Here is a 56873-nt window from a genome sequence, read left to right as displayed (position 1 = left end):
CAGAGACGAGCCACTGAAGTTGCTGCTGATGTCGGCGACGCTCGAAGGTGCGCGGCTATCGAGCCTGCTCGACGAGGCGCCGGTGGTGCGTAGCGAAGGGCGCATGTATCCGGTCGTGCAGCGCTGGAGCCGAGCGTTTCAGGCCGGTGAGCGCCTCGAGCCGCGGGTGGTACAAACCATCATGCAGGCGCTGGATGAAGAGTCCGGTAGCGTGCTGGTCTTTCTGCCCGGGCAGGCCGAAATCCGCCGCGTAAACGACGCATTGAATGAACAGTTGTCGGGGCGTCACGACGTCATGCTCTGCCCGCTGCACGGCGAGCTGGAGTTGACCGCCCAGCGCGCAGCCATCGAGCCGGCGCCGGCCGGCAAGCGTAAGGTGGTGCTGGCGACCAATATCGCCGAGACCAGCCTGACCATCGAAGGTGTGCGGGTGGTGGTCGATGCGGGGCTGGCGCGGGTGCCACGGTTCGATCCTGGCAGTGGCATGACGCGGCTGGAGACCCGGCGCATATCCCGTGCCTCGGCGACGCAGCGGGCTGGTCGTGCCGGCCGCCTTGAACCTGGCGCCTGCTATCGGCTGTGGTCGGAGGACCAACACGCACAGCTGGCGGCCTACGGCGAAGCGGAAATTCTTCAGGCAGACCTGGCCGGAGTGGCGTTGCAGCTGGCGCGCTGGGGTGTCGAGCCGGACGAGCTGGTCTGGCTGGATCCACCACCGGCGGCAGCCTACGCCCAGGCGCAGGATCTCCTCGAACGCCTCGGGGCGCTCAGCCGTAACGCTCGCGGCAGCTGGCAACTGACCGCTCATGGCCTTGCCATGGCTGAGCTCCCCGCGCATCCGCGGATTGCTCATATGCTGCTGCGCGGTCACGCGCTGGGGCTCGGCGCACAGGCGGCCGATCTCGGGGCCTTGCTGGTCGAGCGTGACATTCAACGTGGCGCTGGCGCTGATATTTCCACGCGCCTCGCGCTGCTCGAAGGCCGTGGCCGGCATCATTCAGGCGTGGCGCGCGTGCGGCAACTGGCTCGGCAGTTTCGCAGCCTGCTGCGCGGTCCGGCCGGAACCGCCGCCGCCGATAGTGACGATCACCGCTGGCTTGGCGCGCTGCTGGCCTTCGCTTACCCCGACCGGGTCGCCCGGCAGCGCCGCGAAGGGGGTGGCGAGTACCGTTTGGCCAATGGTCGCGCGGCACTGTTCGCAGAGCCTGATGCGCTGATGAAAGAACCCTGGCTGGTGATCGCCGAGCTGGGCAGCCGTCAGGGCCAGCGCGAGGAGCGTATCTATCGCGCGGCGGCGTTGGACCCAAGCCTGTTCGACGAGGCGCTGGCCGAGCAGATCAGCCAACGCGACGAGCTCGAATGGGACGAGCGTGAAGGTGTGCTGAGGGCTGAGCGGCAGCGGCGGGTCGGCGAGCTGGTGCTCAGCCGTGAGCCTCTACCGGGGCTGGATGACGACGCGCGCGGCCGCGCCTTGCTCGGGTTGGTCCGGCGCAAGGGGCTTGAGCTGTTGCCCTGGACGTCAGATCTGCGCCAATGGCAGGCGCGTATCGCCCTGCTCCGGCAGATTGATTTAGGCATCAGTGGTGCCAGCGACTGGCCGGACGTCAGCGATGCCGCGTTGCTGGCTCGCCTGGAAGACTGGTTGCTGCCGTATCTGGGCAAGGTGTCGCGGCTGGCGCACTTCGCCCAGCTGGATCTCAAGGGCATGCTCTCGACCTTGCTGCCCTGGCCGTTGCCGCAGCGGCTCGACGAACTGGCGCCGATCGCCATTGCCGTGCCTTCCGGTTCGCGGATACGCCTCGATTACAGCGACTCACCGCCCGTACTGGCGGTGCGCTTGCAGGAGTTGTTCGGCCTGGCCGATACACCACGGATCGCCGGTGGTCGGCAGGTGGTCAAGTTGCACCTATTGTCACCGGCACGCCGGCCGGTGCAGGTCACTCAGGATCTGGCGAGCTTCTGGGCCAACACCTATGGTGAGGTGAAGAAGGATCTCAAGGGTCGTTACCCCAAGCACTACTGGCCGGATGATCCGTTAGTCGCCGAACCTACCGCGCGGGCCAAGCCGCGCGGGACCTGAAAGCAGCCCCAGGCCTCAAGCAGAACCGAAGCGTAAGCTGGCGCAGCTCAGCCTCGCCCATACGGCTTCGCTTGCCAGCTGTCTTTATTCGTCCGGCAGGCTCAGGTTTTCCCCGGAAGCCACCATCTCGGCATAGGCCTGATCCAGCGCATCGACCACGGTTCGGCTGTCGTCGGCATGACGCGAGACGATGAAACGAATGGCTACCCTGTGCAGCTCCACGTGGGGCAATGCCGGCATGCCGAGACGCTGAAGCGCCTGGTTAACCGGGATTTGGTAGTCGAGCAAATAGTCGGCGCGGCGATGTTTGAGCATCTCCAATGCCGAGGTGTGAGTGCTGGTACGGTGCAGGCGAATCCCTAGTTGCGGGTCATGCAGCATCCGGTTCACCTGCGGCCAGTAGTTATAGCCGCCGATGATGATGATGCCACGCTTGCGCAGGCTGTCCGGCACCTCTGGCCGTGGGGTGTCGGGGCGGTGATAGAGGTTGAGGCTGATCTGCGCGAGGGTTTGACGACCCTCGATCGTATCGGCCTGCAGCTCCGGTTTGCCTGGCGCGCCCGGCCAGAGGTCGACGGTGCCGCTCTTCAAAGCGCCATACAGGCGTGCGCTCGGTAATCCACGAAACTGCGCCTGATAACCGGCATGCTCGAGTACGCGACGGGTGAGTTCCACCACTGGCCCCTGCGGTCGGCCTTGCGCATCGCTGTAGATGGCTGGGGGAAAGTCGTAATAGCCAACGGTCAGGGTTCGTGGCGGCTCGGCCTCGGGCGCGGCAAAGCAAGGCCCTGCCAGAGCCGCTGCAAAAAGGATCCAGAGTAAAGGCTTCAAGGTAATTCACTGCCCCTTGTGGTTTGCGCGTCGGCAAGCATGGTCGCCCGGCGTTTCGCTGTCCATAACCGCAGCGCCCGGTCGAGTAGCAGCAGCACGATGTTCCGGCGCTCGCGAAGTGGGCATGCGATCGCGCGGGTCAGTGACGGGCTGACTATGCTGAAGATATGTGCGGCACGACGGCTGGCAGGTCGTGAGTGCTTTGATCAAGTTCGGATGGGGTGCTCCATGTATCGCAAGGTTTTCGCCAGCAAGGTGTTCGATCGCAAGGTGGTGCTGATTACGGGTGGCTGCGCCGGGATCGGTCGTGCGCTGGCCGAGCGAATGGCTCAGGCCGGAGCGCGGGTCGTGATTTTCGATCTCGAGCAGAACGCCATCGATGGGTTGGTACAACACCTGACAGACCACCACAATGCCGATGCACTGGGTTTGCGCTGCGATGTCTCGGATGCGGCTGCGGTGCAGCAGGCCGTTGCGCTGGTGGTGGAACGCTTCGGCGGCATCGACGTGCTGATCAACAATGCCGGCATTACCCATCGCAGCCGCGTCGCCGAGACCAGCCTGGCGGTGTTCGAGCGGATCATGGCGGTCAACTTCTATGGTGCGTTGCATTGCACTCAGGCTGCACTGCCGAGTTTGATCACGCGGGAAGGGCAGGTCATCGTGCTCAGCTCGCTGTCACAATACGCGCCGGTGCCTGACCGTGGCGCCTACAACGCCAGCAAGCATGCGCTGCACGGGCTGTTCGAAACCCTGCGCAGCGAGCTGGCCGATACCGGGGTCAATGTGATGCTGGTCTGTCCCGGTTATACCGCGACCGATCTGCGCAAGAATGTGCTGATCGGCGACGGCTCCACCGCGGCACAGCCGGTGCTGACGGTGGGGCGGGTGTCATCACCGCAGGATGTCGCCGAGTCCATCTATCAGGGCGCGCTGAAGCGGCGCCAATTGCTGGTGCTGTCCAATCTCGACTGGCGTGCACGGCTGGTGGCGCGCTGTTTTCCACGGCTATTCGAGCACCTGCTATTGCCGCGGCTGGCGGGTGCTCGGAGTTCGACGAGTGCCGGCTAGGCTATTGAGCGTCGCCGTAGAGCTGCTGGGCCCGCTCCATGTCCCAATAGGCGGCCTCGATCTTGTGGCCGTCGAGGTCGCGCACGAAACAGCCGTAATAGGGCTCGCCATATTCCTCGCGTGGCCCCGGTGCACCTTCGTCCGTTGCGCCAGCGGCCAGCGCGGCGCGATGGAAGGCATCGACCGAAGCCTTGTCTGCGGCGAAGAAGCCGATATGCGTGCCGTTGCCGACGGTGGCTGTCTGGGCGTTGATCGGTATTTGCAGCCAGAACTCGGGATATTCGCGGCCCCAGGCGATCGCCCCCGGGTGGGCCATGATGCGCTTGCAGCCCAGAGTGGCGAGGGTCTGGTCGTAGAAGGTGGCGGCGTCCTCGAAGCGGTTGCTGCCGAGGGATACGTGGGACAGGATGCTGGGGTTCTGGTCAGCCATGGTGGAGCCCTCCGGAAAGGAATGGATCACCAAGCCTAGCCCGCCGGATCGTTGCTCGCCGCCTGGCCCTCAGCTTTCTTCGTTGCGGCCGATGACCGGCTCGCTGCAAATCATGAAGCAGCGAAATAGCACCACGGTCGCCAGCAGTTGCACCAGTCCGACGGCGCTGTCGACGAGCACCGCCAGCAGCCCAGGGGGCGTCTCGCCGGCCCAGAATTGCGCGGCGAGCCAGGCTTCCAGCACCCATAGCGGCAACAGAACCACGAGGATGCAGCCGAACACCAAGAGAAAATGGCCACGGGTCTGCAGGAAGCTTTCCTTCAGAGCAGCCAGTGGGGTCAGGCCACGGAGCACCAACAGGTATTCGGCGAATGCGATCTTGACCATCACCCAGAGCCCCGGCAGCACGAACAGCGAGGCGCCGAGCATGATCAGCAGGGTGCCTAGCCCGGCCAGCACAGCCATTGATGGCCATAGCGGCAGGGCGCGCATCAGGACCTCGCGCAGCGGCGGCGCATGGCCGCGGCTACGGGCGTCGAGAAACAGGATCAGCGCGCCGATATAGAGCGGATAGAAAATCAAGCCGACCAGCAGCTCCTGCGCGGGCACTGCGTCCCGGCCGAACAGATGGTCGACGGCCAGACGGGCGCAGCTCTCGAGCGCGATCAGTGGCAGGCAGAGACGCGCGATGGACGCCAGGTTGCGGGAGTAGAAGAACCAGGCGTCACGGAGGATGGACAGAACATTCATCGCGGCAGAACAACTCTCGGAAGAACAGGCGCGCACTTTAGCCCAAGCAACCGACCGGCGACATGTGCGGTATTGCCGTCCATACTGGTCAGCCCTTTCACCGCTTGGGTCGCTGCGTGAAGAAGATCGCCCTGTTTGCCGATGTGCAGAACCTCTACTACACGGTGCGCCAGGCTCACGGCTGCCATTTCAACTATGCCGCGTTGTGGGCCGAGGTCAGCGCGCGCGGCGAGATCGTCGAGGCCTATGCCTATGCCATCGATCGGGGTGACGCCAAGCAGCAGCAGTTCCAGCAGATCCTGCGCAACCTCGGCTTCACCGTGAAGCTCAAGCCCTATATCCAGCGCAGCGACGGCTCGGCCAAGGGCGACTGGGATGTGGGAATCACCATCGACGTACTGGACGCCGCGGGGCGTGTCGATGAAGTGGTGCTGGCCTCAGGCGACGGTGATTTCGATTTGTTGCTTGAGCGCGTGCGCGCTGGTGGCGCCGAGGCGACGGCTTATGGCGCGCCGGGCCTGACGGCAAACTCGTTGATTCGCGCCGCGACCCGCTATGTGCCGATCGAAGGCAAGCTGCTGTTGCGCTAAGCGCAGCCGTAAGCTTGAAGCTTGAAGCTTGAAGCTTGAAGCTTGAAGCTTAAAGCGAACGCCGAACTTGCTCGCACGCTGATGGGCTTCAAGGTGTAGGCCGGGCCGCGTCTTGCCGACCCGCCCCGACCCGCCCCGACCCGACGAGCAAGGTCGCGGTGGATGTAGAAAGCGACATCCACCCTGCGCTTGGCTTCCAGCTTCCAGCTGCCTTTCCGAGTAAACTGCCCACCTCGTTTTCGTACTCCCGGTTCTCGCCATGACCTTCGCCTCCCTGGGCCTGATCGATCCGCTGCTGCGCACCCTCGAATCCCTCGACTACACCAAGCCAACGCCCGTCCAGGCCAAGGCGATTCCTGCCGTGCTCAAGGGTCGCGATCTGATGGCCGCGGCGCAGACTGGCACCGGCAAGACCGCCGGTTTCGCCCTGCCATTGTTGCAACGGTTGCTCCACGAAGGGCCGCAAGTGGCGAGCAACTCGATTCGCGCGCTGGTGCTGGTGCCGACCCGCGAGTTGGCCGAACAGGTCCACGAGAGCTTCAGCACCTACGGGCAGAATCTGCCGTTGCGCACCTATGCGGTCTATGGCGGGGTCAGCCTCAACCCGCAGATGATGGCGCTGCGCAAGGGCATCGACGTGCTGGTGGCGACACCGGGGCGCTTGCTCGACCTGTATCGGCAGAACGCGGTGAAGTTCGGCCAGGTGCAGGCGCTGGTGCTGGACGAGGCCGACCGCATGTTGGATCTTGGTTTCTCGCAGGAACTCGACGAGCTGTTCAGCGCGCTGCCGAAGAAGCGCCAGACACTGCTGTTCTCGGCGACCTTCTCCGATGCCATCCGGCAGATGGCTGGCGAGCTGTTGCGCGATCCGCTGTCGATCGAAGTCAGCCCGCGCAATGCTGCCGCCAAGACCGTCAAGCAGTGGCTGGTGCCTGTGGACAAGAAGCGCAAGGCCGAGCTGTTCCTGCATCTGCTGGCGGACCGGCGCTGGGGCCAGGTGCTGGTATTCGTCAAGACCCGCAAGGGCGTCGATCAGTTGGTGGATGAGCTGCAGGCCGAGGGCATCGCCAGCGATGCGATTCACGGCGACAAGCCGCAGGCCTCGCGACTGCGCGCGCTCGAGCGCTTCAAGGCCGGCGAAGTGCAGGTACTCGTGGCCACCGACGTGGCTGCACGCGGATTGGACATCCATGACCTGCCGCAAGTGGTCAATTTCGACCTGCCCATCGTCGCCGAGGATTATGTGCATCGTATCGGCCGCACCGGCCGTGCCGGCGCGACGGGTGAAGCAGTGTCGCTGGTGGCCGCCGACGAAGTCGATCAGCTCGCGGCCATCGAGACGTTGATTCAGCAGGTACTGCCGCGCCACGACGAGCCAGGTTTCGTCCCTGATCATCGAGTGCCGACTACTCAGCCCGGTGGACAAATCATCAAGAAGCCGAAGAAACCGAAAAAGCCCAAGACCGCCGCTGGCAAAGGCCGCGTTCATCTGGGCAATTGGTTCGATGAGAGCGAAAAACCCAACGCCAAGCCGATTCGCAAGGTTCCGAGCCTGGGCGGGGCGAAGCCGGCGAAGAAGCGCTGACGGAAGGTAATTTTCCTGCGGCGTGCCGCTGGACCAACAGCGATGTTTGCCGTTGCATGCATCAGATAAATCACCGCGACCTTCCCGCCTGGGCTGTTGTGATGGCGAGCTTTCGTGAGTAATCGTCGTTGCGGTGGCTTCCTTTACCGGCGGGTTTCGGTAGGCTCCGCTGAACAATCGGAAATGGCGGTAAGAGAGGTGTCTTTTGGCAAATGCCGATGCAGAGCTTAACGAACTCAGCCGTCATGACGTATGGGCTGGGTTCAAGCAGCTGACGCCCATTTCACTGTTCGTTGTCGTGTTTGGTCTGGCCTTTGGGTTGGCTGCGACGCAGGCGGGGCTGGATAACTATTCCGCCATCATCATGAGCACCCTGGTTTTTGCCGGTGCCTCACAGTTTGCCTCACTGGAGCTGTGGGGCGCGCATGTTCCCGTCGTTCCGCTGGTGGTGACCGTGTTTGCCGTCAACGCGCGGCATCTGTTGATGGGCGCGACTTTATACCCCTGGCTACGCCATCTGCCGCCGGCGAAACGCTATGCCGTCATGTTCGTCGTCTCGGATGCCAACTGGGCAATGTCCATGCAGGCGTTCAGCCTCGGCAAGCCTGGTCTGGGCATTCTGTTCGGCGGCGGCCTTGCGCTCTGGACGTTCTGGGTGCTGGGCACCTGGCTTGGTCTCTATTTCGGCAGTGCCATCCATGACCCGGTCAGTTGGGGGCTTGACATGGTCATGGGGTGTTTCCTTCTGGCGATGGTCGTCGGCGGGAAGAAAAACCTGCGCATGATCCTTATCTGGATAGTCGCCGGGTGTGCATCGATGTTGGCGTACTGGTACCTGCCCGCCAATAGCCACGTGGTTGCTGGCGCGCTGGCAGGTGGGATACTAGGCGCGCTGTGGATGGAGAAGAAAAAGTGACTATCGAGACGGCGGGATCCGGCGTGCTGATCATCATTCTGATCATGGCCGTAGTGACCCTGGTGACTCGCTGGGGCGGCGTGTTTGCAATGTCATTCGTGCCCATCAGCCCCAGGACGGAGCAGTTCATCAGCGCCATGTCCGGTTCGGTGCTGGTGGCGTTGCTGACACCCATGGCGGTCAACGGAGACAACGGTGCCCGGCTGGCTTTCCTGGTCACGGCGGTGACGATGCTGCTGGTCAAGAAGCCGTTGCCGGCGATCGCCGCCGGGGTGATCGCCGTGGCGTTGTTTCGGCAGCTCTGAGCCCGGCTCGATCGCTACGGCCTTGCAGCGGAAGTCTGTGTCCTGCGCTGGCGGGCGGTCAGTTCCGTAGCCAGCGAAGCATGCTGACAGCCGCCACCCGTCCGCTGGCGAAGCAGCCAGTGAGCAGGTATCCCCCGGTCGGTGCTTCCCAATCGAGCATTTCACCGGCACAGAACACGCCGGGCGACTGGCGCAGCATCAGGCCGTCGTCCAGCGCCTCGAATGTCACGCCGCCAGCGCTGCTGATCGCCTCCTCCAGCGGCCGCGGGCGCAGCAGGGTGATGGGCAGCGCCTTGATTGCCGCGGCGAGCGCTTCAGGGGTCTGAAACGTCTCGGCGCTGGTCAGCTCGCGGAGCAGAGCGGCCTTTACGCCGTCGAGCCCCAGCTGGCGCTTGAGGTGCTTGGCCATGGATTGCGAACCACGGGGTTTGCTCAGCGCTCGGATGGCCTTTTCCAGAGGATGATCGGGTAGCAGGTCCAGTTTCACGGTGGCCTTGCCGCTTTGCTCGATAGCCTGGCGGATCTCAGCGGACAGCGCGTAGACCAGGCTGCCTTCGATACCGCTGGCGGTGATCACGAACTCGCCTTTGCGCGGCGTATTGCCGGGCAACGTGAGACTCACGGTCTTCAATGGCGCGCCGGCGAACTTGTCCTGCAGGAACTGGCTCCAGCCCGCCACCTCGAATCCGCAATTGGCCGGGCGCAGCGTCGCGACGTCGATCCCGCGATCCTGCAACAGGCATACCCAGGCGCCATCGGAACCCAGTCGCGCCCAGCTGCCGCCACCCAGTGCCAGCAGGACGGCATCGGCATGGACGTTGAACTCAGCGTCCGGCCCTTGCAGCCGGAGACTGCCGTCGGCGCTCCAGCCCAGCCAGCGATGGCGCGTGTGAATCCGTACCCCGGCGTCGCGCAGGCGGCGCAGCCAGGCGCGCAGCAGGGGAGCGGCCTTCATGTCGGACGGAAACACACGACCGGAGCTGCCGACAAAGGTGTCGATTCCCAGCCCATGAATCCATTCGCGCAGCGCCTCGGGGCCGAACCCCTCGAGCAGGCGCTCTAACTCAGGAGCACGTTCGCGATAGCGAGCCACGAAGGGCTCGAAGGCTTCGGAATGGGTGATGTTCATTCCGCCGACGCCGGCCAGCAGGAATTTGCGACCGACCGACGGCATGGCGTCATACAGGTCGACAGCGACGCCGGCCTGGCTCAGCACTTCTGCGGCCATCAGCCCGGCGGGGCCGCCGCCGATGATGGCGATACGGGAGGGCTTGTGGATTGGAAGCATGGTTCAGGCCTGGCGTTACGAGGCCGGCATTGTAGCGAATGCCGTTCCGATGCTCGCAGATATCATCGTGCAGGTGCAGGTGCACCTGCACTCGTAGGAGCGAGCTTGCTCGCGAATCGCAGCCACGCAAAAGCTTCGCCGGCAAGGACTCGGCGTCCCCCTGGCTCCTACAAATGCCCGAGCAGGAAGAAGTTGTTCAGCCCAGTCCGTAGCGCTGCCATGCCTCGGCTGCGCTGAAATGCAGCTGCGCATGCCGGCGAGCGAGCAGTGCGCGGTCTTTGTCATAGCCACCGCCGATCACACCGACCACCGGAATGTCCCGGCCCAGGCAGTGCTCGATCACCGCGCTGTCGCGCATCGCCAGTCCGTCGTCGCTGAGGTTGAGCAGGCCCAGTGCGTCGTCGCGATGGACGTCTACGCCGGCGTCGTAGATCACCAGATCCGGCTGATACAGGGGCAACAGATAGCTGAGGGTGTCATCGACCACCTTGAGATATTCGGCATCTTCGAGTCCCGGGGACAGGCCGATGTCCCAATCGCTGCGGGCCTTGCGAGCGGGAAAGTTCTTTTCGCAATGCAGGGAGACCGTAACGGCGTCGGCCGTATGTTCGAGGATCCGCGCGGTGCCGTCGCCCTGATGTACATCGCAATCGAAAATCAGCACGCGACCGACGCGACCGCTCTCCAGCAGCGAGAGCGCGATCACCGCCAGGTCGTTGAAAATGCAGAAGCCTGAGGCGTGGTCGTGATGGGCATGGTGGGTGCCGCCGGCCAGATGGCAGGCTAACCCATGCTGCAGCGCCAGTTCGGCCGCCAGCAGCGAGCCACCGACCGCGCGCACGGTGCGCTGCGCCAACGGCGGGCTCCAGGGCAGGCCCAGGCGGCGCAGTTCCTCGCGGCTCATGTCGCCGCTGCAATAACGCTCGACATAAGCGCGATCATGCGCGAGGGCGAGCAGCTCTGTCGGGCACAGCGCCGGGCGCAATAGCGCCTCGTCTGTGGTCAAACCGCTGGCGACCAGGTGATCGCGCAGCAGCCGGAATTTCTCCATGGGGAAGCGATGCCCCGGCGGCAGCGGCGGGCTGTAGTCGTCATGGTAGATCAGCGGTAGCAACATCGATCGGCGCCCGAATGGTCAGCCGAAAGTATGCCGACTCGGTAGCGAACCCCTCAAGGAAATGACATGGAAGACGCGATAGCGCGTATCGAACTGGACACTACCCGTCTGCGGCTGCGTACCTGGCGGGACGAAGACCTCGATCCCCTGGCCGAAATGTGCGCCGATCCGCTGGTGATGCGCTATTTCCCTGCGTTGCTGTCACGCGATGATTGCGCCGCCGCGATGGCTCGCTGTCGAATTCACTTTACCCGCCACGGCTTCGGCTTCTGGGCACTGGAGCGCAAGGATGACGGGCGCTTCATCGGCATGGCCGGGCTGGCCTGGAGTCGCCTGCAACAGCCGTTCTGCCCCGTCGTCGAAATCGGCTGGCGACTCGCTCGGGACCAGTGGCGACAGGGCCTGGCCCGGGAGGCGGCAGAAGCCAGCCTGACCTGCGCTTTCGAGCGCCTGCAGCTGCCGGAAGTGGTGGCCTACACCGCGGCGGTCAATGAACCGTCCAGGGCGCTGATGGATGCGCTGGGCATGCGGCACGAAGCGCGAGATGACTTCGACCATCCGGACGTGCCCGAAGACCATCCGCTGCGTGCCCACGTGCTGTACCGGATGACGCGGGATAACTGGGTCGATACCCGACGATAAGCGCAATTGCTGGAGTGAGTCCGGTGGAATACGTAACATTGCGCGCCTGCCCCGTGCCGTATACCTAAAGGAACAACACCATGACCGACACCCTAGACACGCTGGTCAACCTGCTATCGCTGGAACGAATCGAGGAAAACCTGTTTCGCGGTGCCAGCCAGGACTTAGGGTTTCCGCAGCTGTTCGGCGGCCAGGTGGTCGGTCAGGCGTTGTCCGCGGCCAGCCAGACCGTGGTCCCTGAGCGTCATGTGCACTCCATGCATGGCTATTTCCTGCGCCCTGGCGACTCCCATCAGCCGGTGGTCTATGACGTCGATCGGGTGCGTGATGGCGGTAGTTTCAGCACTCGTCGCGTCAGTGCGATTCAGAAAGGCCAGACCATTTTCACCTGCAGTGCCTCGTTTCAGGCGGATGAGACCGGCTTCGAGCATCAGTTGCCGATGCCCGAAGTGGTTGGGCCGGAAAACCTTCTCAGCGAGTGGGAGCTGATGCACAAGCTGACGGCACTGGTCCCCGAACGAGTGGCGGAGAAGCTGCGTCGGCCCAAGCCCATCGAGATTCGCCCGGTGACGCTGCAGGATCCGGTCAATCCCCAGCCGATCGAACCGATCCGGCATATCTGGTTCCGCGCGGACGGCTCGCTGCCGGACAACCCTGCGCTGCATAAGTACCTGGTCGCCTACGCGTCGGATTTCAGCTTCATCGGCACTGCGCTGCAGCCCCACGGCGTCAGCTCCTGGAGCAAGTTCATTCAGCTGGCAAGCCTCGACCATGCCATCTGGTTCCATCGCGAGGTTCGCGCGGACGAATGGCTGCTGTACTCCATGGATAGCCCCTGGGCTGGCAATGCTCGCGGTTTCGCCCGCGGGAGCATTTTCAATCGCGCCGGCGAGCTGGTCGCATCGGTGGCACAAGAGGGACTGATTCGCGTGCGCGAGGATTGGAAATGAGCCTGTCCGATTCGCGGCATTGGGTGTTCGATATGGACGGCACCTTGACGCTCGCTGTGCACGATTTCCCGGCCATCAAGCGGGCGCTGGATATCCCCGAGGATGACGACATCCTGCACCATCTGGCCGCGCTACCGCCCGACGAGGCGGCGGGCAAGCGTGCCTGGTTGCTGGAACACGAACGTGAACTCGCTTGCGCCGCCAGCCCGGCGCCAGGCGCCCGTGAGTTGCTGCACGCATTGCGTGATCGCGGTTGTCGGCTGGGCGTACTGACGCGCAACGCGCACGAACTGGCGCTGGTGACCCTACAGGCAGTCGGCATGGGCGACTGTTTCGCCAGCGAAGACATCCTCGGCCGCGACGAGGCGCCGCCCAAGCCTGATCCCGGCGGTTTGCTGCACCTGGCAGACAGATGGTCCATCGCGCCGAGCGAGCTGGTGATGGTGGGTGACTACCGCTTCGACCTGGAGTGCGCGAAAGCGGCCGGCGCGCGCGGTGTGCTGGTCAACCTGCCGGAAAATCCCTGGCCGGAGCTGACCGCCCTGCATGCCCGCGATTGCCTGCATCTGCGCGAGATGCTGACGGGCTAGCGAACCGCAAATGCCCGGGCGCGAGGGTTGCTCTCGCATTGGCTTGCACTGCTTTGTCGGAGGCTCGCCCGGGGCGAAGCTTTTGGCATTTGAGCGGGCCGGGCGGCCCCTTTCGCCGCGGGGCGCGCCTCCCACGAATAGGCAGGTCGGCGAGGGCTTGGTTTGCTTTGCCTTTGCTTACCGCCCTGCTTGCTCTGGCTCAGTGGGAGGCCCGACCCGGGGCGAAGCTTTTGGCATTTGAGCGGGCCGGGCGGCCCCTTTCGCCGCGGGGCGCGCCTCCCACGAAAAGGCAGGTCGGCGAGGGCTTGGTTTGCCTTTGCTTACCCGCCCTGCTTGCTCTGGCCTTAGTGGGAGGCCCGACCGGGGGCGAAGTTTTTGCCTTTTGAGCGGGGCCGGGAGACCCCTTGCGCCGAGGGCGCGCCTATTACAAAAAGCAGCTCAATACAGGGCCTGGTACAGCTTGCGGCGATAGGTAGTGACCAGCGGATGGTCGTTGCCCAGCAGGTCGAACACCTGTAGCAAGGTCTTGTGCGGCAGGCCGTCGGCGTAGGCGCGGTTGCGCATGAACAGCTTGAGCAGAGCGTCCAGGGCCGCTTCGTGCTGTTGGCGTGCCAGTTGCTGAATCGCCAGTTGGTAGGCGGCTTCATCGTCCTCGGCATTCTGTGCCAGACGGCTCTTCAGATCGGCGACTTCGGGCAGATCATCGGCCTGACGCAGAAAAGTCAGCTGCGCGCGGGCCCCAGCGAGGGCCTGTTTGTGCTCGTCACCCTTGACCGCGCCGAGCACAGTTTCGGCCTCGCCCAGTTCACCGCGTTCGGCCAGGCAGCGTGCATAGAGGATCAGCGCGGCTGCGTTTTCATTGTCTTCGGCCAGCAGCAGCTTGAGCTGATGCTCCGCTTCGCTGATGCGACCCTCTGCGAACAATTGCTGTGCACCTTCCAGCAGATCGGCCTCGGGGGCCGCAGGCGCCTGTACGTGCGGTTCCAGCATGGCGCGAACAGCCGACTCCGGCTGCGCACCGGCGAAGCCATCGACCGGCTGGCCATCCTTGAACAGCACTACGGTGGGCAGGCTGCGCACGCCGAAGCGGGCCACGACATCCTGCTCGATATCGCAGTTGATCTTGGCCAGCAGCAGCTCGCCCTGGTACTCCTCGGTGATCTTCGCCAGCAGTGGCATCAGCGCCTTGCACGGCGCACACCACTCGGCCCAGAAATCCACCAGCACTGGCTTGTGAAAGGAGTTTTCCAGCACCAGCTGCTCGAAGTTGGCGCTGCTGACATCGAAGATGTAGGGAGTCTGGCTCATTGGAAGTCTCGGAATGGGCACATGCGAAATGAGGCGTGCATGTTAAGTGGGGGCGCGCTGGAGCGGAAGCAAGTAGCGCGAATCGATATCAACGGTTCGGGGCCGTCAACTGCCAACGCTCCTGCTCACGGTAGCGCACGCCGTTGGGAGTGTTTTCAGACACGAAGAGGCCGAAGTGTTCGACCCGCCAATCGAAACTGGGCGGCTTAACGTTCGACTGAACCTGCGCCTCGCGCGACAGCGTCACGTGTGGCAGGAAGGGTCGCGAGTCGAGGGCGAAGCCATGGGCGGACAGGCCGGCATGCAGCTGCTCGACCAGTTGGCTCAACGGCGGCGGGACCTGGTTCGGAATCAGGCAGGCGAAGCCATGGCCGATCGTCTGCAACTGATCCAGGTGCAGCATGAAGGCGTCGGCGCGCAGGTGATCGCCGAGGCGCTTCAGGCCGTCCAGCTGCGCCGCCGGCTGGCTGCCGAGAAAGGCCAGGGTGAGATGCAGGTTGGCCTGCGCCACAGGGCGACTGCCAAGGTTCTGTTGGTCACGCCAGCTACCGATGGCTTCTGCCAATTCCGGCGGGCAGGGCAGGGCGAAGAACAGACGCAGGGGATCGTCGGTGGTCATGGCTTGCTCCTTCGGCATTGGCGTCGCGACCTGCAGTGGACCCTAGCCGGCTGCTCGTGATTCAGCCGCTGTCTGTCGAGTGGCGTGGTAGAGGCTGACCCGGCGAAATTCAGTAGGCTCGGCGAGGTCCGGCCAGGTGCAGGCGTCGAGGAGTGCCAGGCGGCTGTAGAGCGGATGCTGGAAATCTCGCACCCGCGAGTCCGCAATCAGCGCCTGGCGACCCCGGCTCAGGAACTGATCCAGCAGCGGCAAGTTCGCCCGGTCATAAAGCACATCGGCGACGATGATCAGATCGTAGCGATCGGCCTCGCCGAAGAAATCCGTCGAATAGCGTAGCTGCACGCCGTTGAGCGCCGCGTTGGCACGGCAGGCTGCCAGCGCCAGCGGGTCGAGGTCACAGGCCACGGCTTCCAGCGCGCCGGCTTTGGCCGCGGCGATGGCAGCAACGCCTGAGCCCGCACCGAAATCCAGCACCCGTTTGCCGCGTACCCACTCCGGGTGTGCGGCCAGCCAGCGCGCCAGCACCAGGCCGCTGGCCCAGCAGAAACACCAGTAGGGTGGCTCTTCCAGGATCCGCCGGGTTTCCTCGGGGCTGAACGCACGGCCCATGTTCGCCGCGTCGATCAGCCACAGCCGGATGTCGGTATCGGGCAGGGTTTCAGCGATCAGGTGCGCATCGCCGAGCAGGTCGTTTAGCGCGACCTGCAATGCTTCGGGCGGCATCAAGGTGCTGGCACCAGGTGTAGCGGGCCCAGTGACTGGCTGGCAGGACTGCTGACCTGCACGGCTGGCAGGCGCATGATCAGCTGTCCCGAGCGGGTCACGCGTCCGCGCAGCTCCACGTCCCGGCCTTGGGGGAATTTCTCGGCGTTGAATTTGAGAATGAACGGTAATTCGCTGCCTCGGCCTTGCAGGCGGACGTTGCTCAGCAAGCGGTCGGGCTGGTCGCGCCGGTTGACTTCCAGCAATGCCAGTTCGACTTCACTGCCGGCTGGAGCGCCGATCAGGCTGCCGTGCAACTCATGCAGCACGCTGGTCGCCTGCGGAGGTTCCTCGAACGTGACAGGTGCGGATGGGCGCTGGGACTGTTGGCTCGAACAGCCAACCAGCACCAGCAACAAGAGGGGCAGAACGAGGGGGCGTAACGGCACGGACGACTCCGGAATCTGGCGGTAATGCGCGCCTGTATAGCAACAATCCGCTCGATTTGTCTTGCCGACCGGATGCGCTAACATGGCTCTCCCGACGTCTGACAGCTCTAACCCATGCATTGTCCCTTTTGTGGTGCACATGACACCAAAGTCATCGATTCGCGCCTTGTAGCCGAGGGCGATCAGGTGCGCCGTCGCCGCGAGTGCCTCGCCTGCGGCGAACGTTTCACCACCTTCGAAACCGCCGAGCTGGTCATGCCGCGCTTGATCAAGCAGGACGGCAGCCGGCAGCCGTTCGACGAAGAAAAGCTGCGTGCCGGCATGCAACGCGCGCTGGAGAAACGCCCGGTCAGTGTCGAGCGTCTGGAAGAGGCGATCGCGCATATCAAACATCGTCTGCGCGCCACCGGCGAGCGGGAAATCAAGTCGCGGGTGCTGGGCGAACTGGTGATGGTCGAGCTGCAGAAGCTCGATGAAGTTGCCTACATTCGTTTTGCTTCGGTCTATCGCCGCTTTCAGGACCTCAACGAGTTCCGTGAGGAAATCGATCGCCTTTCCCGCGAGCCCGTGAAAAACGAATGACCGCCTCCGACCACGCCTGGATGGCTCGTGCGCTGCAGTTGGCGCGCAAGGGCCTGTATTCGACGCATCCCAACCCTCGAGTCGGCTGTGTGATCGTCGCCGATGGCGAGCTGATCGGTGAGGGCTGGCACGTACGTGCCGGTGAGCCGCACGCCGAGGTGCATGCGCTGCGTCAGGCTGGTGAGCGCGCCCGCGGCGCCACGGCCTACGTCACGCTCGAGCCGTGCAGCCATCATGGACGCACGCCGCCCTGCGCCGAAGCATTGGTCAGCGCCGGCGTCGGACGCGTGGTGGCCGCCATGCAAGACCCCAATCCACAAGTGGCCGGCCGTGGGCTGGCTCGCCTGCAGAGCGTAGGCATCGAGGTCGCCAGCGGTGTGCTGGAAAACGAAGCGCGGGCATTGAATGCCGGTTTCATCAAACGCATGGAAACCGGCCTACCGCTGTTACGCACGAAACTGGCGATGAGCCTCGACGGCCGCACCGCCATGGCCAGTGGAGAAAGCCAGTGGATCACCGGCCCGGCCGCTCGCGCCGAGGTGCAGCGTCTGCGTGCGCAATCCAGTGTGGTGTTGACGGGCGCCGATACGGTGCTGATGGATCAGGCGCGCCTGACGGTGCGCGCTGCCGAGCTGGGGCTGGATGGCGAACTCACCGCGTTGGCGATGCAGCGCCCGCCGCTGCGGGTGTTGATCGATGGCCGGTTGCGGGTGCCATTGAGTGCCGCCTTCTTCCAGGCCGGCGCCGCGCTGGTAGCGACATCCACAGCCGGTCGCACCGAGCCGTACTGCGCTGCCGGTCATGAGGTGTTGGAGCTGGACAGCGGCGACGGCCGTGTCGACCTGCGCGGCCTGCTGCGCGAGCTTGCCAGTCGCGGCGCTAACGAAGTGTTGCTCGAAGCCGGCCCGCGTCTCGCCGGTGCCTTCGCCGCCCTGGGGCTGATCGACGAGTACCAGATCTTCGTCGCCGCCAAATTCCTCGGTTCCTCGGCACGCCCGCTGCTGGATCTGTCGTTGACGCACATGAGCGATGCCCCTGGTTTGAAGATCGAGAGTATCCGTGCGGTCGGCGACGACTGGCGCATCATTGCCCACCCGACCACTGATGCCTGAAGGCATGGCCCGCTAGGGGCGTGCTTACTCAATTCGCCGGTTTGAGGCCATTGTGATCCAACTTGGCGCGACGCTTGTTGGTACCCAGCACCAGCCGCGCGAGCAGGCTGTCATGGTGAGGGTTGCCGAAGTGGAACAGCGTGGTCGCGCGAAGCATGTCGGGGTCGCACTGGTCGTTGGCGTGCAGGCTGCGGTAGCCCGAGAACAGGTAGAGATTGCCTGGAACCAACTTCAGACGGATCGGTGAGAGCCAGCCACGCCGGACCGCAAAGGCGACCAGTTTTTGGCTGAGGGTGTTGTGCAGCAGTGCTTTCTCGATCACGTTGAGAAGGGCATTGAAACGGACGGGGCGGATATTCGGAAAGATGATCAGGTCTCCACAGTGCTCGCCCTCCGTAGGGATGAACAAGGGGAGCAGCGCAGTGATCGCGGTGGCATCGAAATGGTAAAAATGCGATTGCCTGAGCCCGCTCCGGCCCTGTAGGCAGCGGATCACCGGGAAGACCTGCTCCGTCGCGGAAGGGTCTCGGCCAGCCTGGAGCTGATAGAGGTCCGCCAGCATTTCCTTGAATGGCGCAGAAAGCGCCAGGCTCGCCATGACGCTGCCGCTTAATGCTTCGATGCCGTGGACCGCGAAATACTCGCCGTCACGGCTAGCCGCCTGCTGCTCGATGAAAACGCGGGCTTGTTCGAGCATTTCAGGCGAAAGGTAGTTTTCCAGCACCGTGAAGCCATTGGAGTCGATCTCCGCCGCCCATTGCGCAGCCGTCCGCTCCGTAGTCGCAACCCCTGACATATCCATCTCTCTCGGCACATGAATAAATGGTCCGGAGCGTGTTCCTGATCGCGGCCTGATCTGCACGGGGGATCGTCAAAATACGAGCTGATCCTGGCTCGGCGTATCGGTGCGATGAATGCCGGAGCGACGTTCCATCCTGATCGTCTTGTTCTGCCATCGCCTCTGAACGCATGTTCCTTAGGCGCTGCGATGGGTATGGACAAACAAGCGCAACGGTAGTTCGCGTTGCGCTTGTAAATCTGCGGGGCAGTCCGGGCGACGATAAAGCGCCGAGTAACCAATTCCGAGGGGCGCGTTCCGCAGCGAACGGGTCAGCTCGGTACTCAAGCGCTTCGCCCGGCGCGGGCTTCCCGCGAAAGCGGCTCGTGCGCTACGTCGTTTTTTGTTGCGTCGCGGCCAAAGGTCGTTTGCCGGCTGCAGAAATGGCCCATCTGTGGTAAAAACTGCGCCGGGCCATTATCGGTCCACGTTCTCAGGGCGGGGCGAAATTCCCCACCGGCGGTGATGGCGCAGTTCTTAGGGCTGAAGCGCAGTAGCGTTCAGTTTGCGTCTAGCCCGCGAGCGCTTGCTCAGGCAAGGTCAGCAGACCCGGTGTGATTCCGGGGCCGACGGTATAGTCCGGATGAGAGAGAGCGGGATGCCTCGACGGGCGCCGTTCGTGCGCACGTCTACTCCCTATCGATCTGCAGCGCCCTGTTTTATCCAAAACAGGAGTTCGTCATATGCATCGTTTCAACAGCCTTCCATGGGAGGCGGCATGTTCACCGGAATAATCGAATCCATCGGAACCATTGGTGCGATGACGCCCAAGGGCGGCGACGTGCGGGTGCTGGTCGAGACTGGCAAGCTGGACCTGGCCGATGTGAAGCTCGGCGACAGCATCGCGGTCAACGGTGTCTGCCTGACTGCAGTCGAACTGCCGGGCAACGGCTTCTGGGCCGACGTCAGCCGCGAAACACTGGCGCGCACGGCTTTCGTTGATCTCAAGACCGGTAGCCGGGTGAATCTGGAGAAGGCGCTGATGCCAACCAGCCGTCTCGGTGGCCACCTGGTAAGCGGTCACGTCGACGGTGTCGGCGAGGTGGTGGCACGCGAGGAAAATGCCCGCGCTGTGCAGTTCCGCATTCGCGCGCCGCGCGAGTTGGCCAAGTACATCGCGCTCAAAGGTTCGATCACCGTTGACGGCACCAGTCTCACCGTCAATGCGGTGAACGGCGCCGAATTCGAACTCACCATCGTCCCGCATACCCTGGCCGAAACCATCATGGTCGACTACCGGCCCGGGCGGCAGGTGAATCTGGAAGTGGATCTGCTGGCCCGTTACCTGGAGCGCCTGCTATTGGGCGACAAGGCGGCCGAGCCGAATGCCTCCGGTCTGACGGAAAGCTTCCTGGCCGAACACGGCTATCTGAACAAGTAAGGACTGGCCAAATGGCTCTGAACACCGCTGAAGAACTGATCGAAGACATCCGCGCCGGCAAGATGGTCATCCTCATGGATGACGAGGACCGCGAGAACGAGGGCGACATCATCATCGCCTCCGAATGCGTGACCGCCGAACACATCAACTTCATGGCCCGTTTCGCACGCGGCCTGATTTGCATGCCAATGACGCGTGAGCGCTGCGAAACCCTGCAGCTGCCGCTGATGGCGCCGCGCAACGGCTCCGGTTTCGGCACCAAGTTCACCGTCTCCATTGAAGCCGCCGAAGGCGTCACCACCGGCATCTCCGCTGCTGATCGCGCCCGCACCGTGCAGGCGGCCGTGGCGAAAGACGCGGTGGCCGAGGATATCGTCAGCCCCGGTCATATTTTCCCGCTGATGGCCCAGCCTGGTGGAGTACTGGCGCGTGCCGGTCACACCGAGGCGGCTTGCGATCTGGCCCGTATGGCCGGGCTCGAACCATCCGGCGTGATCTGCGAAATCATGAACGACGACGGCACCATGGCGCGTCGTCCGGAGCTGGAGCTGTTCGCCGAGCAGCATGGCCTCAAGATCGGCACCATCGCCGACCTGATCCATTACCGAATGATCCACGAGCGTACCGTCGAGAGAGTATCCGAGCAGCCGCTGGAAACCGAGTTGGGACAATTCAAGCTGGTCACCTACCGCGACGGTGTGGAAGACACCGTGCACATGGCGCTGACCCGCGGTGAGATATCGCCGGAAAACCCGACGCTGGTGCGTGTGCACAATATGGAGCCGTTGCGCGATCTGCTGCTGGTGACCGTGCCGGGACGCTGGAGCCTGCGCGCCGCGATGAGTGAAGTGGCCAAGGCTGGCAGTGGCGTGGTGCTGCTGCTGGGCAATCCGCTGACCGGTCCGCAACTGCTGGCTCAGCTCAACCGCCAGCAACTCCCGACGCCGGCGACCTACAGCACGGTTGGGGCAGGTTCGCAGATTCTTCGGGACCTTGGCGTACGCAAGATGCGACTGATGAGTTCGCCGATGAAGTTCAACGCGATATCCGGCTTTGATCTGGAAGTTGTAGAATACCTGCCCGCCGAATAAGTGATGCCAGGGCGCCGCGACGAAACGCGGCGCCTTCGTTCTTTAAAGAGATGAGAAACCACCTATGACACTGAAGACCATCGAAGGTACCTTCATCGCCCCGCAGGGCAAGTTCGCCCTGGTCGTTGGCCGCTTCAACAGCTTCGTTGTCGAGAGCCTGGTGAGCGGCGCTGTCGATGCGCTGGTACGCCACGGCATACGTGAAGACGCCATCACCATCATCCGCGCACCGGGTGCCTTCGAAATTCCGCTGGTGGCGCAGAAAGTCGCCCAGCAGGGTGAATACGACGCCATTATCGCCCTCGGCGCGGTCATTCGCGGCGGCACCCCGCACTTCGAATACGTTGCAGGCGAATGCACCAAGGGCCTTTCGCAGGTCTCCATGGAGTTCGGCGTGCCGGTCGCTTTCGGCGTGCTGACCGTCGATTCCATCGAGCAGGCCATCGAGCGCTCCGGCACCAAAGCCGGCAACAAGGGCGCCGAAGCCGCACTCTCCGCTCTGGAAATGGTGAGCCTGCTGGCGCAGCTGGAGGCCAAGTGAGCCTGAATCACGACGACAGCCAGGACGCTCCCCAGCCCAAGGCCAAGGGCAAGATCGCCACACGCCGTGTGGCGCGCAGCCTGGCGATGCAGGCGCTTTATCAGTGGCACATGGCGGGTCAGAGCCTCAACGAAATCGAGGCGCAGTTTCGCGTCGACAACGATTTCTCCGGCGTCGACGGCAACTACTTCCATGAACTGCTGACCGGTGTGGCGCGTGCCAAGACCGAAGTCGACGGCGCCATCGTGCCTCACCTCGATCGGCCGCTCGAAGAACTCGACCCGGTGGAACTGGCTGTTCTGCGCCTGTCCACCTACGAGTTGATGCATCGCATCGACGTACCCTACCGGGTGGTGATCAACGAGGGCATCGAGCTGGCCAAGGTGTTCGGCGCGACCGACGGACACAAGTTCGTCAACGGTGTGCTGGACAAGCTGGCGCCCAGTCTTCGCAGTGCCGAGGTCAGCGCTCACAAGCGCTGAGCCTGCACGGCCTGATGGGTGAGTTCGAGCTGATCCGCCACTACTTCGCCGCCGCCGCTTGCGCCAGGGCGGGCGGTGATGTGGCGTTGGGCATCGGAGATGACTGCGCCTTGCTGGCTTTGCCAGCGGGCGAGCATTTGGCGGTTTCCAGCGACACGCTAGTCGCCGGCGTGCACTTCCCCGATCCCTGCGATCCCTACCTGCTTGGCCAGCGTGCGCTGGCGGTTTCTGCCAGCGATCTGGCCGGCATGGGCGCGACGCCCATCGGTTTTACCCTCGCCCTGACCCTTCCTGCGGCCGATCCCGGTTGGCTATCCAAGTTCGCTCGTGGCCTCGACGCGATGGCGGCGGGCTGTGCCATGCGCCTGATTGGCGGCGATACCACGCGTGGCCCGCTGAGCATGACCCTGACGGTGTTCGGGCGGGTACCAGCCGGCCAGGCGCTACTGCGCAGCGGCGCGCAGCCGGGCGATCTGCTTTGTGTCGGTGGGGCTCTTGGCGATGCAGCTGGCGCGCTGCCGATCGTGCTGGGTGAGCGCGAGCAGGGCACCGCCGAAGCGGCGGCGCTGCTCAGGCGCTACTGGTTGCCGCAACCACAGCTGGCGCTGGGGCAGGCATTGCGCGGCAAGGCGAGCGCGGCACTGGATATTTCCGACGGTCTGCTGGCTGACTGCGGACATATCGCCGCCGCGTCCGGCGTTTTGTTGTGCATCGAACAGCAGAAGCTACCCTTGTCGGACGCCCTGGTACGGTTCGCTGGACATGATCAAGCACTGCAGCATGGCCTGACGGGCGGTGATGATTACGTGCTGGCATTTACCTTGCCCGCCGAACAGCTGCCGGCCCTGCAGGCCGATGGCTGGTCGCTTCATGTGATCGGGCATGTTGCAGCCGGAACGGGCGTGCAGCTGCTGAATGCCGATGGCCAGGCGATCACTCTCGCCAGTCAGGGTTACAACCATTTCAGTGGCTGAGCGGCTCGGATAGCTCCGCCAGAATAGAGAGGACAGCCGTTTGACTGATTCGCTGCAGCCCACCGCCGAACCGATTCCACTCTCGGTATGGAGCAACCCCTGGCACAACCTGGCGTTCGGCTTGGGCTCTGGAACGCTGCCGAAGGCGCCCGGCACCTGGGGTTCGCTGGCGGCCCTGGCGTTCGTGCCGCTGTGGCAGGCCTTGCCAGGCTGGGGCTACGGGCTGGTGATCATCGCCAGCATGCTGTTCGGCATCTGGCTGTGCGGTAAGGTCGCCCAGGATCTGGGGGTGCATGACCATGAAGGTATCGTCTGGGATGAGTTCGCCGGCATCTGGATCACCTTCTGGCTGGTTCCCGCAGGCTGGTACTGGTTGCTGCTCGGCTTCGTCGTATTTCGCCTGTTGGATATCCTCAAGCCTTGGCCGATCAGTTGGGTCGATCGGCAGATTCACGGCGGGCTGGGCATCATGCTCGACGACATTCTCGCCGGCTTGGCCGCTTGCGGCCTGATGCACCTTGCGGTGTTGTGGTTGGGCTAGAGCTGTTAGCTGGTAACCTCAAGTTCGCCGATTTGGGCCTATCTGTGAAGCTGCGGCGAGGTTTCGGGCAGGCTTGAGCTATGGATAAACGGATTACCGCAAAGGCCGCCTGGCTCAAGCTGTGCGTCTGGTCGCTGTAAGGGTGGTCAGGCTCATGGAAGAATGCCGACCTACCCGTCTCAAGGAAGCTCCGCTGATGCGCGCCATTGTCTTGATGCTCGCCGCCAACCTCTTGCTTTTTTCGTATGGCAGCGCGGCGGCGCCGCGGGTGCAGGTGGTTGGCTTGTTTCCTGGCGCTGCCGTGTTGAATGTCGATGGCCAACGCAAACTGGTTCGGGTGGGTCAGGTGGGGCCGGGCGGCGTGGAAGTGCTGAGCGCCGACTCGAAAGGTGCGGTGCTGCGCGTCGAGGGTATCGAGCGCCAATATGGATTAAGCCGCGAACTCAGCGCCGGTTTCGCCGAGCCCGAACGGCGACAATTGAGCATCGCTCAGGGGCAGGGCGGTCATTACTGGGTGGCCGGCTCGATCAACGCGCAGCCAGTGCAGTTTCTCGTCGATACCGGCGCTACCTCCGTGGCGATCAATGAGATCCAGGCGCGACGTTTGGGCATCGACTATCGGGTCGATGGCCGGCAGATGGTGGTCAATACGGCCAGCGGCACCGCAAAGGCCTGGCGAGTGCAGCTCAATAGCGTCAAGGTCGGCACAATTGATGTGCTGGGTGTCGAGGCAGTAGTCGTGGAGGGTGCGGCTCCGTCTGACGCGCTGCTGGGCATGAGCTTTCTCGGTCGAGTCAGCTGGCGCGAGGATCAAGGTGTGCTGAAGCTCGAGTCGAAGATCTGAGAAGGCACAGCTTGCAGCGAAAAGGCTGAAGCTCTAGCTACCATAGATCGTACAGCAGCGGTTAGGCTTGCCAGGCGCTGGGCGCCGCCATACTGATTCGCTTCCAGCTTCCAGCTTCCAGCTTCCAGCTTCCAGCTTCCAGCTTGCGGTTGCTGTTACAATGTCCGCTTTCTGCCTTCTGGAGTTTCTCCGGTGTCTGTCGTGTTCGTCGCCGCTTCCAAATTGCCGACGCCGTTCGGTGTGTTCACCATGCATGGGTTTCTCGATCAGGACACCGGCAAAGAGCATGTCGTACTGACGCTGGGCGATGTTGCCGATGGCAAGCCCGTGTTGGGGCGCCTGCACTCTGAATGTCTGACGGGCGATGCCCTATTCAGTTTGCGCTGCGATTGTGGCTTTCAATTGGAAGCCGCACTGCGTGCGATTTCGGAAGAAGGGCGCGGCGCGCTGCTCTATCTTCGCCAGGAGGGTCGTGGCATCGGCCTGCTGAACAAGATCCGAGCCTACGAGCTGCAGGACGGTGGTGCCGATACCGTCGAGGCCAACGAGCGCCTTGGCTTCGCGCCTGATATGCGCGATTACGCGATCTGCCTGCCGATGCTCGAGCATCTGGGCATTTCCGAAATCAAGCTGATGACCAACAACCCGCGCAAGGTCAAGGCGCTGCAGGGCTTCGGTATCCGCGTCGCCGAGCGCATGCCGCTCGAGATTGCTCACAATCCGCACAACCACAAGTATCTCGCCACCAAGGCCGGCAAGCTCGGCCATATGCTCGGCGAGATCCATCAGGGCGAAGCCGAGCAGTCGTGAACCGTACGGCCGCCCGCCGCCAGCTTTCTCGCGATGGCTGGCTGTCTCTGCTGCTGGTCATAGCCCCGGTGCTCATCAGTCGCCAGCTTCCCGAGCTGGCTGGCCGCTTCGGCGAGTCGCTCGCCTTGCCGCTGTTCATCATCGGTCTGGCCTCGCTGTTTCTCAATTTGCCCCGCTTCACCGCCTACAAGCACGCCTTGATCGCCACCGAAAAGGGTTTGGATACCGGGGACGAATCGTCGGCATGGATGGCGCTGCGTGCCGTTCGGTTGCGGGCACTGTGGATCGCAGCGCTACCGGCTTGGCTGGCGGCGATCGGGGCGCCGCTCGGGCTTGAGCCCGTCGCACAGGTGCTGTTGGTCTGTGGCAGCCTGGTGCTGCTAGTGCTCTATCGCATTCCGCGTCAGCTGCAATGATGCGAGTAGCGTTGCTGGTCGTGGTGTCGTTACTTTCGCCGCTGCTTAGCGCCTCCGAGCGGGTCGTCAGCCTGGCGCCCTCGCTGAGTGAAATCATGCTGGAGCTGGACGCCGTCGATCTGCTGGTGGGCGTGCTCGACGGTGGCGAGCGGCCGGGCGCGCTGGTCGGTTTGCCATCCGTGGGACGCCTGGGCCAGCTGGAAATGGAAACCTTGCTAGCGTTGCAGCCAACGCTGGTATTGCTCCGGCCGGACAGCATCAGCCACGCACAACGCGACCAGTTGGCGCAGTTCGGCATACCGGTGCTGGTTGCGCAGCCGGTGTCGCTCGCCCAGCTGGCCGAGCAGTTCGCAATGATTGGCGAGCGGGTTGGGCGGGGTGAGCAGGGACGGGCGCTGGCGCGACGTTTCGAGCAGGGGCTGGGTCAGTTGCGCCGGCGTTACCACCGTGAGCAACCGCTGGCGGTCTTCTATCAGATCTGGAACCGCCCGCTGTACACACTCGGCGGTCGACAAATCATCAGCGATGCCATCGAAGTCTGCGGCGGCCGCAATGTGTTTGCCGATCTCCTGCTGCCAGCGCCTCAGGTCAGCATCGAGTCCGTGCTGTCGCGCAACCCTGAAGTGATTCTGGCGGGTAGCGGCGCACAGTTATCCGAATGGAAGACCTGGCCGCAGCTGGCTGCGGTGCGCAAGGGGCAACTTTGGGAAGTGCCCGACAAGGGGCTGGAAAGGCCTAGCTTCCAGATGCTCGGGGCGATCGGGAAGCTCTGCGCGGTGATGGCGCGGGCGGCGCCCTGAACGAGCGCCACCGTTGAGGTGCGTTACAGCACTGGCGTCCAGATGACTGCGAGTAGGCCGGTGCGGCCCTGTTCGCGGTAACCATAAACGCTGTCCATGTCGGCGAAGGTGCGCTGGTACAGCGCTTGGTGGTAGTCCTTGTCCAGTACGTTCGCCAGCTTGGCCTCCCAACGCAGTTCAGGCGTGGCCTGCCAGCTGGTGCGCAGGTCCAGTACCGCATAACCCGGAATGGTGCTGCGCTCGGACTGGAAATTGGTGTTGACAGGGCCATCATCAAAGCGTTGGCTGAACGCCTGCCAGGTCGCACCGACGCCGATCGTGCCGAACTGGCGGTCCAGATCAAGGCTCAAGGTGCGCTTGGCACGACGTGGCAGCACCCGGTCGCTGTCCCGGTCGCGTGGATCGATGATGCTCAGTCCGAGATTGGCTTGCCAACCCAGCAGCTCACCGGCCGCGCTGGCCTCGAACCCGTTGATTCGAGCGTGGTTTATGTTTTCGATCTGACGACCGCCCCAAGCGATCATGTCTTCAACGTCGGTGCGGTAGAGCGATGCTTCGAGCAGCGTACCGTTGAAATCGGCGCGCCACTGCAGCTCGTAGGTCTTCGAGGTCTCCGGTTCCAGGTCCGGGTTGGGTCCCCAGGCCGGTGGTGCGTAGAGGTCGGTGAAGGTTGGCGCGCGAAAGCCTTCGCCATAGCTCAGTATCCATCGCTGCGATTGGCCGACTGGCAAGCTGAAGGCTGCGTTCCAGCTGTTGTGGCTGCCGAACTGCTGGTTGTCATCGTGGCGCAGGCCCAGCTCGGTACCGAAGTCGTCGCCCTGATAGCTGTGCTGGGCGAAGAAGGCGAGATTGTCGCGGCTGTCTTCCTGATAGGCCGTGGTGGTATCCAGGCGATCCTCGTACCAGTCGGTCCCGAGCGCTAGCTGCTGTTGTTCGGTGAGCGAGAAGCGGTTGACCCAGGCGGCCGAGTGGCGGGTGGTTTCCAGCAGGCTGTCGTTATAGGCCGAGTCCACCGCGCGGTTGCGGTCGAAGCTGCGACCCAGCTCCAAACGGCTGTTCCACGCATCGCTCAGTTGCCCGTCTAGATAGCCGCTATAGCTGCTGACTCGAAACTCGTCCTGAGGTGCGCCGGGGGCGAATTCGTAGGCGTCGTCGTACTCATTCTCGCCGCGCTGGTCGTTGAGGCTCAGGCCCGCCCTCCAGTTGGCGTCGAACTGGTGATCCAGCTTCAGGTGCAGCGCCTTGGTGCGCTGGCCATCGTCGTCGCGGTCGGCACCACGCTCGTCACGGGTGGCATCGAAACCCTCGCGCTCATCGAGGCTGGCCCCGAGGTGCACGCGGGTCTGCTGGGTACCGCCGGATAGGTTCAGGCTGCGTTGGAAGGCGTGGTCGCTGCCGGCGGCCAGGCGTACTTGCGGATTCAAGCCCGGCTCACCGCTGCGCGTGAAGATCTGGATGACGCCACCGATGGCATCGGCACCGTAAAGCGACGAGCGAGGACCGCGGATAACTTCGACGCGTTCGATATTGTCGATGGCCAGATAGTCGAGGCGGGCGAAGCCACTGGTCGAAGAAGCAATTCGCTGGCCATCGACCAGAACCAGCGTTTGCGCTGTACTGGTACCGCGCACGGATAGTTGAGGTACCCCGCCGGCGCTCGAAAAGCTGACGCCGGGTACTCGGCGAAGCAATTCAGGCACGCTACGTGCCTGTAGCCGCTCGATATCCGCACGGGAGAACACCGTATTGGCAGCGGTGGCCTGCGTGCGCGGTTCGGCTTGGCGGGCCGAGGTGACGAGCATGCTTGGCAGTTCATGGCTGGTATCGGCAGCAACGGCCTGTGCGCCGGGTAACAGCGCCACAGCCAGCGCGAGACGGGACATTTTCATCAGGAACAATCCTCAAAAGAACAGCGCTTTTGAGGAGGGCAGGAACAAGCGCGAGGACAGAGACAGACAGCCGCGCTTGACGGTGCTGCCCTCCGCAACACCAGTCGAATCCGCCAGGCCGGTCTCCGGGCTTTCGACACGCACCCTGCTCGCCTTCCCATGCAGGGCACAGTGGCGGTTGAGCAGGCGGTGATCCAAGGGATCACGGTCGATTACCGTTGCGGGGGCAGCGCCGGCCTTGCTCATCGAGCGCACCGGCTTCCCGTTTAATGCGGACCTTGCGGTCGTGCACACCTGGGCGGATCAGAAATCGCGGGAACCTTAAGGGCTGCTCGGGAGAAAAACAAGCAAAGCGCGTGGCGCCGGGAAAAAGTTTGCGCGAGGAGAGGCGTGACCAGGCGTAGCGGGAAGGAACGCCGACGCACTGGCAGGCACCCGTGTGCCGTCGTGATGTGACGGATTTGGTAATGCCGAGCAGGCGGGAGGCTGCGCTGAGTACAGGCGTACCCAGCGCAGCAGGGTGTCAGAGCTGAGCCAGCCGGGCGCGGATCGCCGCTTCGATACCGGTGGCATCGAGCCCGCATTCCTTGAGCATCTCGCTGGGCTTGGCGTGCTCGACGTAGTAGTCCGGCAGGCCCAGATGAAGGATCGGCTTCTGCAGATTTTCAGCGGCGAGGAACTCGCCGACGGCACTGCCGGCCCCGCCCATGATGCTGTTTTCCTCGATGGTCACCAGCAGTTCGTGGCTATCGGCCATTTGCCGCACCAGCGCCTCGTCCAGCGGCTTGACGAAGCGCATGTCGACCACGGTGGCGTCGAGTGTTTCGCCGACCTGTAGCGCTTCGGCCAGCTGCACGCCGAAAACCAGCAGAGCAACCGGTCGGCCGCTGCCGCTGCCACCCTTACGGCGCACCACGCCCTTGCCGATTTCCAGCGGCTCGAGGCCGGGCTCGATGATCGCGTTCGGCCCGGTGCCGCGCGGATAGCGTACCGCCGCCGGGCCTTCGAAGTGATAGCCGGTGGTGAGCATGCGGCGCATCTCGTTCTCATCGCTGGGCGTCATCACCAGCATGCCGGGGATGCAGCGCAGATAGGAAAGATCGAAGCTGCCGGCATGGGTCGGACCGTCTTCGCCGACCAAACCGGCGCGGTCGATGGCGAACAGCACGTCGAGGTTTTGTACCGCGACGTCATGGATCAACTGATCGTAGGCGCGCTGCAGAAATGTCGAATAGATCGCTACCACCGGCTTGGCACCTTCGCAGGCCATGCCGGCCGCCAGGGTCACGGCATGTTGCTCGGCGATGGCTACGTCGAAATAACGATCCGGATAACGCTCACTGAAGTCGATCAGGTCGGAGCCTTCCTTCATGGCCGGGGTGATGCCGGTCAGGCGCGGGTCGGCGGCGGCCATGTCGCACAACCATTGGCCAAAGACGTTCGAGTATTTCGGACCGCTGGGTTTCTTCGGCGTGACCGGACCGCCTACGGGTTCAAGTTTGCTGATGGCATGCCAGGTAATCGGATCGACTTCCGCCGGAGCGAATCCTTTGCCTTTCTTGGTCACTACATGCAGGAATTGCGGCCCGGGCAGATCGCGCATGTTGCGCAGGGTGGCGATCAACGTCGGAAGATCATGGCCGTCGATGGGCCCGATGTAGTTCCAGCCAAGCTCCTCGAACAGCGTGCCGGGCACCAGCATGCCCTTGGCATATTCCTCGGTACGGCGGGCGATTTCCCAGGCACCCGGCAGGCGTGACAGGACCTTCTTGCTCCCTTCGCGCATGCTCGAATAGGTGCGGCTGGAGAGAATTTTGGCCAAGTAGTTGGAGAGGCCGCCGACGTTGCGCGAGATCGACATGTCGTTGTCGTTGAGCACGACGAGCATGTCGGCGCCGACTTCAGGTGCATGATTCAGGGCCTCGAAGGCCATGCCGGCGGTGAGCGCGCCGTCGCCGATTACGGCGATGGACTTGCGCTTCTTGCCCTGCAGGCGAGCGGCGATGGCCATGCCCAGCGCGGCGCTGATGGAGGTGCTGGAGTGGCCGACGCCGAAGGTGTCGTAGTCGCTTTCACTGCGGCGTGGAAACGCGGCGAGGCCGTCCTTCTGGCGCAGGCTGCCCATCTGCTCGCGGCGCCCTGTGAGGATCTTGTGCGGATAGGCCTGATGGCCGACGTCCCACACCAGGCGATCCCTCGGCGTGTCGTAGATGTAGTGCAGGGCGATGGTCAGCTCGATCACGCCGAGTCCGGCGCCGAAGTGCCCTCCGGTCCGGCCGACGCTGTACAGCAGGTCCTGCCGCAGCTCGTTGGCGAGTTCTTCAAGTTCCGCTTCGCCCAGCCGGCGCAGCTGCTCGGGAGTGGCCGCGCGATCTAGGACGGGCGTCGCAGGGCGGACCCGAGGAATCTCATGGAACGTCTTGGGCATCGGGCGAATCGTTTTGGCTGAAAAAAGAGCCGCAGTTTACCCGATGGTTACAGCGAGAAGAATGACCCTGGCATCAACGGTCGTCGCCGCTGTTGTCAGCGGCACGGCTGCGCATTACCCGAGTTCAGCTGCGGCGTTCGACGATGAAGTGGGCCAATTGCCGCAAAGGTTCGGCAGGGGCACCGAAAGGCGCGATGGCTTCGAGCGCCGTATCCCGTAGTTCGTGCGCGTAGGACTTGGCTGCGTCCATGCCCAGAAGCGCCGGGTAGGTGGGTTTGTCGCGGGCGATATCGGCGCCCTGGTGCTTGCCCAGCGTGACGGTATCGCTCTCCACGTCGAGGATGTCGTCCTGCACTTGAAACGCCAGGCCGATGGCCTGCGCGTAGCGCTGCAAGGCGGCAAGCGTGCCGGCATCGGAGTGACCGCTGGCCAGGGCGCCGAGGCGCACGCTGGCTTCGATCAGCGCGCCGGTTTTGTGCCGGTGCATCAGCTCCAGCGCATTACGATCCAGTTTGCGGCCGACCGATCCGAGATCAATCGCCTGCCCGCCGACCATCCCGGCCGACCCGCCGCGCAGGTGAGGCTGGTGACCATTTCCAGGCGCAGCGCCGGGTCCTGTGGGTTGTGAGCCTCGGTCGCCAGCACTTCGAAGGCCAGGGTTTGCAAGCCGTCGCCGGCGAGGATCGCGCAGGCTTCGTCGAACGCCTTGTGAGTGGTCGGCTGGCCGCGGCGCAAGTCGTCGTCGTCCATGGCCGGCAGGTCGTCATGCACCAGCGAATAGGCATGGATCAGCTCGACGGCGCAGGCGGCGCCATCGGCCTGGGCGCTATCGCCCTTGAGCGCCTCGCAGGCGGCGTAAACCAGCAGTGGGCGCACGCGCTTGCCGCCGTTCATGACGCTGTAGCGCATGGCCTGGTAAAGGCGCTCGAGCTGTGGCCGTGGTGGGGTGAAGAGCGTATCGAGGCAGTTGTCGACACGTTGCTGGCAGCGCTGTTGGTAGTCGCCGATCATGCTTCCGGGTCCACCTCGAAGGGCGCTTCCTGCAGCTTGCCGTCACGCTCGAGCAGGATCTGAACCTTCTGCTCGGCCTGGCTGAGTGCGGCCTGACAATCGCGGGTCAGACCGATGCCCTGCTCGAAGCAGGTCAGCGAATCCTCCAGCGAGAGCTCGCCGCTTTCCAGACGCTCGACCAACTGTTGCAACTCGGCGAGGGATTGTTCGAAATCGAGGGCGACTTTCTTGCGGGCCATGGCGGAACCTGTTCTCTGCGGCTGCTCTGAAACGGGCGCGACACTAGCAGAGCTGGGCCGCATAAGCCATAAGCCGCCCGGGCTAGGGTCTGTTGATGTTTCGTCGCGATCCGCGTTGCTGCGCCAAATGACGCCAGGCAAGGCGCGGGACGCAGGTAATGGTTGTTCCCTTGCCAAGTCCCGCAACGCCGCATGGCGTCATTTGCCGCGCAACCCGAAGGGCCGGGCCTGCTTTAGCGCGGTGCGGCGTTATTCGTCGTTCATTTGGAATAACCAAACTTCTCTTCTCATGCCCTGCCCCGCGCAAAAACAGGCTACGGCGCGGACGCGAGCGAAACGTCAACAGACCCTTAGCGCAGCTCAGCGCCAGTATATGGCCTGGAAATAGTAGAGCGTCATGGTGCTGCCCACCACGATGACGAAGGTGCGCAGCCAAGTGGCTGGCAGCTTCTTGCTCAGCGCCCCTCCGGCATAACCACCAAGCGTGGTGCCAATCAGCAGAATAGCCAGTTCGTACAGGCTCACGCGTCCGGCAATGATGAAGGTGGCGGTGGCGACGCTGTAGATGACGGCTGAGATCAGGTTCTTCAGCGCGTTGGCACGGACCAGTTGGTGACCTTCGATGGAAAACGCTGCCAGTTGCAGAATGCCCATGCCGGCGCCGAAATAACCACCGTATATGGATACCAGGGCATGCGCCGCGAGCGATGCAGGCGCATGCGGCGGTACTGCACTCGCTTCCTTGCGGCGGGCCGCCAGCCAGCGACTCAGCCAGGGGCTGGCGGCGAACAGAGCGGTAGCGACGAGCAGCAGCCAGGGAATCAGCAGGCTGAACACGTCATCGCCACTGGCGAGCAGCAACAGGCCACCGAGCAGACCACCGACCAACCCGGCCAGCAGCAGCGGAACGAGATATCGACCCAGTGGGCGTAGCGCCGAGCGTGCCGCCCAAGCGCCGGCGAGGCTGGCGGGCCAGAGCGCCACGGCATTGGTCGCGTTGGCCGTGACGGGCGGCAGGCCGGTGGCCAGCAGCGCCGGAAACGAGAAGAAGGTGCCGCCTCCGGCCAGGGCATTCATGCCACCGGCAGCGAAACCGGCCGCGATGAGTAGCAGCATGTCGAACAGGGGCATCGGTGGGGCTCGCGGCAAAAAGACGCAGATTATCTCTGCCGTTGCGCTTCGCCAAGCGCGAGGAGATTAGGGCTCGCTCCGATGCCAGGGGCGCCACACAACCGATCCCGCCCCTCCAAGCAAACTGACCGCGGCTGTTTCGCGGCTCTAAACGCGGCGGGGCAGCGACATTTGTCGGGCGGAAAATGGCTATGTCACGCTCGCCTGCCTCGCCTGCCTCGCCTGCAGGTCCGCTAACGGTCGGAGGGCCGCCGGGCTTCGTCCAGTCGCGTGCTGGTCAGCTCGTTAAGGATGCCGCAGCCTTGCATTGGACGGTTGCCGGTGCAGCAGCTGCGTAATGCCTGTAGTTGCTGTTCCAGCGCGTGGAGACTTTCCAGGCGCGCGCGGACGCGTTCGAGCTGCTCGTCAATCAGCAGATTAATGTCGCCGCAGCTGGCATCCGGGTGGTTCGAGAATTCCAGCAGCCGGCGGATATCGGCCAATCCGATATCCAGCGCACGGCAGTGCCGGATAAACACCAACTGTGCCAGCTGCTGAGTCGAATAGGACCGGTAACCATTGGCGCCGCGCTCCGGGGCGGGCATCAAACCGACTTTTTCGTAATAGCGAATGGTTTCGATGTCCACGCCTGCCGCCGTGCTCAGCTCGCCGATGCGCATCATGGCTCCTTCTCGTCGTGACCGTTGGGCAAAACTTAGTGGGCTTGACCCTGGAGCTGCTCCAGGGTGTGCAATGGCTCCGAATATAGTTCAGGAGACACTCCATGTCCTCGAGATGTTGTGATTCGGGCTGTTCAACCCCCGCGGTCAGCCCGGGCTTTCGCAAGGCGTTATGGGTCGCGCTGGCGATCAATCTGGTCATGTTCCTGGTGGAAATCATCAGCGGATGGCGGTCCGGGTCGGTCTCGCTGCTGGCCGATGCCATCGACTTCGCTGGCGATGCCGCCAACTACGGGATCACCCTGACGGTGCTGTCCATGGGCCTTGTCTGGCGTTCGCGTGCGGCGCTGGTGAAGGGCTTGTCGATGCTCGCCTTCGGTGTATTCGTTCTGGCCCGGGCCGGCTGGTCCATCTACGTCGGCGTAGTGCCGGAGCCGCTGACCATGGGCGTCATTGGCGCACTGGCGCTGGTCGCCAATGTGATCGTGGCGCTGATGCTCTACGCGTTTCGCGAGGGTGACTCGAATATGCGTTCGGTCTGGCTCTGCAGCCGCAACGATGCCCTGGGCAATATCGCGGTCCTGGTCGCCGCGGCGGGGGTTTTCGGCACCGGTTCCGGCTGGCCGGACTTTCTCGTCGCGCTGATCATGGCGGGGCTGGCATTGTCCGCCGGTTACTCTGTGGTACGTCAGGCGCGGCAGGAGCTGCAAGCAGTTCGTTAACGACGCCGCTGGCGCTGATCAGCTGGCTATGGCCGCGACCAGTGCGATGACCAGTACTCCGATAACCACCAGGCCACCCGCGGCCAGTTTGCCTACCGTCTCGGCGCTCAGCCCCAGCGCTTTATCTTTCGCCTGCGCGCCAAAGCGCCCTTCGAGACGGTGCAGGCCCTCTACGGGATGGAACAGGTTGTCAGGCTGTTCATCAGCGGCCGGCGAATCGGTCATCTGTCCGCTCCAGGCCTGCTTGGCCATCATCCGATCGAGCAGGCCGGGCATGAACATGTTGCCGATAATCGCCTGGAAAGAAGCGCGTCCGAGCCACAGTTCGCGCGGCGCATCGGTTGCCGCGCGGACAATCGCGCGCGCAGCCACCTCCGGCGTATGGATCGGCGGGACCGGCTGCGGACGTTTCTGCATCTTGTTGCGCGACCAGTCGAACTGCGGCGTGTTGTGCGCCGGCAGCTGGACCATGGTCAAGCGTACTCGGCTGTTGGTATGAATAAGTTCGCAGCGCAGCGAATCGGTGAACCCGCGGATGGCGAACTTGGCGGCGCAGTAGGCCGATTGCAGCGGTATCGCCCGATAGGACAGCGCTGAGCCCACCTGGACGATGGTGCCGCGGTTGCGCGCTTCCATATGCCGCAGCGCCGCCAGCGTACCGTGAACGAAGCCCAGATAGGTCACTTCGGTCACCCGTTTGAATTCCGCCGCGCTGATCTTGTTCACCGGGCCGAATACCGTCGCCATCGCCGCGTTGACCCAGATCTCGATAGGCCCCAGCTCCGCTTCGATCCGATCGGCCGCCTGATCGATGGCATCGGCATCGGCCACATCCGCGGCGATCGCCAGGACTTTCGTGCCGGTCGCTTCCAGCTCGTTGCGAGTGTCTGCCAAGCCCTGCTCACCACGGGCAATCACGGCGACGCGATAACCGGCTTGGGCGAACGCGTGAGCCGTCGCGCGGCCTACGCCTGCGGTCCCGCCACAGATTACGGCGGTCAGTTCGCGGTCGGTCATGTGCGGACTCCTTTTCTGGTAGAGGCGATGACGACTATCGCAGCCGCGCGTTCCAGCTGGCATAGCGATGATGGATGGGGCCGCGCGGCAGACTCAAGCCGATCACCAGCGCGCCGGCAATCAGGCCACCCACGGTCGCGGCGAACCCTGCACCGTCGAGAAAGGCGGGTGACGCCAGCAACCAGGCACCGATCGGCAGGTTGAGAAAGCGCAGCGGCCGCGCCACCTCGGCACACGCCAGGACCGAGACGGTGAGCAGCAGCGAGCCCATCAGGTGATCGCTGTTGGCCATCGCACCGTCGGTGCCGAAGATCAGGCGGGTGAACATCAGCCAGACGCCAAGGACGCAGAGCAGTCCCAGGCTCCATGGCAAATTGACCCCACGAAGGCCCTTCAGGGTCATGGTCGACAGGGCTCCGTCGAACTCGGGCGTGTTGTCTTGACGTGCGCCTTCCATGGCATCGCCCTGCAGGAAAGTCTTCCAGAACGGTTTGCCGCGGCGGCGCGCGTCTTTGAGGAACTGTCCCATCGCGACCAGTTCATCCAGCGCGTAGGGCATCATCACCAGCATGGCCAGCGCCTGGATCAGACACAGGGTGCACCAGGTGTCGATGAAGATCGGCTGGGCGATAATGAAGAAGATGCTCACCGCACCCAGCGGCACCACGACCACGCCGAACGCGGCGACCATCCAGGGCATCGTCCGCCAGCGGCGCGCATCGCCCATCACCGCCATCAGCAACTCGATCATATAGGCCATGACGCCGACCCCGGCGTCGGACACCGGCCAGGCGCGCGACATGTCGGAGGTGATGATGGTTTCCGTGCCGTTGGGCTGGGTGCCGAAGAAGGGGTCCCAGGCATTCGAGGTATGACCGAGCTGGTAGGCGGCCAGATAACGCGCCAGCAAGATGCCGAGCAGCGCGAGAATCGCGATGGGTAGGCGCTGCAGCCAGGTCGAGGGGTTGTAATCCCAGCCCGGTGGAACTGCGGCCTTCTGCATCATCCCGGACATGCTCATGCCGGGCATCATCGGTACCAGTGTGGAAAAGGCAATCACCAGCCCGCCGACCAGTAGGGCATTACCATAGCTGGCTGGTGACGGCGTCCAGAACAGCAGCGGGGCGAACATCAGCCAGAGCCCCATGCCCGTATTGGCCCACAGTGCCCAGCTGATCCGTTTTAGCGAAAGGACCGAGAGCAGCACGATCAGGGCACCGCTGATGATGTCATTCCAGGTCATCAGCAGCGCGCGAGTGGCGACTTCCGGTAGATCGCGCTCCGAGGCCAGGCGGGCGAGATCCAGATCGGTGCTGGAAATGTTCGCGTAGCCAAAGATGAAGGGCGCGCTGAGCAGCCAAAAGCCAAGCAGGGCGTTAGCGAAATGGCACCACAGCGTGGCGAGATGACGGCGTTCCATCATCTTCATGTGCTCGTCCATGCCCATGTCCGAATGCATGGCCGACTGCCGCAAGTATTCCGCTTGATGCTCCATGAACTCCCCCGCTCGAAGTAATGGTTGCATGTCGCGTTCAGGCCGGGACGGGCATGTGCCTCCGACAACAAACCAGGCTGCTGGTCAGTTGACCGGGGGAGGCGGGGTGAGTTGCAGAAAATAGCGGGGACCGGAACACCGAAAACGATACCAGCCGCAGTCGCCGGCGTTCCTGATCTGCAGGAGGGCTGGCATGAGGGGGAGCTGCTATTCAGAGCAATCCGGTTCGACGGTAAAGGTCTTGGACGAGTCCACCAAGCCGAGATTCTCCAACGTACGGCGGCCAATGAGTACCGGATAGTTCATCTTGTCGCGATCATTGAGCGAGAATTGTTCTTCGTAGATATTGTTGCCCAGGCAAACCTTCATCAGCACCACAGGGCGCTCTTCGGCGCCGCCTGCACCGCGCACCTTGATATCCCGCACCAGCTCGCGTTCCAGACGCTTTTCGACCTTCTCTTCGGTATCGATGTCTTCCAGCTCTAGCGTGAAACGCACCCAGTCGTCGCCATCCTTCTCGAATAGATCGATGTCCTCGGCGTGCATCGAAGAGGTCAGCGCACCGGTATCGAGCTTGAACTTCACCGCGACTTTCTCTGGGAAGATCAGCCCTTCCTCGACCCAGCCGAACACCTTAGGCGAATCGGCCAAAGCTGGTGCGCTGCAGACGGCTAACAGCGTCGCCAGTCCAAAAACCTTGGGCAGGCTGGGGCTTGTCGAACGAAACATTTTCACCTCGAATCAGGAGTGCTACGGCAACCATAGAGTCGCCGGGGCTGAATACGTTCAGCAAAAGGCGGCGCTCGGCAGCGGTGCGAGGCGGCGATTCATTGCCGATGCGACGCCCAGGCGTGGGTCTGAATGGATGCCTAGCGCCGGCCGAGCAGCGGCACCACAACCCCCGATCCCGGACGGCCAAGCGTGTCGCTGATGGCTACGCTTAGCGAATGCTGCGTAAACGGTTTGGCCAGTGTGTGCAGCGGGCGAGCTTCCTCGGTGAGTTCCGCATAACCGCTGACCAACAGAACCGGCAGATCAGGTTTTTCAGCGTTGACGATCTTCGCCAGCTGGGTTCCGGTCATGCCTGGCATCATCTGATCGGTGATCAGGATATCGAAAGCCCCCTGACGGAGGAGGCCGAGCGTTGCCTCGCCACCGTCGGCAGGGGTGACCCGATGGCCCAGGTCCTTGAGAAGCTCGGCCGTATTGGCCAGCACCAGTGGATCATCGTCCACCACGAGAATCGACAGAGCGGGTACGGGTGCCATGATGGGCTCGTTCGCGATCTCCGGTTCCGGCGCTGTCGCCGGCGCGGCGATGCCCAGCGGTAGCCACAGCTCAACGGTCGTTCCCTTGTCCGGGGCGCTCTCGATCGCCAGTCGCCCTCCTGACTGTTCGGCCAGACCATGCGCCATCGAAAGGCCAAGGCCGGTGCCCTTGCCCGGTCCCTTGGTAGTAAAGAAGGGTTCGGTTGCGCGCGCGAGTGTCTCCGGACTCATGCCTATGCCGTCGTCGCGTACGATCAGGGCGACATACTCCTGCGTCGGCTGATGCGCTGATGAGCGCAGCTGGCCTTCTATGCAGATCGTGCCACCCGCCGGCATCGCGTCTCGTGCGTTGACCACCAGATTGATCAGCACCATTTCGAGCTGATTCGCGTCGACGTACGCAGGCGGCAGGCTAAGAGGGAATCTCGTTTCGATGTTGATGTTGATCTCCACCGAACGTTGCAGCAGTGCCCGCATGTTCAGCACCACGTTCTGTAGCACGACGGAGCTCGGTTTCAGCTCCTGTTTGCGGGCAAAAGCCAGCATGCGTTGGACCAGACCTGAGCCGCGTTGCGTCGCCTGCAGCGCGTTCTCGATCAGGTTCCCGACACGGGCCGTGTCGTTCGGCAGTCGCTTGCGCAGCAGCTCGAGATTTCCACCGACCACCGCCAGCAGGTTGTTGAAGTCATGAGCGATGCCGCCGGTCAGCTTGCCGATCGCCTCCATCTTCTGCGCCTGGCGGAGCGCGGCTTCGGCGTTCCGGCGCTCGGTGATGTTCACCAGGCCACCGATGATGAGCGCACCGCGCGCGGTCTGCTCGAGACGGGTGGAGGCCAGCACATCGATGAATGCGCCAGCCCTGGCTACCAATCGGTATTCGGCGTTGAGGCATTCTCCGGTTTCGAGCAACACCGGCCAATCCTTGCCGAGCATCTGGCGCGCGGAGCGTTCGGTCATAAAGTTGATCAGCGGCCGACCAAGCACGTCCTCCCGGCGATAGCCCATCAGCACGAGCCAGGCATCGCTGACCGATTCCAGCCGGCCTTCTTCGTCCAACGAATGCAGAGGCAGCGGCGTCTTGCTATAGAGCTCGCGGAACCGCTCTTCGCTCTGGCGCAATGCTGCCGCTTCCCGCTCGCCGAGGATCGCCATGCGCCGGTCGTGCATCGAGGCAGCAAGGCCGAAGAACAACACGATGAAGGTCGAGCCAGCGACCGATAACGCCAACGTCAGCAGGTCCAGACCGCTGCCGGGCGGTGCGGGCATCGCATCGTCCAGCGGGGTGAAACGCGCACCCGCCATGGCGGTGTAGTGCATGCCGGCTACGGCAAACCCCATCGCGACGGCAGAGATGGCCTGCAGCGATAATCGCCGGCCCCGGGCGGATAGCCAGAGCGCCACGGTTGCCGCCCCGATGGCAATAAGAATGGAGATGACTACCCACGGCGGGTCATAGGACAGTTCGGCATGCATCGTCATGGCGGCCATGCCCATGTAATGCATCGCGCCAATCCCCAGGCCCATGAACAAACCGCCAATACCGAGCGTCTTGCGGCCCAGGCCGCGAATGCCAACCGCAAAAAAACTGATCGCCGTCACCGCAATCGGCACGGCCAGCGACCAGAGGGTAAGACTCAGATCGTATTGGATCTCCATGCCGGGCATGCCGAACGCGAGCATGCCGACGAAATGCATCGACCAGATGCTGCCGCCCATGCATACCGCTGCCGCGCAAAGCCAGACGTGTCGCATCCAGCCCACCGATGCGCGCGAACGGCTGGCCAGATCGAGGGCCGTAAAGGAGCCAGCAATGGCGATCAGGATAGACAGGCTCACCAGTGCGGTGTTGTAGGTGGTAGGCATCGTCGGATCCGTTCAGATATTCGGACTATCGCTCTATCTATTAGGGCAGACACCTGCAAGTCCTGCCAGTTACACCGCTCGCCTGCGCATTGACTGCCGGTTTACGGAACAGCCATTCAACCCAGGCCGGCGCCAAGCCGCGTGCGCGCTTCAGTAAACGTCACCTCTTGGCCAAAAAAACGGCCCGAGACCGGCCTCGACGCGCTGATGTTCAGAGACCTTGCGACTTTTAAACGGATAGGCGCAAAGCACTTGGTGCGAAACCTGCGACGCCCGATAGCGATGGTTAACCCTCTGGCCTGGAAGATGGGGTGTTTATTCAGCCAAAGCCTGAAAAGACGACGTCTATAGCGCCGCCTTCTGGCGTTTCGGGCTGGCTCCCCGTTTACGCACTGGCTTTTCCTCATTCGCACGGATCGGCCTGGTGGATTGATGGCGCAACGAGCCGAGCGTCATCGCTAAACCAAATGGTTTGAGAATGCCGTTGAGTGTGTTGATCGTTGGGTTGCCTCTGTCGTTCTCAAGCGTGGACAGGGTCTTCGTCGTCAGTTTGCACATCCTGGCGAACGAGTCCTGGTCTAGCTCGGTGATCTCAAGGCGCAGACGGCGAATGGATTCTCCGAGGCTTTCTTCACCCGATGCGCTCTTGAACCGGATGTCTTCGATGAGTTGCTGGCGATCCATGGGCATGAGGTTTTTCATAGCAAGCCCCACTCCTTCAGGCGAGCATCCAGGTTGTTGAGAGGGATCGACTGCGCGAGCCGTATTTCTTCCGGCATGTCTTTCAAAAGCCCGGGAAGGGCTCTGAATTCCTCGGCTGCCGCCCGTAGCCGGGTGAGCAGGTGGGCGGGGTCGACGTGCTCCCGAAACAGTCCGCACACCGCGGCCCAGTGCGGCGCGCCAAGTCGCTCGTTCTCCCATTTTGTGACGCGCGTGACGCCCTTGGGGTCGAGGACCATAGGGGCAAGGTCATAGATCGGGGCGAGCCGGAAACGTCCTTCATGTCGGAAAATCGAAATGTTGCGGCCATGGTTGTCGGAGTTGCCCACGATGCGGTTGAGCAGGTCGCGACGTATGTATTCGAACACCAGCCCTGCAATCTCGTCGGCCTGGTCGTTGGCAAGCCAAAGCTCGATCAGTCGATGCGCAACCTCCTCGTGGCGCATGCTCGATCCGGGTTGCGTATTGCCGCAGATTGAGTAGATCGACTCCATCGGGATGCGCTCGACGTGTCCGTCCGGCAACATTCGGCGGTCGAAGCGTGGCATCCAGAGGCTTGGCTTTTGCGCTTCCTCAAGCGCCAGCCCCTCTGTTGGAACTGTGTCCAGCCCTAGCGCGGCAATCGCACGGTAGTAGTGATACTCGGCTCGCAGGATGTTCTTGTCTCGCTCGGTTGCCTTGTTTCGAGCGAACTTCACGAGCCAGTGCCGGCGCACCTGGTGGTCGGGCAGGACGGCATCGGCATGGAAACCGCCATGAAGATCTTCAGTCATCAGCAGCTTGGGGGCTTCCCCTTGAGCACCCGTTGCGCCGCCGATGGCTGCGCCGAGTTCATAGGCGTACTCGAGGAAGTCGTTTGTTCGCTCGATGATTTCCCGGCGCGGGAAGGCGATAGTCCGGTTGGTGTCGGTCAGCTCGAAGGACTCTTTAACGCGCATATGGCCAATGGGCGCCGGCGTACAACGCTTCAGCAGAAAGAGATCCAGGTCCATGTCGCTAGGCTTTTCACCTGCAAATCGCTTTTCCAGCGACTTTCGCGCAGCGCCAGCAGAGATGATGTCGTAGATGAATGCGGGAAAGCCCTGAGTGCGGGTTCCCGTCCAATTAATGGGCATATTGGCGCTGACCGCAGGAGCGAGGGGCGAATCGATACAATCCAGGAAATGGATCAGGTAGTTCGTCATATAGGCGGTCGAGCAGATGCCATTCCTGACGTCTACAGGATCATCCACAGTCAGCTGCAAGGCATCGTGCCAGTGGCCGTTAACGAAAGTCTGGATCGTCAGTTGCTCAGGCATTGATGATAACCAGAAACATAATTCCTGAAATGCTAGTCAAGTGACTCGTTTCAAGCAATATATTTCTAATTTCTTTGATTTTTAGCGGTTAACAAGAATTTTAGTTCCGGTTGGTGGCGGGCCGGATGTACTCAATCAAACGGGCGTTCGCGCTTCGTAGCGCTCATGCCCGGCGCTTCTTCAGCAGATCGGAGCCATGCCTCCCTCCAAACCCTGCCCCACCTCCTGATCCACACCTCGGGGTGTGGTCAGGGTAAAAGCCGGCGGAAGGATGTGAATTTCCAGAATAGGCCAGCCCGCATGATGCTGGGCAGTAACATTCGGAGCTTCACGTGGGCATAAAAAAGCCGGCTTGTGGCCGGCATTTAAAGATATTAAGTGATTGATAAGTAAGGGGGTCGTAGCTTAGAAATCGCCTAGTCCCCCACTTGTTCCCCCAGTTTCGCGCTGCGTGTGGTTAACGGGCTCGGTTTGTTGATCGTGCGTCAGGCGATGCAGGGCTCCAAAGCTTTTTAGAAAGCGAAGGCAGGACTAACATGGCTTGTTAAATGGATGCCCGACCCAAAGGCAGCTAGCAAATATGAAAAAGCCCGCACTGGGCGGGCCTTTACTAGCTAGCGAGCTGCTTCAGCGTGATCGCACCGTTTCTAGGACGTCCTGTTGTCGCTTCGTCGCCTGAGCAATCACCGTATTGTAAACACGCTTTTTCTCGTCAGACTTGGCGTTGCGGATGAAGTCTGCAAACGCGCTTTTCGTCTCCTTACGGGACGTCTGTAGAAAACCAATCATGGGAGAGCTCCAGTTGAAAGTCCCAGCGCGGCGGTAAGTGAGGCCTTGGTGTGCCTCTCTGGGATATGGTAGTCGATCTTATCGACACCGGCCTTATAGAGTCGGTTCGAATTGTCGATGTGCTTCAACAATAGATCGATGTGGACGTCTTTTCCGAACTTTAGCTTAAGAGCGTTCACCACGTCACGTGCCGCGAAGTATTGGTCGATGAAATGCTCAGGGAGGATCCGCCGGCCTTCCGCGGCTTCTCTGGCTTCTACGAACTGCCAGGCGAGCATAGGATCTTGATAGACATACAAAATTTGAACGAACCTGCCTCTGCCTAGGGATCTGTCCACATTCGAGATCGCCTTGTCGAGGTTCGACAATGTCCCATCAAGCAAAAACGACTGACGGTTCTCGAGCGCCATGTCGACGATTTTCTCCACTAGGATCGAAGCGGGGTATTGAAAAAGCCATGCGTTGGTTCCGTCGTAACCGTCAAATCGCGCCCGAAGCTCATCCGCGTCGATCCTAAGGATTGGCGTATCGCTAAAAAGGTTTAAAAGCTCAATTGAGGCTTCGGTTTTGCCTGCGCCAGGCGATCCAGCCATGAAAACAGATACTGGCTCCGATTCTGCTGGGTAACGTTTTTTACAGGCAAGCTCGCGGCCGATAGGCTTTTTGTTGGCTTTGGCGAAGCGTAGAGCAGCTTCATAGAGAGAGGTCTCAGCTGGAGTCATACGTCTCAGAAGCTCCATGAGTTGGTTGGTTGAAGGACCGCCGGACTGCGACGTCTATCATGGGCCAATATTCTTCTGTCGGACATCCGTCAACAATACCGCTGCAATCCTCACCGTGCAGCTTAAGACGGGCGTGAGAACAGTGCGACTGTCAGCACCAATTAGCTGGTTTGAGCGGATACCAGCTTGGATACGCCCTTTGGATACACTGGAGTTACTAGCGCGAAGGGTACGGAAAGCTAACCCGCCGCTGGTGCGCAAATGCACGGTACGCAAGCTGGTACGCACGGAAATCGACGTTTATAGTTGCGCACCAACCTGTACTAACCGCTCTTATGCTTGGCCTGCTAGCTGCCTCGCTATTTTGCGGATGTCTTGTTGGCGGTACAGGCTGCCGGTCCAGTCTTCAGGAATTCCGTTAATACCGTAATAGGCGCCCGCCAGTTGTCCACAGATCGCTGCGGTAGTGTCTGCGTCATCGCCTAGGTTGGCTGCGGCCAGGATCGCAGCTTCGAATGAGTCGGTGTGCCAGAAGGACCACAGGGCAGCTTCCAGACTTTCCACCACATAGCCGGATCCAACAATTTCGTCTGCAGTTAGGTTTTTGAATCGCTGGTCTATAATCCGCGTCGTGGAGTCGGGCATCTCGAACTCAACTTCGTCTGGGAATAGGCTTGTCTTGTCCTGCTCACCAGCGAGCGCCCTGAGTAATACTAGGGCGAAGTACCGGCAGCACGCCAAGCACTCTGCGGAGGCATGCGTAGTGCTTGAGCTCAGCGCTGCGAAATCAATAGCGTCATTGGGCCGGCGGGCGAAATACATCGGGATAGGAGCTAGGCGCATTAGGGATCCATTGCCTGAGGACGCCGAGTCGGTCGCGCCGCTGTGGGGTTCGCCTTTTTTTTGAAACCGAACAAGGGCGGCGGCAATTGTCTTGCCGATACCGAAAGCGTGAGAGCGGCACGAGTTGTGGCCTTCATTAGCCCAGCGCCAATAGCGTTGCATTTGGTCAAGCGCATCGAAGCCATCGCATTCGATCAGGCTGTCAGCTAGGCACAGCGCCATAGCCGTGTCGTCTGTCCACTCCCCTTTGTTAAGCCGAAATTTCCCACCCCCGGTCATTCCGGTGACAGGTTCAAATCTTCCCCGTGGCATGAATTCCACTGTGGCGCCCACCGCGTCACCGCAGGCGAGTCCTAGCAGGCAACCCTCAAAACGGTCGATGTGTAGATCCATATGCAGCGTTCTCCTAGGGTTGTGCTTCTGCCGCCACTTGCATTGTTTGCCAAAGCGCTCGGGAGCCTCTGACATGCTGGCTCAATGAGGCCGAAGTGGATAATGTTCGCGGGTTAAGCGGCAGGTGAAGCAAGCTGATGTTTGCGAGATGCTGCAATCACTCATCCATGCAGGCGCTCGGGCACTCTCCATAATGGCAGAGCGAAAGGCAGCGCCTGCGTACTCACTTCTTCGCGTTATGTATGGGGTTGTTCGTGGCTATCAAGAAATCCGACCTATATTCCTCCCTCTGGGCCTCGTGTGACGAGCTGCGCGGGGGGATGGATGCCAGCCAGTACAAGGACTACGTCCTGTTCATGCTGTTCATCAAGTACATTTCCGACAAGTACGGCAACTCGAATGACTTCGCTCCGCCTGTGACCATTCCTTTTGGTGCCAGCTTCAAGGATATGGTCGTCCTCAAAGGTAAGCCCAACATTGGCGAGAAGATCAATACACAGATCATCCAGCCTTTGATCGACGCTAACGCTCGGCTTGCTCGCAGCGACTTTCCTGACTTCAACGACCCCAACAAGTTGGGTGAGGGGAAGGATATGGTGGAAAGGCTGACCAACCTTGTGGCGATCTTTGAGAAGCCAGAACTGGATTTCTCAAAGAACCGCGCTGACAACGACGACATACTCGGTGACGCCTACGAATACCTCATGCGCCACTTCGCTACGCAGAGTGGTAAGAGTAAGGGTCAGTTCTACACGCCATCCGAGGTCAGCCGGATCATCGCGCAGGTCATAGGCATCAGCCCGGCCAATGCCTTAGCGTCCACCACGGTTTATGACCCTACCTGCGGCTCGGGATCGCTTTTGCTGAAAGTGGCCGACCAGGCCGGTAAGCACATCACTCTTGAAGGGCAGGAGATGGACGTGACTACAGCCGGTCTCGCCCGCATGAACATGATCCTGCACGACTTTCCGACCGCCAACATTCTGCAGGGCAACACGTTGTCCAATCCCAAGTTCAAGGATGACGAGCAGCTGCGTACATACGACTACGTGGTGGCGAATCCGCCATTCTCGGTTAAAACCTGGAGCGTCGGCCTATCGCCAGCTAATGATCCCTATCAGCGCTTTGCCTGGGGCGCCCCACCAGCCAAACAAGGTGATTACGCGTTTTTGCTGCATATCATCCGTTCGCTTAAAAGCACAGGCAAAGGGGCCTGCATCCTGCCTCACGGCGTATTGTTTCGCGGCAATGCTGAGGCGGCTATACGTGAAAAGCTGGTGCGCTCGGGCTACCTCAAAGCGATCATCGGACTGCCGGCTAACCTGTTTTTCGGGACAGGAATTCCCGCCTGCATTCTCGTGCTCGATAAGGAAAATGCCAGCGCTCGCAAAGGCATATTCATGATCGATGCATCCAAAGGATTCTTGAAGGACGGCCCGAAGAATCGCCTGCGTGACCAAGACGTACACAGGATCGTTGATACCTTCAAGCGAATGGTCGAAGTTCCACGCTACGCTCGTATGGTCTCTTTTGACGAGATCAGCGATCCGAAGAACGACTTCAACCTAAACCTGCCGCGCTATATCGATAGCGCCGAGCCGGAGGATATTCAGGATATCGACGGCCACATGCGCGGCGGCATCCCAGAGCGGGATATCGACGCCTTTGATAGCTACTGGAAGGTGATACCTGACCTGCGTGCGGCCCTGTTCAAACCGGCGAGCCACTCCGGCTACTTTGAACTGGTCAGCCGCGAGGTGAAGCCAGCAATCTTCGGCCACCCGCAGTTCACAGCCTTTAAGGCGGGTGTGGATACGCTGTTCAACCAGTGGTTGGCCAGCAGCACGCCGCAGCTAAAAGGTTTTGCTGCGGATGCTGCGAGCAGCCATCCCAAGGAGTTGATCTTCAAACTCTCCGAGGAACTGCTCAGCGCCTTTGCCAAAGCCCCCTTGCTTGATCATTACGACATCTACCAGCACCTGATGGACTACTGGGCCGAGACCATGCAGGACGACTGCTACCTGATCAGCGCCGACGGCTGGAAGGCTGGCGCGACGGTGCGTGAGATTCAAAAGGTGAAGGATAAGAACAACAAGCTAGTCTGGGCGGAAAAGCACGACTACAGCCAGGGCAAGCGCCGCTTTAAGTCTGACCTGATTCCGGTCGAGCTACTGGTTGCCCGCTATTTCAGCACTGAGCGCAGCGCCATTGACGGGCTGGAAACTGAGCTGGCCAGCATCGAGCAAAGCCTGAGCGAACTGCTCGAAGAGCATAGCGGTGAGGATGGCTCGCTGAGCGAAGTGATCGAAGGCGAGGGCGATAAGCAGAAGGTTACCGCCAAAGCCATCAAGGCCCGCCAGCGTGAGATTGGCAGAGACCCGGACTATGAGGATGAACTCAAAGTGCTGGCCGAATATGCCAGCCTGCTCGATCAGCAAAGCACCCTCAAAGCCAAACTGAAAAAGGCCGAGGAAGAGCTCGACAACCAGATCCACGGCAAATACCCGCAGCTCAGCGAGGCCGAGATCAAAACCCTGGTGGTGGACGATAAGTGGTTGGCTACTCTGGCCGTCGCCGTACAAGGTGAGCTGGATCGTGTGTCGCAAACCCTGACCGGGCGTATTCGTCAACTGAGTGAGCGCTACGCCACCCCGTTGCCGCAGCTCGCTGATGAAGTTGCCACTCTTGCTAGTCGCGTAGACGAACATCTGAAAAAGATGGGGGCGTTATGGCAGTGAAACCGGGCTACAAGCAGACGGAGGTCGGGGTTATTCCGGAGGATTGGGAGGTGAAGTGCCTCGGAAAGTTCGCCACGATAGCGACGGGCAACACACCTCCTACAGCGGATTCAGCGAACTATGGAGACGAGTTTCTGTTCGTGAGTCCCGCAGATTTGGGTGAAACGAAATACGTCACCAAAACAGAAAAGCGGCTCTCTCAGAAGGGCTTCGCTATTTCACGACGATTTCCAAAGGACTCCATTCTGTTTGTCTGTATTGGCTCGACGATCGGAAAATGTGGCATTGCTTCGGTCGAGATGTCTTCGAATCAACAAATCAACGCAATTTTCCCATCGCCTGAGTTTTCAGCTGATTTTCTTTACTACGCCGTGAGCGCTGCTGCCCCTAAGATCAGATCTCTGGCAGGCGAGCAGGCTGTTCCACTCGTCAACAAAACACAGTTTTCTGAGACGGAAGTCGTCCTTCCACCGCTTCCCGAGCAACGCGTCATTGCAACGGCATTGGGGGATGTGGATGCGCTGCTGGGTGCGTTGGAGCGGCTTATTGTCAAGAAGCGCGATCTCAAAAAGGCCGCCATGCAACAACTACTCACTGGCCAAATCCGTCTCACTGGTTTTGAAGGTGAGTGGAACTTGAGGCGGCTTGGTGACATCGCGCGAGTTCAGCGCGGAGCGTCTCCTCGCCCAATCGATAACCCTGTGTGGTTCGATGAAAACTCGGATATTGGGTGGGTACGTATTTCAGATGTGACGAAGTCGGGCATGTACCTTCGCGAAACCACGCAACGGCTCTCGCAACTCGGTGTTAAACACAGCCGGCCAGTTGCCCGTGGGAGTCTGATCATGAGCATCTGCGCTACCGTTGGTAGGCCTATTGTTACGGAGATCGACGTGTGTATTCACGACGGTTTCGTCGTATTTGACGACCTTCAAGCTGACAAACTGTTCATTTACTACATGCTCAAGTGGATTGAGCCTGACTGGTCTAAACATGGTCAAACCGGTTCACAGATGAACCTCAATACCGGTCTGATTACCGGCACAGAAATTTCGCTTCCACCTCTCCCCGAACAAGCCGCCATCGCCGCCGTGCTGCGCGATATGGACGCAGAGTTGGCCGCAATGGAGCAGCGACTGGCCAAAACCCGCGCCCTTAAGCAAGGCATGATGCAAGAACTGCTCACCGGAAGGACGCGCTTGGTATGACCGACTTGGGCATGGATGCAAAACAAGCGCAGCAGGCCAGCGAACTCTCCAGCAGGATCATCAGCGTGTATGACTTGCTCATGGACACGACGCTGGAAATTCCCCAGTACCAGCGCCCGTACAAGTGGGCCGGTAAGAACATCAACCAGCTGTTCTCCGATATCGCCATCCACAAGGACAAGTCGGCTTACCGCCTGGGCACCATCGTGTTTCACCGGGAGGGCGAGAAAAACAACATCGTCGATGGTCAGCAGCGCACCATCAGCCTTTTACTGGCGGCCCGTGCATTGATTCAGCGGTGCAAGGAAAAGAAGCTCGAACGCAAAGACCTGCAGGAGCGATTGCTCAAGCTTGAACAGGTAATGGTCAACCCCAGCTTTACCAGCGAAATCTCGCAGAAGAACATCCACAACAATTACCTTGAGGTGGCCCGCATCGTCTCCCGTGCGGACTTTACCGAGGCGCATATCGAATTCTTTCTGAACAAGTGCCAGGTCGTGGCGGTGGGGCTGACGGATGTGTCCGAGGCCTTCCAGTTCTTCGATTCGCAGAATGCGCGGGGCCGCGATCTGGAACCGCATGATCTGCTCAAGGCCTACCACTTGCGTGAGTTCAGCCTGCGTGACGAGCCATTGAAGGTGGCCACGGTGGCCCGCTGGGAAAACAGTGATACCCAGGAGCTGGCCACGCTGTTTTCGCAGTACCTGTACCGCATCCGCAATTGGTCGAAAGGCGTATCGGCTCGTTACTTCAGCAAGGACGACAGTGACTTATTCAAGGGTGTGAATATCGATACGGTGGCCAGCTACCCCTATGTGGAGCAGCTGCGCGTTGCCCATCATTTTGTCGATCACTACAACGGGCAATACGAACGCCTGATCGACTCGCGGGAGATGGGTTTTCCCTTCCACCTGGACCAGATCATCATTAATGGTCGGCGCTTCTTCGAGCTGATCAGTCATTACCAGAGCAAGGTGGCGCGGATCAGCGCTGAGTCCTGGAACGGTCACGAGCTGGTCGGTGCTGAAGGGCTGGATGGCTTTGCACAAGACATCATGGAAACCATTAACAGCTACCCAGCGAGAACCCGCACGGGAGATTGCTATGTACGTGCGATGTTCGATTGCCTGTTGATCTACTACCTCGACAAGTTCGGCCACGCGGAGCTGTCGCGGGCCATCGAGAAGATTTTTATCTGGGCCTACAGCCTGCGCCTGCAGATGCAGGTGGTGCAGCTGGCCAGCATGGACAACTACGTGCTGGCGAACAATCTGTTCAGGCTGATCAAGGATGCCACCCGCCCGGCTGATTTTATCAATCATCCGCTTAGATCACTCACCGGCAGCAGTTCGACCAAGACTGGGGCAATCGAGGCGCTATTTAAGGCGATGAAATACTATGAGTGAGGCCATTACCCAGCTGTCCATCGAACGACTGCTCAGTAGTAATGCCGAGTACGTGATCCCGATGTATCAGCGCAATTACGCCTGGGAAGAGGGTGAGATTACCCAGCTGATTCAGGACGTGATCGACTACCTGCCGAAGCAAGACAAGCCCGCACGTAATTACTACATTGGCAGCCTGGTGGTGTACGAGCGACCGGACGGCAAAACACCGGTATTCGAGACCATCGATGGTCAGCAGCGGCTGACAACGCTGTCTTTGCTGACGTCCTATCTGAAGAACACCAAGGTCGTTGATCTCGACTGGTATGCAAACCTGAGTATCCACTTCGATAGCCGCGAGCATTCGCGGGCGACCTTTGCGGCCATCTTCGAGGGGCGTTTCAAGGATGACCCGGCCGAGGTGCTGGCTGAAAAGCAGATCAATACCGGCATCCTCAATGGCTATCGGCTGATCCAGAAGGTCTTGCCGCAGAAGCTCAAAGAGAATGGGGTTTCAGCGCAGCAGTTTGCGGATTTCCTGTTTCGCTATGTGCAGATCATGCGGGTGAAGGTGCCGGCGGATACGGACCTGAACCATTACTTTGAAATCATGAACAACCGTGGTGAGCAGCTGGAAAAGCACGAGGTGCTCAAGGCGCGGATGATGGAGAAGTTGCAGGGCTGCCAGCAAAGTCAGAACTGCCTGCACACCGTATGGGAGGCCTGCGCGAATATGGAGCGCTACGTGCAGATGGGCTTCACGCCCGGCCAGCGTAGCAGCATTTTTGGTGAGCATACCTGGGGCCGTTTGGAACCGGCGAATTTTGATGAGCTGACTGTTGCGCTGCATCGTTCGCAAGAGGTGGCCTACAAAGAGGGGGCTAAGTTGTCCCTCATGGACATCGTGGCCAGGCCGCCGATTAGTGCGGAAAAAACCGACAACGGTGAAGAAGCGCCTGAGCGCTTTAATACGGTGATTAACTTCCCCAACTTTTTGCTGCATGTGCTCAGGGCTGATACGCAAGCGGACATCCCTCTGGATGACAAGCGACTGCTGGATACCTTTGAAGAACATGTGTTGAGAAAAACAGACCCGGCTGCGGCGGTGAAGCGTTTTACCTTCAGCCTGCTGCGCTGCAAGTACCTGTTTGACCAGTATGTGATCAAGCGTGAGTTCATCAAGGGCGCGGATGGTTGGAGCCTTAAACGCTTTAAGTGGAACGACGGCGGCAAGGCTGGTGGCGCGGGGCGCGGCAGCTATGTAAATACCTTCGGTGAGGAGGACGGCAGCGAAGGCATTAACCGTCGCATCTTGATGCTGCTGTCGGCGTTTCATGTGTCTACGCCAACGCTGGTTTACAAGCACTGGCTGAATGCGGCGCTGCATTACCTGTTTCATGCTGAGCAGGTCGAGGCGCAGGCCTACTTGCAGCAGATGGAGTCAGTCGCCAAGGCCTTTGTTTTTGACCGCTTTCTTGTTCCCGTGGCGGGCTTGGAATACTTCGCGATGATCTACGGGAATAAGGGCGTCTGTCAGACCCGTCGCGAAGACGTAATGGCCGAGACGCTGAAGCCGCGCTTGAGCTTCGGCAATATCGAAAACAACCTGGTGTTCAACTTTCTGGATTACCTGTTGTGGCTTGAGCACGGTGCGAGCGAGCCGGTTAAATCCTACGAGTTCACCTTCCGCAGCTCGGTGGAGCATTACTACCCACAGCACCCATTACCCGGCCATGCGCCGCTCGATGCTGAGCCCCTGAACTCGTTTGGGAATCTGTGCCTGATCAGCCATGACAAGAACTCTCGCCTCAGCAACTTCATGCCCTCGGCGAAGAAAGAGTTTTATCAGAACAACAGTATCGACAGCGTTAAGCAGCACCTGATGATGAAAACTGAGCCTTGGGATGCCCATGCTATAAGCGAGCATTACCAGCAAATGATGGACGTGCTGCTGAAGAGCCTCGCCAGCAAACACGAGACCGAGTAAACCCTGCAGGATGCACCTGATGACTCAACAACCTCGCTCCGAACGCCGCACCCAGAATCGTGTTGTGGCCCTGTTTACGGACAAAACACGGCCTGATTGCCTCGGCTACGACTACCTGGGCGAGTGGAGCAAGCGCGGGCAAAACCGCAACATTGAAACTGAGCTGCTGCAGGCCAACCTGAAACAACGCGGTTACTCAGATGCGCAAATATCGGCTGCGCTGCAAAAGATTATGGCCGCAGCGGATGCCACCGGCATTTCGCTTTATCATGCCAACCTGCGTACCTATCAGTTGCTGCGTTACGGCGTGCCGGTGCAGGTAGCCGTTGGCCAGGCCCACGAGACAGTGCATCTGGTTGATTGGGAAAACCCTGACGCCAATGATTTCGCCATCGCCGAGGAAGTGACCTTGCGCGGCGGCCATGAGCGCCGACCTGACTTGGTGATATACCTGAACGGTATCGCTATCGGCGTGATTGAGCTGAAGCGCAGCTCGGTTGACGTCGTCGACGGCATCAACCAACTGATCACCAACCAGGAGGAGATCTTCAACCTGGGCTTCTTTAGTACGGTGCAGATGGTTTTTGCTGGTAGCGACTCACAGGGCCTGCGCTATGGAACCGCCACCACTCGAGCCGAGTTTTTTGTCGAGTGGAAAACCGCGGTAAGCGCTGAGCCAAGTGAAGCGAATACTCAGCGTGAGATGCCCGCGCACTATCACTTGTTGCCTGGGGCTGATGTTTGGCAATCGGGTTATTTGCTGGATGGCCCGCTGGCGCAGATGTGCGAGAAGTCGCGCCTGCTCGATCTGATTCGGAATTTCATCATTTTTGACGCTGGTATCAAAAAGGTGCCGCGCCCTCATCAGTACGCGGCAGTGAAGGCCGCGCAGGGGCGGGTACGGCGTAAAGAGGGCGGGGTGATTTGGCACACCCAGGGCAGCGGCAAGAGCATCCTGATGGTGTTGATCGCCAAATGGCTGCTGGAGCATGACCCGGATGCGCGCATCCTCGTGATCACAGATCGTGACGAGCTGGACAAGCAAATCTCCGGAGTGATGCGCAATGCCGGTGTCATCGGCAATGACTCACCTTCGCCACGTGTCACTTCTCGTGCTGATCTCGTGCAGAAGTTGTCTGCCACCACTCCACGTCTGCTGTGCGCGTTGCTGCACAAGTTCGACCCGGATCTGAACGTGCCGCCTCCACCTATGCGCGGGAGCTTTTACGTGTTCGTGGATGAGTGCCACCGTACCCAGGGTGGTGACATGAACCGGCAAATGAAGCAGTGGTTGGCTAATGCCCTGTTCATAGGCTTTACCGGCACACCCTTGCTGCGCAAAGACAAACAGACCACACGCGATGTATTCGGCACATACATCCACACCTACAAATTCCATGAGGCTGTGGCGGACAAGGTGGTGCTGGACCTGAAGTATGAGGCGCGTGATGTGCCGCAGCGTTTGACGTCGCAAAAGGCTATCGATGCCTGGTTCGAGCAGAAAACCAAGGGGTTGAACAACTACCAGAAGTCGATCCTGCGTAAGCGCTGGGCCACGATGGAAGCATTGATGAGTGCCGGCGAGCGCAAGCAGCGCATCATCGCCAGTATCATCGAGGACTTCAGCCTTAAGCCCCGGCTAAACAACGACCGGGGTACGGCCATTCTGGTGGCGGCGAGCATCTACGATGCCTGCCATTACTTCCGCTTGTTTCAAACCACCTCGTTCGGCCCTTACTGCGGCATTGTGACTTCGTATGAGCCAAACCATAACGCCATCTCCCGTGAGCCGGCGCAGAGTGATGAGCGTTACAAGTTCGATACCTACACGCAGTACGTGCTGAAGCAAGGCCAGACCACTACGGCTTACGAAGAAGAGACCAAGCGGCGCTTTATCGAGGAACCGGCCAACCTGAAGCTGCTCATTGTGGTGAGCAAGCTGCTAACGGGTTTCGACGCGCCCAGTTGCTCGTACATCTACCTGGATAACGAGCTGCGTGACCACAACCTGTTCCAGGCCATTTGTCGCACCAACCGACTCGATGGTGATGACAAGGACTTTGGCTATATCGTCGACTTCAAAGAGCTGTTCGGCGATGTGCAGGATGCCATTTCGGTCTACACCTCCGATGAGCTAGACATCGACACCGGCGGCGGTGACAGCAATAACGTCGAGTTAAAGAACTGGCTGGTTGAGGGCAAGAAGCAACTGGATGCAGCCCGCGAGGCATTAAGTTATCTGTGTGCTCCAGTAGTACCGCCGCGCGAGGTTGAGCAGTTTATCCAGTACTTCTGTGGCATGGCTGCTGATGCCAATGGCCTGGACGAGACTGAAGCGCTGCGGATCTCCTTCTACAAAGCAGTGGCTTCATTCGTGCGAGCGTTTGCCGAGTTGGCGCAGAACCTGGCTGAGGCGGGTTACTCTGCGGCAGAAGCAGAACGGTTGCAGGCAGAAGTGCAGTTTTATGCGGACCTACGTGAGGCTATCAAAAAGCACTCTGGCGAAGAGCTTGATATCAAGCCATTCGAAGCGGATATGCGGCATCTGCTCAACACGTACATCCAGGCCGATCACGCTGACTCGATGAGTACGGTCGATAATTTCTCGTTGGTTGAACTGATCATTCAAACCGGCGTTCATGATGCGATTGCCAAGAAGCTGAACTCCAAAGGCAAGCTCTCCAAGGATGCAATCGCCGAAGGCATTATCAACAACGTTCGGAAGACTATCATTCGCGACCAGCTTACGGATCCACGGTTCTACGAAGGAATGTCGAAGCTGCTGGAGGATCTGATCAGGCAGAGCCGTGATGATGCGGCGGCCTATGAGGAGTTCCTGCGCAAAGCTGAGGCGCTTGTTAAGCAACTTGCGCAGGGCGGATCGAAAAGCTCGCCCGAGGCGCTCGTCGGCCACCCAGAAGCTATAGTCCTGTTCAACAACCTCGACAGCATTGCTTCCACTAGCTTCGAGTGTCCGCAGGACGAAGATGAGAAAGTACGGCTAGCGTTAGAGATTGATGAGGCCATACGACATAACGCACCTGCATCTTGGAGGGGCGACGATGCTCGCGAAAAGCAAGTGTTGAACGCGTTGTTCCCTCTCCTCAGTCGTGATCGGGATGCGACTGTCGCAATCTTCGAAATTATCAAGAATCAGCCGGGTTACTGATGATCGAGATCATCGAGTTAGGTGACATCTCAATATCGGTGTCGCGTAAGAACATCAAGAACGTTCATCTAAGCGTTCACCCACCGGAGGGGCGGGTGACGTTAGCAGCACCTACCAGTACGCGGCTGGAGGTCGCTCGTGCCTACGCTATTTCTAAGCTCGGTTGGATTCGCGACCAGCAGCGAAAGCTAGAGGACCAAGCCCGTGAGACGCCGCGCCAGTTCGTGGGCCGAGAAAGCCATTATGTGTGGGGGCGGCGCTATTTGTTGGAAGTTTCTTATCATGATGCCAAGCCCTCAGTAGTCCAGGACCACAAGCGCATCAAGCTGATAGTACGCCCTGGCAGCGATGCACAAACGCGTGCGGAGGTTATGCACGAATGGCAGAAGCGCCAAATGCGTCAGGTGGTTCCGGCCCTAATTGAGAAATGGGAACGCAAGCTAGGAGTAACAGTTGCCCGATACTTCCTCCAGCGGATGAAAACCAAATGGGGAAGTTGTAATCACCAGGCGGGCAACATTCGACTGAATACTGAATTGGTGAAGAAGCCAAAAGACCTAGTTGAGTACGTTATCGCCCACGAGATGGTGCACTTGATCGAGCCAAACCACGGGGAGCGCTTCGTCTCCATTCTTAGCCATCATTACCCCACCTGGCGGGAGGCTCGCGCAGAGTTGAATGACTTGCCTCTGTCGGCGGAGGTTTGGAGAGAGTGAGCGTTTATCCTTGCATCAACAGCCGTTACCAAAAAAGCAGATTAAGGGTGCAGCTGACTAACTAGCGCTATTCAAGGCTGCGTCGTATTTGCTCCTGTTTATGCAGTATCTGCCGCAGCTCTCGTAGCTGCGCTCGGATTCCACCCTTCCAGCCATTGCGTGACGAGCGGGTCTTGCCCTCAACGCTTGCGGGGCCGGTGCTTTGCTCCCACGGGCGCCATTGCTGAATCAGTGCCGCCTGTCGTGCTCGCCGTTCGGGTGTCCAGCCGTTCGCCATGAGTTACCTCCAATAGTTCGGTTGGCGCGTTTTGGGATTTTTGCGGGCGCGTGGGTACGCTTCCGTTGTTCACCTGTACTTGATTACCGATGTTCGCCTGTCTAACAAACGCGATCTGTTTCGGCGTCTTGAGTTCGCCTAGCGTTTGAAGGGTAGCGCGGGCCTGATTCTGCGTAAGCGTACGCCGAACTCACCTTGCGCGACTCAGGCCGGCGCCCACTGATGCGGCAGCAGTTGGCCGATCTCACTCGCCCGCTGCGTCGGCAGCCGT

At 61.2% G+C, this 56873-nt stretch carries 53 protein-coding genes, 1 pseudogene and 2 riboswitches (1 of these 56 running past the window's edge); of the genes and pseudogenes, 28 read left to right on the top strand and 26 right to left on the bottom strand.

The window, feature by feature from the left end:
- A protein-coding gene (gene hrpB, locus DQ405_RS11095; protein WP_168424280.1) for an ATP-dependent helicase HrpB crosses the window boundary here: on the top strand, positions 1-2080 show its 3' portion. The gene continues 440 nt to the left of window position 1, outside the view; 2080 of the gene's 2520 nt are visible here — the last part of the coding sequence; its start codon lies off the left edge, out of view; its stop codon occupies positions 2078-2080.
- Positions 2081-2164: 84 nt separating this feature from the next.
- Here the strand turns inward: hrpB and DQ405_RS11090 are convergent, their stop codons facing one another.
- Positions 2165-2911, bottom strand: coding sequence for a substrate-binding periplasmic protein (locus DQ405_RS11090; protein ID WP_168424279.1), 747 nt, complete (start codon positions 2909-2911; stop codon positions 2165-2167).
- Positions 2912-3139: 228 nt separating this feature from the next.
- On the opposite strand from DQ405_RS11090, the gene DQ405_RS11085 reads away from it, so the two are divergent.
- Positions 3140-3982, top strand: a complete 843-nt coding sequence (locus tag DQ405_RS11085) for an SDR family oxidoreductase (RefSeq protein WP_168424278.1) — start codon at positions 3140-3142, stop codon at positions 3980-3982.
- Position 3983: 1 nt separating this feature from the next.
- Here DQ405_RS11085 and DQ405_RS11080 read toward each other — a convergent pair whose 3' ends face one another.
- Positions 3984-4412, bottom strand: coding sequence for a VOC family protein (locus tag DQ405_RS11080; protein WP_168424277.1), 429 nt, complete (start codon positions 4410-4412; stop codon positions 3984-3986).
- Between the two features lie 69 nt (positions 4413-4481).
- A complete protein-coding gene (locus DQ405_RS11075; protein ID WP_168424276.1) occupies positions 4482-5162 on the bottom strand; it encodes a YciC family protein in 681 nt (226 codons plus the stop codon).
- Positions 5163-5224: 62 nt separating this feature from the next.
- Here DQ405_RS11075 and DQ405_RS11070 point away from each other — a divergent pair, with 62 nt between their 5' ends.
- The 4 genes from DQ405_RS11070 to DQ405_RS11055 all read left to right on the top strand — a co-directional run bounded on the left by DQ405_RS11070 (position 5225) and on the right by DQ405_RS11055 (position 8558).
- On the top strand, positions 5225-5752 hold the full coding sequence (locus tag DQ405_RS11070) for a LabA-like NYN domain-containing protein (RefSeq protein ID WP_174824667.1): 528 nt from the start codon (positions 5225-5227) through the stop codon (positions 5750-5752).
- A 259-nt stretch (positions 5753-6011) separates the two neighbouring features.
- Complete coding sequence (locus DQ405_RS11065; RefSeq protein ID WP_168424274.1) at positions 6012-7337, top strand: DEAD/DEAH box helicase; 1326 nt, start codon at positions 6012-6014, stop codon at positions 7335-7337.
- 205 nt (positions 7338-7542) lie between these two features.
- A complete protein-coding gene (locus DQ405_RS11060; protein WP_168424273.1) occupies positions 7543-8253 on the top strand; it encodes an AzlC family ABC transporter permease in 711 nt (236 codons plus the stop codon).
- The gene (locus DQ405_RS11055; protein WP_168424272.1) at positions 8250-8558 is read left to right on the top strand and encodes an AzlD domain-containing protein; all 309 of its coding nucleotides are present in this window, start codon (positions 8250-8252) and stop codon (positions 8556-8558) included. The genes DQ405_RS11060 and DQ405_RS11055 overlap by 4 nt, the downstream gene beginning before the upstream one ends.
- A 58-nt stretch (positions 8559-8616) precedes the next feature.
- Here the strand turns inward: DQ405_RS11055 and DQ405_RS11050 are convergent, their stop codons facing one another.
- Positions 8617-9846, bottom strand: coding sequence for a TIGR03862 family flavoprotein (locus tag DQ405_RS11050; protein ID WP_168424271.1), 1230 nt, complete (start codon positions 9844-9846; stop codon positions 8617-8619).
- Between the two features lie 196 nt (positions 9847-10042).
- Positions 10043-10963, bottom strand: a complete 921-nt coding sequence (locus tag DQ405_RS11045) for a histone deacetylase family protein (RefSeq protein WP_168424270.1) — start codon at positions 10961-10963, stop codon at positions 10043-10045.
- 66 nt (positions 10964-11029) lie between these two features.
- Here DQ405_RS11045 and DQ405_RS11040 point away from each other — a divergent pair, with 66 nt between their 5' ends.
- The 3 genes from DQ405_RS11040 (at position 11030) to DQ405_RS11030 (ending at position 13145) form a co-directional block, all read left to right on the top strand.
- Complete coding sequence (locus DQ405_RS11040; RefSeq protein ID WP_168424269.1) at positions 11030-11605, top strand: GNAT family N-acetyltransferase; 576 nt, start codon at positions 11030-11032, stop codon at positions 11603-11605.
- A gap of 80 nt (positions 11606-11685) precedes the next feature.
- Positions 11686-12555, top strand: a complete 870-nt coding sequence (gene tesB / locus DQ405_RS11035) for an acyl-CoA thioesterase II (protein WP_168424268.1) — start codon at positions 11686-11688, stop codon at positions 12553-12555.
- Positions 12552-13145 carry an HAD family hydrolase gene (locus DQ405_RS11030; protein WP_168424267.1) on the top strand — a complete coding sequence of 198 codons (594 nt, stop codon included), beginning with the start codon at positions 12552-12554 and terminating at the stop codon, positions 13143-13145. The genes tesB and DQ405_RS11030 overlap by 4 nt, the downstream gene beginning before the upstream one ends.
- A gap of 438 nt (positions 13146-13583) precedes the next feature.
- On the opposite strand, the gene trxA is transcribed toward DQ405_RS11030, so the two are convergent.
- From trxA to DQ405_RS11010, 4 genes are all read right to left on the bottom strand, one after another.
- Positions 13584-14453 carry a thioredoxin gene (gene trxA / locus DQ405_RS11025; RefSeq protein ID WP_168424266.1) on the bottom strand — a complete coding sequence of 290 codons (870 nt, stop codon included), beginning with the start codon at positions 14451-14453 and terminating at the stop codon, positions 13584-13586.
- A gap of 88 nt (positions 14454-14541) precedes the next feature.
- The gene (thpR, locus tag DQ405_RS11020; protein WP_168424265.1) at positions 14542-15072 is read right to left on the bottom strand and encodes an RNA 2',3'-cyclic phosphodiesterase; all 531 of its coding nucleotides are present in this window, start codon (positions 15070-15072) and stop codon (positions 14542-14544) included.
- Positions 15073-15114: 42 nt separating this feature from the next.
- Positions 15115-15795 (bottom strand): class I SAM-dependent methyltransferase, encoded by a 681-nt coding sequence (locus DQ405_RS11015; RefSeq protein ID WP_168424407.1) that lies wholly within the window; start codon positions 15793-15795, stop codon positions 15115-15117.
- Entirely contained in the window at positions 15795-16223 is a 429-nt protein-coding gene (locus tag DQ405_RS11010) for a YbaY family lipoprotein (RefSeq protein ID WP_168424264.1), read from the bottom strand. The genes DQ405_RS11015 and DQ405_RS11010 overlap by 1 nt, the downstream gene beginning before the upstream one ends.
- Before the next feature lie 114 nt (positions 16224-16337).
- On the opposite strand from DQ405_RS11010, the gene nrdR reads away from it, so the two are divergent.
- Together nrdR and ribD are read left to right on the top strand one after the other, a co-directional pair.
- A complete protein-coding gene (nrdR, locus tag DQ405_RS11005; protein ID WP_168424263.1) occupies positions 16338-16805 on the top strand; it encodes a transcriptional regulator NrdR in 468 nt (155 codons plus the stop codon).
- Positions 16802-17917 (top strand): bifunctional diaminohydroxyphosphoribosylaminopyrimidine deaminase/5-amino-6-(5-phosphoribosylamino)uracil reductase RibD, encoded by a 1116-nt coding sequence (ribD, locus tag DQ405_RS11000; protein WP_168424262.1) that lies wholly within the window; start codon positions 16802-16804, stop codon positions 17915-17917. The genes nrdR and ribD overlap by 4 nt, the downstream gene beginning before the upstream one ends.
- A 28-nt stretch (positions 17918-17945) precedes the next feature.
- Here the strand turns inward: ribD and DQ405_RS10995 are convergent, their stop codons facing one another.
- Positions 17946-18713 (bottom strand): hypothetical protein, encoded by a 768-nt coding sequence (locus tag DQ405_RS10995; RefSeq protein WP_168424261.1) that lies wholly within the window; start codon positions 18711-18713, stop codon positions 17946-17948.
- Positions 18714-19180: 467 nt separating this feature from the next.
- A riboswitch (FMN riboswitch) is annotated at positions 19181-19354 on the top strand.
- A gap of 119 nt (positions 19355-19473) precedes the next feature.
- On the opposite strand from DQ405_RS10995, the gene DQ405_RS10990 reads away from it, so the two are divergent.
- The 10 genes from DQ405_RS10990 to DQ405_RS10945 all read left to right on the top strand — a co-directional run bounded on the left by DQ405_RS10990 (position 19474) and on the right by DQ405_RS10945 (position 26635).
- Positions 19474-20136, top strand: coding sequence for a riboflavin synthase (locus DQ405_RS10990; protein ID WP_168424260.1), 663 nt, complete (start codon positions 19474-19476; stop codon positions 20134-20136).
- Positions 20137-20147: 11 nt separating this feature from the next.
- Positions 20148-21227: a bifunctional 3,4-dihydroxy-2-butanone-4-phosphate synthase/GTP cyclohydrolase II gene (gene ribBA, locus DQ405_RS10985; protein ID WP_168424259.1), complete on the top strand. Its 1080-nt coding sequence runs from the start codon at positions 20148-20150 to the stop codon at positions 21225-21227.
- Between the two features lie 64 nt (positions 21228-21291).
- Entirely contained in the window at positions 21292-21768 is a 477-nt protein-coding gene (gene ribH / locus DQ405_RS10980) for a 6,7-dimethyl-8-ribityllumazine synthase (protein ID WP_021206703.1), read from the top strand.
- Complete coding sequence (gene nusB, locus DQ405_RS10975) at positions 21765-22250, top strand: transcription antitermination factor NusB (RefSeq protein ID WP_168424258.1); 486 nt, start codon at positions 21765-21767, stop codon at positions 22248-22250. Before ribH ends, nusB begins: the two co-directional genes overlap by 4 nt.
- Before the next feature lie 11 nt (positions 22251-22261).
- Positions 22262-23224, top strand: a complete 963-nt coding sequence (gene thiL / locus DQ405_RS10970) for a thiamine-phosphate kinase (protein ID WP_168424406.1) — start codon at positions 22262-22264, stop codon at positions 23222-23224.
- Positions 23225-23264: 40 nt separating this feature from the next.
- Positions 23265-23765, top strand: a complete 501-nt coding sequence (locus DQ405_RS10965; RefSeq protein ID WP_168424257.1) for a phosphatidylglycerophosphatase A family protein — start codon at positions 23265-23267, stop codon at positions 23763-23765.
- A gap of 196 nt (positions 23766-23961) precedes the next feature.
- Positions 23962-24609, top strand: coding sequence for a retropepsin-like aspartic protease family protein (locus DQ405_RS10960; RefSeq protein ID WP_168424256.1), 648 nt, complete (start codon positions 23962-23964; stop codon positions 24607-24609).
- 192 nt (positions 24610-24801) lie between these two features.
- Positions 24802-25419 (top strand): GTP cyclohydrolase II, encoded by a 618-nt coding sequence (ribA, locus tag DQ405_RS10955; protein WP_168424255.1) that lies wholly within the window; start codon positions 24802-24804, stop codon positions 25417-25419.
- Positions 25416-25835: a hypothetical protein gene (locus DQ405_RS10950; protein ID WP_168424254.1), complete on the top strand. Its 420-nt coding sequence runs from the start codon at positions 25416-25418 to the stop codon at positions 25833-25835. The genes ribA and DQ405_RS10950 overlap by 4 nt, the downstream gene beginning before the upstream one ends.
- Positions 25832-26635 (top strand): cobalamin-binding protein, encoded by an 804-nt coding sequence (locus DQ405_RS10945; RefSeq protein WP_168424253.1) that lies wholly within the window; start codon positions 25832-25834, stop codon positions 26633-26635. The genes DQ405_RS10950 and DQ405_RS10945 overlap by 4 nt, the downstream gene beginning before the upstream one ends.
- Positions 26636-26658: 23 nt before the next feature.
- Here the strand turns inward: DQ405_RS10945 and DQ405_RS10940 are convergent, their stop codons facing one another.
- The 7 genes and pseudogenes from DQ405_RS10940 to DQ405_RS10915 all read right to left on the bottom strand — a co-directional run bounded on the left by DQ405_RS10940 (position 26659) and on the right by DQ405_RS10915 (position 33995).
- A complete protein-coding gene (locus tag DQ405_RS10940) occupies positions 26659-28524 on the bottom strand; it encodes a TonB-dependent receptor domain-containing protein (RefSeq protein WP_168424252.1) in 1866 nt (621 codons plus the stop codon).
- Positions 28525-28536: 12 nt separating this feature from the next.
- Positions 28537-28668, bottom strand: a complete 132-nt coding sequence (locus tag DQ405_RS28540; RefSeq protein WP_446730876.1) for a hypothetical protein — start codon at positions 28666-28668, stop codon at positions 28537-28539.
- A riboswitch (cobalamin riboswitch) is annotated at positions 28624-28837 on the bottom strand. Its footprint overlaps the gene before it by 45 nt.
- A gap of 210 nt (positions 28838-29047) precedes the next feature.
- Complete coding sequence (gene dxs / locus DQ405_RS10935; protein ID WP_168424251.1) at positions 29048-30952, bottom strand: 1-deoxy-D-xylulose-5-phosphate synthase; 1905 nt, start codon at positions 30950-30952, stop codon at positions 29048-29050.
- A 124-nt stretch (positions 30953-31076) separates the two neighbouring features.
- Positions 31077-31963, bottom strand: a pseudogene (gene ispA, locus DQ405_RS10930) ((2E,6E)-farnesyl diphosphate synthase).
- Positions 31960-32202 carry an exodeoxyribonuclease VII small subunit gene (locus DQ405_RS10925; RefSeq protein ID WP_102837024.1) on the bottom strand — a complete coding sequence of 81 codons (243 nt, stop codon included), beginning with the start codon at positions 32200-32202 and terminating at the stop codon, positions 31960-31962. The pseudogene ispA and the gene DQ405_RS10925 overlap by 4 nt, the downstream one beginning before the upstream one ends.
- Positions 32203-32562: 360 nt before the next feature.
- Positions 32563-33333, bottom strand: coding sequence for a sulfite exporter TauE/SafE family protein (locus DQ405_RS10920; RefSeq protein WP_168424250.1), 771 nt, complete (start codon positions 33331-33333; stop codon positions 32563-32565).
- Positions 33334-33566: 233 nt separating this feature from the next.
- Complete coding sequence (locus DQ405_RS10915) at positions 33567-33995, bottom strand: Cd(II)/Pb(II)-responsive transcriptional regulator (protein WP_241729938.1); 429 nt, start codon at positions 33993-33995, stop codon at positions 33567-33569.
- A 101-nt stretch (positions 33996-34096) separates the two neighbouring features.
- Between DQ405_RS10915 and DQ405_RS10910 the strand changes: the two genes are divergently transcribed.
- The gene (locus tag DQ405_RS10910; RefSeq protein WP_168424249.1) at positions 34097-34714 is read left to right on the top strand and encodes a cation transporter; all 618 of its coding nucleotides are present in this window, start codon (positions 34097-34099) and stop codon (positions 34712-34714) included.
- Between the two features lie 18 nt (positions 34715-34732).
- Here the strand turns inward: DQ405_RS10910 and DQ405_RS10905 are convergent, their stop codons facing one another.
- The 9 genes from DQ405_RS10905 to DQ405_RS10865 form a co-directional block, all read right to left on the bottom strand.
- Positions 34733-35731, bottom strand: a complete 999-nt coding sequence (locus DQ405_RS10905; RefSeq protein WP_168424248.1) for an SDR family oxidoreductase — start codon at positions 35729-35731, stop codon at positions 34733-34735.
- A gap of 34 nt (positions 35732-35765) precedes the next feature.
- Positions 35766-37256 (bottom strand): vitamin K epoxide reductase family protein, encoded by a 1491-nt coding sequence (locus DQ405_RS10900; RefSeq protein ID WP_241729936.1) that lies wholly within the window; start codon positions 37254-37256, stop codon positions 35766-35768.
- A 177-nt stretch (positions 37257-37433) separates the two neighbouring features.
- Positions 37434-37955, bottom strand: a complete 522-nt coding sequence (gene rloA3, locus DQ405_RS10895; RefSeq protein WP_168424247.1) for a retropepsin-like aspartic peptidase RloA3 — start codon at positions 37953-37955, stop codon at positions 37434-37436.
- Positions 37956-38095: 140 nt separating this feature from the next.
- A complete protein-coding gene (locus tag DQ405_RS10890) occupies positions 38096-40357 on the bottom strand; it encodes an MHYT domain-containing protein (protein ID WP_168424246.1) in 2262 nt (753 codons plus the stop codon).
- 345 nt (positions 40358-40702) lie between these two features.
- Positions 40703-41059, bottom strand: coding sequence for an XRE family transcriptional regulator (locus DQ405_RS10885; RefSeq protein ID WP_168424245.1), 357 nt, complete (start codon positions 41057-41059; stop codon positions 40703-40705).
- A complete protein-coding gene (locus DQ405_RS10880; protein WP_168424244.1) occupies positions 41056-42375 on the bottom strand; it encodes a type II toxin-antitoxin system HipA family toxin in 1320 nt (439 codons plus the stop codon). Before DQ405_RS10880 ends, DQ405_RS10885 begins: the two co-directional genes overlap by 4 nt.
- 627 nt (positions 42376-43002) lie before the next feature.
- Positions 43003-43164, bottom strand: a complete 162-nt coding sequence (locus DQ405_RS10875; protein ID WP_168424243.1) for a hypothetical protein — start codon at positions 43162-43164, stop codon at positions 43003-43005.
- Positions 43161-43886, bottom strand: a complete 726-nt coding sequence (locus DQ405_RS10870) for a zeta toxin family protein (protein ID WP_168424242.1) — start codon at positions 43884-43886, stop codon at positions 43161-43163. The genes DQ405_RS10875 and DQ405_RS10870 overlap by 4 nt, the downstream gene beginning before the upstream one ends.
- A 333-nt stretch (positions 43887-44219) precedes the next feature.
- Positions 44220-45122: an ADP-ribosylglycohydrolase family protein gene (locus tag DQ405_RS10865; RefSeq protein WP_168424241.1), complete on the bottom strand. Its 903-nt coding sequence runs from the start codon at positions 45120-45122 to the stop codon at positions 44220-44222.
- Positions 45123-45376: 254 nt separating this feature from the next.
- Between DQ405_RS10865 and DQ405_RS10860 the strand changes: the two genes are divergently transcribed.
- From DQ405_RS10860 to DQ405_RS10835, 6 genes are read left to right on the top strand one after another with little or no spacing between them, the layout of a single operon-like run.
- On the top strand, positions 45377-47860 hold the full coding sequence (locus DQ405_RS10860; RefSeq protein ID WP_168424240.1) for a type I restriction-modification system subunit M: 2484 nt from the start codon (positions 45377-45379) through the stop codon (positions 47858-47860).
- On the top strand, positions 47851-49068 hold the full coding sequence (locus DQ405_RS10855) for a restriction endonuclease subunit S (protein WP_168424239.1): 1218 nt from the start codon (positions 47851-47853) through the stop codon (positions 49066-49068). Before DQ405_RS10860 ends, DQ405_RS10855 begins: the two co-directional genes overlap by 10 nt.
- A complete protein-coding gene (locus DQ405_RS10850; RefSeq protein ID WP_168424238.1) occupies positions 49065-50474 on the top strand; it encodes a DUF262 domain-containing protein in 1410 nt (469 codons plus the stop codon). Before DQ405_RS10855 ends, DQ405_RS10850 begins: the two co-directional genes overlap by 4 nt.
- Positions 50467-52440 (top strand): GmrSD restriction endonuclease domain-containing protein, encoded by a 1974-nt coding sequence (locus DQ405_RS10845; protein ID WP_168424237.1) that lies wholly within the window; start codon positions 50467-50469, stop codon positions 52438-52440. Before DQ405_RS10850 ends, DQ405_RS10845 begins: the two co-directional genes overlap by 8 nt.
- 19 nt (positions 52441-52459) lie before the next feature.
- The gene (locus tag DQ405_RS10840; protein WP_168424236.1) at positions 52460-55609 is read left to right on the top strand and encodes a type I restriction endonuclease subunit R; all 3150 of its coding nucleotides are present in this window, start codon (positions 52460-52462) and stop codon (positions 55607-55609) included.
- Positions 55609-56325 carry a M48 family metallopeptidase gene (locus DQ405_RS10835; RefSeq protein ID WP_168424235.1) on the top strand — a complete coding sequence of 239 codons (717 nt, stop codon included), beginning with the start codon at positions 55609-55611 and terminating at the stop codon, positions 56323-56325. The genes DQ405_RS10840 and DQ405_RS10835 overlap by 1 nt, the downstream gene beginning before the upstream one ends.
- Positions 56326-56873 lie beyond the last annotated feature (548 nt).

The organism is Pseudomonas sp. SST3 (genome assembly GCF_003325755.1).
The sequence above is the reverse complement of the archived record's forward strand: the minus strand, read 5'-3'. Positions and strand labels throughout refer to the sequence as shown.

Coding starts and splice junctions, on each gene's coding strand:
- DQ405_RS11075 (WP_168424276.1), bottom strand. CDS start 5,162: ATGAATGTTCTGTCCATCCTCCGTGACGCCTGGTTCTTCTACTCCCGC.
- DQ405_RS10845 (WP_168424237.1), top strand. CDS start 50,467: ATGAGTGAGGCCATTACCCAGCTGTCCATCGAACGACTGCTCAGTAGT.
- DQ405_RS10940 (WP_168424252.1), bottom strand. CDS start 28,524: ATGAAAATGTCCCGTCTCGCGCTGGCTGTGGCGCTGTTACCCGGCGCA.
- DQ405_RS10945 (WP_168424253.1), top strand. CDS start 25,832: ATGATGCGAGTAGCGTTGCTGGTCGTGGTGTCGTTACTTTCGCCGCTG.
- nrdR (WP_168424263.1), top strand. CDS start 16,338: ATGCATTGTCCCTTTTGTGGTGCACATGACACCAAAGTCATCGATTCG.
- DQ405_RS11050 (WP_168424271.1), bottom strand. CDS start 9,846: ATGCTTCCAATCCACAAGCCCTCCCGTATCGCCATCATCGGCGGCGGC.
- DQ405_RS10925 (WP_102837024.1), bottom strand. CDS start 32,202: ATGGCCCGCAAGAAAGTCGCCCTCGATTTCGAACAATCCCTCGCCGAG.
- tesB (WP_168424268.1), top strand. CDS start 11,686: ATGACCGACACCCTAGACACGCTGGTCAACCTGCTATCGCTGGAACGA.
- ribD (WP_168424262.1), top strand. CDS start 16,802: ATGACCGCCTCCGACCACGCCTGGATGGCTCGTGCGCTGCAGTTGGCG.
- DQ405_RS10865 (WP_168424241.1), bottom strand. CDS start 45,122: ATGGATCTACACATCGACCGTTTTGAGGGTTGCCTGCTAGGACTCGCC.
- rloA3 (WP_168424247.1), bottom strand. CDS start 37,955: ATGTTTCGTTCGACAAGCCCCAGCCTGCCCAAGGTTTTTGGACTGGCG.
- DQ405_RS10900 (WP_241729936.1), bottom strand. CDS start 37,256: ATGCAACCATTACTTCGAGCGGGGGAGTTCATGGAGCATCAAGCGGAA.
- DQ405_RS11030 (WP_168424267.1), top strand. CDS start 12,552: ATGAGCCTGTCCGATTCGCGGCATTGGGTGTTCGATATGGACGGCACC.
- DQ405_RS10890 (WP_168424246.1), bottom strand. CDS start 40,357: ATGCCTACCACCTACAACACCGCACTGGTGAGCCTGTCTATCCTGATC.
- DQ405_RS11045 (WP_168424270.1), bottom strand. CDS start 10,963: ATGTTGCTACCGCTGATCTACCATGACGACTACAGCCCGCCGCTGCCG.
- DQ405_RS11080 (WP_168424277.1), bottom strand. CDS start 4,412: ATGGCTGACCAGAACCCCAGCATCCTGTCCCACGTATCCCTCGGCAGC.
- DQ405_RS10880 (WP_168424244.1), bottom strand. CDS start 42,375: ATGCCTGAGCAACTGACGATCCAGACTTTCGTTAACGGCCACTGGCAC.
- DQ405_RS10990 (WP_168424260.1), top strand. CDS start 19,474: ATGTTCACCGGAATAATCGAATCCATCGGAACCATTGGTGCGATGACG.
- DQ405_RS11065 (WP_168424274.1), top strand. CDS start 6,012: ATGACCTTCGCCTCCCTGGGCCTGATCGATCCGCTGCTGCGCACCCTC.
- ribBA (WP_168424259.1), top strand. CDS start 20,148: ATGGCTCTGAACACCGCTGAAGAACTGATCGAAGACATCCGCGCCGGC.
- DQ405_RS10835 (WP_168424235.1), top strand. CDS start 55,609: ATGATCGAGATCATCGAGTTAGGTGACATCTCAATATCGGTGTCGCGT.
- ribH (WP_021206703.1), top strand. CDS start 21,292: ATGACACTGAAGACCATCGAAGGTACCTTCATCGCCCCGCAGGGCAAG.
- DQ405_RS11015 (WP_168424407.1), bottom strand. CDS start 15,795: ATGCCGCCCGAAGCATTGCAGGTCGCGCTAAACGACCTGCTCGGCGAT.
- DQ405_RS10875 (WP_168424243.1), bottom strand. CDS start 43,164: ATGATTGGTTTTCTACAGACGTCCCGTAAGGAGACGAAAAGCGCGTTT.
- DQ405_RS10855 (WP_168424239.1), top strand. CDS start 47,851: ATGGCAGTGAAACCGGGCTACAAGCAGACGGAGGTCGGGGTTATTCCG.
- DQ405_RS10905 (WP_168424248.1), bottom strand. CDS start 35,731: ATGACCGACCGCGAACTGACCGCCGTAATCTGTGGCGGGACCGCAGGC.
- DQ405_RS10995 (WP_168424261.1), bottom strand. CDS start 18,713: ATGTCAGGGGTTGCGACTACGGAGCGGACGGCTGCGCAATGGGCGGCG.
- DQ405_RS10910 (WP_168424249.1), top strand. CDS start 34,097: ATGTCCTCGAGATGTTGTGATTCGGGCTGTTCAACCCCCGCGGTCAGC.
- DQ405_RS11070 (WP_174824667.1), top strand. CDS start 5,225: ATGTGCGGTATTGCCGTCCATACTGGTCAGCCCTTTCACCGCTTGGGT.
- DQ405_RS11085 (WP_168424278.1), top strand. CDS start 3,140: ATGTATCGCAAGGTTTTCGCCAGCAAGGTGTTCGATCGCAAGGTGGTG.
- DQ405_RS10920 (WP_168424250.1), bottom strand. CDS start 33,333: ATGCCCCTGTTCGACATGCTGCTACTCATCGCGGCCGGTTTCGCTGCC.
- DQ405_RS10870 (WP_168424242.1), bottom strand. CDS start 43,886: ATGACTCCAGCTGAGACCTCTCTCTATGAAGCTGCTCTACGCTTCGCC.
- DQ405_RS11040 (WP_168424269.1), top strand. CDS start 11,030: ATGGAAGACGCGATAGCGCGTATCGAACTGGACACTACCCGTCTGCGG.
- DQ405_RS10850 (WP_168424238.1), top strand. CDS start 49,065: ATGACCGACTTGGGCATGGATGCAAAACAAGCGCAGCAGGCCAGCGAA.
- trxA (WP_168424266.1), bottom strand. CDS start 14,453: ATGAGCCAGACTCCCTACATCTTCGATGTCAGCAGCGCCAACTTCGAG.
- DQ405_RS10840 (WP_168424236.1), top strand. CDS start 52,460: ATGACTCAACAACCTCGCTCCGAACGCCGCACCCAGAATCGTGTTGTG.
- DQ405_RS10960 (WP_168424256.1), top strand. CDS start 23,962: ATGCGCGCCATTGTCTTGATGCTCGCCGCCAACCTCTTGCTTTTTTCG.
- dxs (WP_168424251.1), bottom strand. CDS start 30,952: ATGCCCAAGACGTTCCATGAGATTCCTCGGGTCCGCCCTGCGACGCCC.
- thpR (WP_168424265.1), bottom strand. CDS start 15,072: ATGACCACCGACGATCCCCTGCGTCTGTTCTTCGCCCTGCCCTGCCCG.
- DQ405_RS10885 (WP_168424245.1), bottom strand. CDS start 41,059: ATGAAAAACCTCATGCCCATGGATCGCCAGCAACTCATCGAAGACATC.
- DQ405_RS10915 (WP_241729938.1), bottom strand. CDS start 33,995: ATGATGCGCATCGGCGAGCTGAGCACGGCGGCAGGCGTGGACATCGAA.